Genomic DNA, 56,390 nt, shown 5'->3' with positions numbered 1-56,390 from the left:
ATCACCATCGGACTGAACTGCGCCCTGGGCGCGGCCCTGATGCGGCCGTACGTGGCCGAGCTGGCCAAGATCTGCGACACCTTTGTGTGCGTGTACCCCAACGCCGGCCTGCCCAATCCGCTCAGCGACACCGGCTTTGACGAGACGCCGGAAGACACGTCACGCCTGCTCGAAGAATTCGCGCGGTCGGGCTTCGTCAACATGGTCGGCGGCTGCTGCGGCACGACGCCCGAACACATTGCGGCCATCGCCAACAAGGTCGGCAAGCTGCCTTTGCGTGCGGTGCCCGACGTACCGCGCAAGATGCGCCTGTCGGGCCTGGAAGCGCTCAACATCGACGAGACCAGTCTGTTCGTGAACGTGGGTGAACGCACCAACGTGACGGGCAGCAAGATGTTCGCGCGCCTGATCCGCGAAGAAAAGTTCGACGAGGCGCTGACGGTGGCGCGCCAGCAGGTTGAAAACGGCGCGCAGATCATCGACATCAACATGGACGAGGCCATGCTGGATTCGCAGGCCAGCATGGCGCGTTTCCTGAACCTGATCGCGTCCGAGCCGGATATCTCACGCGTGCCGGTCATGATCGACAGCAGCAAGTGGAGCGTGATCGAAGCCGGGCTCAAGTGCGTGCAGGGCAAGCCGGTCGTCAACTCCATTTCCATGAAGGAAGGCGAAGAGCCCTTCCTGCGCCAGGCGCGCCTGTGCCGCCGTTACGGCGCGGCCGTCGTCGTCATGGCATTTGACGAACAGGGCCAGGCCGACACGCTGGAACGCCGCAAGGTCATCTGCGAACGGGCCTACCGCCTGCTCGTTGATGAAGTCGGCTTTCCGCCCGAAGACATCATCTTCGACCCCAACGTGTTCGCCATCGCGACCGGGATCGATGAACACAATCACTACGCCGTCGACTTCATCGAAGGCACGAAGTGGATCCGCGAGAACCTGCCCTACGCCAAGATTTCGGGCGGCATTTCCAACGTCAGCTTCTCGTTCCGCGGCAACGAGCCGATGCGCGAAGCCATCCACACCGTGTTCCTGTACTACGCGATCCGCGAAGGCCTGACGATGGGTATCGTCAACGCCGGCCAGCTGGGCGTGTATGCCAACCTGGATCCGGTGCTGCGTGACCTGGTCGAAGACGTGGTGCTGGATCGCCCGGAACCGGTCGGCCGCAAAGACCCCGCCGACGACCGTACGCCCACCGAACGGCTCGTGCAGTTTGCCGACCAGGTCAAGAGTTCGGGCGTCAAGCGCGAAGAAGACCTGGCCTGGCGTGACGCGCCGTTTGGCGATCGCCTGTCGCATGCGCTGGTGCACGGCATCAACACCTACATCACGCAAGACACCGAAGACGCGCGGCAAGCCATCGAAGCCCGGGGCGGACGGCCGATCGAAGTGATCGAAGGACCGTTGATGGACGGCATGAACGTGGTCGGCGACCTGTTCGGCTCGGGCAAGATGTTCCTCCCGCAGGTGGTGAAATCGGCGCGGGTGATGAAGCAGGCCGTGGCCCACCTGATCCCGTACATCGAAGAAGAAAAACGCCAGATCGAAGCGGCTGGCGGCGACGTGCGCGCCAAGGGCAAGATCGTGATCGCGACCGTGAAGGGCGACGTGCACGACATCGGCAAGAACATTGTCAGCGTCGTGCTCCAGTGCAACAACTTTGAAGTCGTGAACATGGGCGTGATGGTGCCCGCCGCCGAGATCCTGGCGCGTGCCAAGGCCGAAAATGCCGACATCGTCGGACTGTCCGGCCTGATCACGCCCAGCCTGGAAGAGATGGCCTATGTGGCGGCCGAAATGCAGCGCGATGACTACTTCCGCAGCCGCAACACGCCGCTATTGATCGGCGGCGCCACCACCAGCCGTGTGCACACGGCGGTCAAGATCGCGCCGCATTACGAAGGCCCGGTCATCTACGTGACCGACGCATCGCGCTCGGTCGGGGTCGCGCAGAACCTGGTGTCCGAAACGGCCAACGCCTTCCTGGACGACCTCAAGGTGGAATACGCGCGGGTGCGCGAGCAGTACGCCAACCGCAAGGCCACGCCGCTGATCACGCTGGAACAGGCGCGCGCCAACAAGCCGCCGATCGACTGGAACGGCTATGTGCCGCGCCAGCCCAAGTTCATTGGCCGCCGGTTGTTCAAGAATTTCGACCTGGCGGAGATCGCGCAGTACATCGACTGGCAGCCCTTCTTCCAGACGTGGGACCTGCACGGCCCGTTCCCCGCGATCCTGACCGACCCTGTCGTGGGCGACTCGGCCACCAAGGTGTTTGCCGACGGCCAGGCGCTGCTCAAGCGCGTGATCGACGGCCGCTGGTTGACGGCCAATGCGATCGTGTCCTTCTATCCGGCCAACACGGTCAACGATGACGATATCGAGGTCTACACCGACGAATCGCGCACCGAGACCCTGTTCACCTGGAACAACCTGCGTCAGCAGACCGTCAAGCGCGAAGGGGTCGACAACAAGTGCCTGGCCGACTTCATCGCGCCCAAATCCACCGGCATCAAGGACTACATCGGCATGTTCGCCGTGACCGCCGGCCTGGGCATCGAAAAGTGGGAAGCGCAGTTCGAGAAAGACAACGACGACTACACGAGCATCATGCTCAAGGCGATTGCAGACCGTCTGGCCGAAGCCTTTGCCGAATGCATGCACGTGCGCGTGCGCCAGGACCTGTGGGGCTACGTGCCCGACGAGGCCCTGAACAACGAGGCGCTGATCCGCGAAGAATACGTCGGCATCCGGCCCGCGCCGGGCTACCCGGCCTGCCCGGAACACACCGTCAAGCGCGCCATGTTCGACGTGCTGGACGCCAACGACATCGGCATGGTGCTGACCGACAGCTACGCCATGCACCCGGCGTCGTCCGTCTCAGGCTTCTACTTCAGCCATCCGCAGTCGCAATACTTTGCGGTCGGCAAGATCGGCGACGACCAGGTCGAGGACTACGCGCGGCGCAGCGGCCGGTCGGAAGACGACCTGCGCCGGGCCCTGATGCCCAACCTGCATTGAACGGGGGGGTATTGAAGCCGCGGCCTGAGTCCGCAGATTCGAATCCGAAAACCTGAAGCCGCAGGCCCGCACGCGCGGGCCTGACTCTGAAGGCTTAGCCCGGCAGACAAATCCCGCGAACGTGAACTCGCGCGCTCAGCTCGCGGTGTAGCCGAAGTCCTTCAGGCGCTTCACCGCGATCGCGCGTTCCTGGTCGCTGAACAGCGGCGCCCACTGCGCTTCCAGGATCAGCACCTCCATCGACAGGTCCAGCCGCTTGGCCAGACTCAGGTGCGTCAGATCTTCCGATAGCGTCTTCGACGCCAGCATCTGCTTGGCCGCGGCCTTGCCGCCCAGCCGTCCCACCAACTGGTGAAAGCGGTTGGCCGAATAGCTGGCCTCTTTTTTCGCGCGCTCGAAAATGCCGAGCATCGCGTCGTGAAATTCCTGTTCCAGTGCTGCGTTCATACGTGGACTTGCTTGGTGGCCGGGGCTGGGATTCTACGCCATCACGACATCTGCATCGCATCCTTCAGTTGATCGAGCGCCGTCGTGTCCTCGATCGTCGTCAGATCCCCCGGATCGCGGCCTTCGGCCACGGCCTGGATCGCGCGGCGCAGCAGCTTGCCTGATCGGGTTTTGGGCAGCACCGGCACGAAGATGACGCGGCTGGGCCGGGCGAGGGCGCCCAGCTGGTGTTCCACCGTGCGCATCAATTCGCCTTCCAATGCAAAGCGTGCATCGGTCGTGGCGATCACGTCGGCATTGCGGACGATGGCAAAGGCCAGGGCCACCTGGCCCTTCAGGGTATCGGCCACGCCGACCACGGCCACTTCGGCAATGGAAGCGTGGCTGGACAGGCTTTCTTCGATCTCCCGCGTGCCCAGGCGGTGGCCGGCCACGTTGATCACGTCGTCGGTGCGGCCCAGGATGAAGACATAGCCGTCTTCGTCCTGCACGCCCCAGTCGAAACTGGAATACAGCATCTTGCCTTCGAAGCCCGACCAGTAGGTCGACACATAGCGCGCGTCGTCGTGCCAGATGCTGATCATGCAGCCCGGCGGCAGGGGGGCGGCCACGGCCACGACGCCTTTGACGCCGGGCGGGCAGGTCTCGCCGGTCGTTTCGTCCACCACGCGCAGGTCGTAGCCCACCACGGGCAGGCCGGGGGATCCAAACTTGATCGGCAGGTCTTCAATGCCGCGGGCAATGGCGAGCATGGGCCAGCCGCTTTCGGTCTGCCAGTAGTTATCGACCACGGGCTTGCCGATGGCGTCGGCGATCCAGGTGGCGGTGGGCTCGTCCAGCGGTTCGCCGGCCAGGAACAGCGTGCGCAGGCTGGACAGGTCGTGCCGCTTCAGCGTTTCGGGGTCCTGTTTTTTCAGTACACGGATGGCTGTGGGCGCGGTAAAGAGCTGCGTCACGCCATACTGCTCGACCAGCCGCCACCAGATCGCGCCGTCGGGCCGGATCGGCGTGCCTTCGTACATCAGCGTGGTCACGCCCTGGATCAGCGGGCCGTACACAATGAAGCTGTGGCCGACCACCCAGCCGATGTCGGACGCAGTGAACATGACATCGCCCGGCCGGCCCTGAAAGATCAGGTCCATGGCCGTGGCCAGCGCCACCGCATAGCCACCCACGTCGCGCACGATGCCTTTGGGTTTGCCGGTCGTGCCCGACGTGTACAGGATGTAGGACGGAAAGTTGGAGTCGAGCCAGACGCAGGGCACCTGCGCGTCCATGTATTGCGTGCGCAGCGGTGCGTAGTCCACGTCGCGGCCGGGCGTGCGCGCCATGTCGGCCAGGCCGCGGTCCACCAGCAGGACGTGTTTGGGCGGCTGGCGGCAGAGCGCGATCGCCTCGTCCAGCAGCGGCTTGTACGGCAGGATCTTGCCCGCGCGCGACCCGGCGTCGGCAGAGATGATCAGCGTTGGCGTTGCGTCATCGATCCGCGATGCCAGCGCCACCGATGCAAAGCCGCCGAACACCACCGAATGGATCGCGCCGATCCGCGCGCAGGCCAGCATGGCGAACGCCGCTTCGGGGATCATGGGCAGGTAGATCAGCACCCGATGCCGCTGCGTGACGCCCAGCGACTGCATGATCGCGGCAAAGCGGTTCACTTCGGCATGCAGTTCGGCAAAGGTGTAGCGGGTTTCGATGCCCGTTTCGGTCGACACATAGATCAGCGCCGTGTCGTTCGCCCGCTCGGGCAGGTGGCGGTCGATCGCGTTATGGCAGAGATTGGTGCGGCCGCCCACGAACCACTGTGTGAACGGCAGCCGGTCGGCATCCAGAATGCGGCCGGGCGGCACGTGCCAGTCGATGCGGGTGGCCCGGTCGCCCCAGAAGCCTTCCGGATCGTTGATGGATTGCTGATGAAGCGCAACATAACCCGCCACGGTGGTCTCCCCGCACGATGCTCAGCCTGCTAGTTTCTGCCGGCCGCGCGTTTGCGGGAATACCGGTTTACCCGTTGACGCCTGGCGGTCCATTCCGTACTTGCCATCGTGCTTGCTATTCAGGAACGATCGATCCAGAATGCAGGCATGAACACCCTGGCTTCCCCGCTGCCAAAAGGCCGCCCCCGCGAATTCGATCCCGAGCAGGTCGTGCAGGGCGCCATGGACATTTTCTGGTCCAACGGCTACCAGGGCACGTCGCTGCCCGATCTGTTGCAGGCAACCGGCCTGTCGCGCAGCAGCCTGTATGCCGCGTTTGGCGACAAGCACGGGCTGTTTCTGCTCGCGCTGGATCGCTACATCGCCAACGCGTTGGCGCGTATCGATCAGGAAATGGATGGGCAGCGCGATCCGTGGGACGGGCTGCGGCTGTTCCTGTCCGGCTACGTGCAGCGGAACAGTGGGGCCAAGGGACGCAAGGGCTGCCTGGTGGTTGCGACCGCGATGGAGCTGGCGGGCAAGGACGCCGACGTGGAAAAGCGCATTCGCGGGTTCTTCCAGGCGGTGGAAGGGCGGCTGGCCGATACATTTGAACGGGCGCGCGGGCAGGGCACTTTGGCCGATGGCTTGGCGCCGCGCGATGCCGCGCGCATGTTGCTGGCGATGGTCGAAGGGCTGCGGGTGATTGCCAAGACAGGTGTGGATGGCAAGGTCTGGCAGGCGAGTGTGGACGCGTTGCTGGGGCGGTTGATCAGGTAAGTGCGTCAGTCAGGGCGGGCGTCGTGCGACGCGCTGTGTAACGTGCTCTGCGACTTGTGGTGCGACCTGTGGTGCGACCTGTCCCGAGGCCTGCCGTGTGCACCACGGTGCGCGGCCTGAACGGTGTCGCGTTCCTTGCGCTCAACTCGCCTATTTTTGGACCATTCAGTCTTGAATGAGGATGTTCATGTCACCCTTGCAGATTCTTTGCGCCATCCTGGTTCCCTTGCTGTGGGGCTGCCAGTTCGTCGTCATTAAGATCGCAGTCGCGGATTTCCCGCCGCTATTCCTGCTGGCCCTGCGGTTCACGGCGATCGCGGCGGTGCTGCTGCCCTTTGCCGGCCTGCCGCGCAGACAAGAACGGAAGCCGGTCCTGTGGATTTCACTGTTCATGGGCGGCCTGAACTTTTCGTTTGCGTTCATCGGCCTGGCGCATGGCGCGGCCAGCGTGGCAGGCGTCGCCATGCAGCTGACGACACCATTTGCCGTGCTGCTGGCCTGGCCCATGCTGGGCGAAAAGCTGTCCTGGCGGGTGATCACCGGGATCGCCATCGCCTTCGTGGGCGTGGTGTTGACCGCGGCAGGTCCGGGGCCGGTCGCGATTCTGCCCGTGCTGCTGATCACCGGATCGGCGCTGTCCCTGGCGATCGGCAGCATTCTGGTGAAGCGGTCAGGCCCGTTCGAACCCATGAAGCTGTTGGCCTGGATGTCGGTGCTGACCGTGCCGCAAGTGCTGCTGATGTCCCTGCTGTTCGAATGCGGGCAGCTCGCATCCCTGCACACCGCGACCGCGCCGGGCTGGATGGCCTTGCTCTACACGATCGCGCTGGGCGGCATTGCCGGCTTCGGCATCTGGTTCTGGCTGATCGCCCGGTGTTCGATTGCACGGGTCGCACCGTATGCCTTGCTGCAGACCGTGTTCGCGGTCGCGTCAGGGGTGCTGTTCCTGCATGAGCCGCTGACCGCGACGCTGGTCATCGGCATGCTGGCGTGCATCGTGGGCGTGGCCATGACGCAGCGGCCGGCGCGGGCGAGTCGGCCAGCGGCGGAAAAATGAACCGTGGCGTCGAGCGATGCGCCTTATGTCTTTTCGACTTCCGCCTTCGCCGCCAACGCAAACCAGTGCCGCGGCGACAGTCCCTGATCCGGCCCCAGCGACGAAAACCCGCCATCCACCGGAACATCCACGCCCGTCATGAAGCGTGCGCCGTCACTGCACAGAAACGCGACCACTTGCCCCACATCGTCCCCGCGCCCCGCGCGGCCCACCGGATGGAACGGCGCAGCCACCGCATCAGCATGTTCCATCGTGCCGGCCAACGACGCCAGCGTGGGCGACCACGTCCAGCCCGGCGATACCGACAGCACCCGGATGCCCTGCGGCGCCAGGGTCACGGCTTCATTGCGCGTCAATTGCAGAATGCCGGCCTTGCTGGCGGGGTACAGCGCGCGTTGCGCCGCGCCAAACTTGCCGCCGGTGCTGCCCAGGTTGATGATGACGCCACCCGGCTGTGTCATGAAGGGCACCGCCTTCTGCACGAACATCGCGCCGCTGACCAGGTTCACATTGAGCGTGCTCAACCATTCTTCGCGAGTCGACGCGATACCCTTGTCGGCATAGATGCAGGCGTTGTTCACCAGGATGTCCAGGCGGCCATAAGCCGACATCGCCGCGGCCACACAGGCGTCGATGTCGGCATCCACCGTAACGTCAGTGTGCTGATAGATGGCCCCGTCATCGAACGTCGCGGCCATGGTATGACCGGCTTCGTCATCGATCCCGGCGAGAACCACCCGGCAGCCGGCCTCGCGCAGCGCGCGGGCAATGTCCGCACCAATGCCACTGGTGGAGCCGGTCACGATCGCGACCTTGTCGTGCAGGGATTCAATGGCGGGCACGGGCGGACTCCTCGGCAAGCACGGCCACGGCGTCGGCCGTGGTCATGATGGTGGCGATCAAGGACATGCTGGCCAGCGATGCCTCATGCGTCGCGCGGGTGGCGGAACAGCACGCGTCTTCGGCCACGATCACGTCAAAGCCGATATCGGCGGCATGGCGCGCGGCGTGTTCCACCGCGGAATGCGTGGAGATTCCCGCGATGATCAGGCGCGTCGCGCCCAGCAGCCGCAGCACTTCTTCCAGCGGCGATCCATAGAACGCATTGACGCGCGTGTGCTTGACGACGAACTCGCCATCGACCGGCCCCAATCCGTCATGAAAGGCGCAGCCCCACGTGCCATCACGCAGCACGCCGCTGCTCACCACGTTGCGGAAGATGGCGCAGTTCTGGATCACGTCCGCCCCGTCTTCACGGTAGGCCGCGCGCGCCGACACCACGGCCATGCCGCGAGCGCGGGCGCCGTCCAGCAGGGCACTGGCCCGCTCGACCACGCGGGCGCGTTCGTCATCCATGTCCGCGCTCAAGCCCACGCGCACCTTGCCGTCACGATGCAGCACGTCGTTCTGATAGTGCACCGCCAGCACGACGGTGCGGGAAGCGGGGGACGGCATCGGCACCGCGGTCATCGGCGCTGTCATCAGCGCTGTCATCAGATGAACACCTGCAGCAGGTCGTGCACTGCCTCGCTGTTGATCAGGTCGACACGCTTCAGGCGAATGCGGTAGCTTGCGCCGTCCTGGATCAGATGATGACGGCACGACCCCGCCAGGGAACGATGTTCACCGCCCTTGCGCCACTCGGCAAAGTGGAAACGCGAACTCACCACCAGGTCGCCGGTGTCCGGATCCCGCCCATCCACCATCACGTTGCCCACGACCCGCGCGCACCGCGAGCGCGGTTGCTGCGACCAGTTGCGCGGGTTGGTGATGCGCTTGACGCGCACTTCGCGCAGCAAGGCGTTTTCCCAGAACAAGGAGACATGGCCCAACGGGTCGGCCTGGCCCGCGGCCAGCGGCGCCCAGTACATGCCGTCGTCCGAAAACAGCGCCAGCCAGTCGTCCCACCGGTCTTCGTCCAGCAGGCGGGCCTCGCGATACAGGTATTGCTCGATCGCCGTCACGTCATCACGGGGCAGGTCGGCGGCCGTTAGCGCATCAAAGGAAGCAAGGGGAAATTTCATGCGGCGTCTCCGGCAAGCATGTAGCGCCGCCATGCGGCGAACTGGTTGCGCATCGGCAATTCACTGGTGCCATTGATCGACACCGATCCATCGTCCAGCTTGCGATCCGTACCGTGGTAGCGGTGCATGCTGACCCACTCGCCGCCCACCTTGTTCTGGTTCCCCAGCTGCACGCGGTTGTAGACCTCGATGTCGTCGGGCATCACGTTGGACGACGGCGAATTGATCACGTTGGCGTACAGCAGCGCCCGTTCGAACACGGCAGGTGGCGCGCCCTTCAGGCGGAATGTGTAGATCTCTATCAAGGTGCGGTCGACGGCCACCGGGCGGATCACACGGAACTGCTGGAACACGGTGTGGGGCGATCCGCTGCCGTAGATCACCGTGTTGTGGCGGTTCATGCCCAGGATCTCGGCCGTGCGCGCTTCACCATAGGCGGCATGCATCGCCGCCTTGTATTCCTGCATGACCGGGTCGTTCCCCGCGTTGGGGTTGAAGATGGCTTCCATGTAGCCGTGGCCGTTGTCAAAGCCGCGCAGCTCCAGGCTTTCCCAGAAGGGATACGGCTCGCCATTGCCGTCCATGACCAGCAATTCCAGCGGCATGGGCGACCCTTCGGGCAAGGCGCGGTACTGCTGGCGCGCCGCCACCACCGACGATTCGTGCGTCACCATCGGGTGCATGGTGTCGTGCAGGTTCTCGTAGAACACCTTCCAGTTCGACTGCTGCATCACGCGGAACACGCCGCCGGCCACTTCCACTTCACCCACCGGTGACCGGTCGCACAGGTTGTCGATCGACGTGATCGCGCCGCCCAGGAATTCCTTCAGCGTCGGGCCTTCGGCGGCCATGCTTGCAAATACGAAGCCGCGGTAGCGTTCGACACGCGCCAGCTTGGTCATGTGGAACTCGGGATTGGCCGGATCAAAGCACGTGCCTTCATACCCGTTCTTGAGCGGCGCCGTCATCATCGTGCCGTCCAGGTGGAAGGTCCACCCGTGATAGGGGCAACGGAACAGCTTGCGGGTATTGCCCGTGCCTTCCGGCACCAGCATCGCGCCCTTGTGCGGGCAACGGTTGTAGACCACGTTCACGCTGTCATCGGCGCCGCGCACCATCACCACCTGGTGCCCGGCGATCTGGCTCGCCACATAGTCGCCGGTGTAGGGCACCTGGCTGTCATGGCCGATGTAGATCCAGATATGGCCGTAGATGCGTTCCATCTCCAGCGCAAAGATGTCGGGGTCGACATATACCTTGCGGTGCACCTTGTCGGGCCGTACCAGCGCGTCCAGGTCGGCGTCCTGCAGCGGCGAAGTCGCTTGTGTCATGCCTGTCCCTCCCGCTTGCCCCATGCCGTCATCAGTGTGTTGGACGGTTGGGTTTCGTCCAGCAGCTTGCGCGCCGTTTCCGCGCCTGCCACGGGCAGCCCGGCCGGATCGATCAGGCCGACCTGCGCCAGCACCGACGCCTGATCCCAGTAGATGTGCTCGTGATACAGCTTGTCGCCGCGAAACTTGACGATCGCAACCAACGGGATTTCAACCGTCTTGCCCGTGGGCGGAACACCTGGCAGCATCCAGTCCACTTCCGTGTCGTGCGTGAAGCAGAACACCATCTCGTCCACGATCTGCGTCAGGCCAATGGTGCGCGAGATCGGGATCAGCCGTGTGTCCTTAGGCGTGCGCGGAATGAAGTGGTGCTGGTAGAAGTAATGCAGCTGCTCGTGGCCCACACCACCGGTCATCGTCGGGATGTGGTTCACATAGGGCTCGGCCACCATCGTCGCCATCGTCTTGTCGGCGTCGCGGATCGCAAATTCATACTCGGTATGTTTGTCCCACAAGGCAGACAGGTTGTAGCGCGGGCCGATCGCTTCCCGCAGCAGCTCGATCGACCGCTGGTGCGCCATCAGCGCCGACGCCTTGTCATAGTGGTCGCCGCCCGTGCGGGCAAAGGCATGGTCCACGTCGGCATAGTCATACACACGCACCCGTTCCGAATCGGCAAACGCCGCGCGAATGCGTTCCTGCGCATCAGGCGGACAGAAGGCATCCTTGCCGGCCACGTGCAGCACGGTCGGGCAGGCAATGGCGTTGGCTTCGCCCAGGTAGGCATCGATGCCCACGCCGTAGTACGAAATGGCCGCGTCCACGCCACATCGCGTCGCTGCCAGGTAAGACAGCGTGCCGCCCAGGCAAAAGCCCAGCGCGCCGACCTTGCCGGTGCACTCGGGCAGGTCGCGCAAGGCCGCCACGGTGGTGGCAATGTCCTTCATGCCCAGGTCCACCTCAAAGGCCTTGTACAGCTCGAACGCGCGCTGCCAGCTGGCCTCGTCGTAGCCCAGTTCGATACCCGGCTCGATCCGCCAGAACAGGTCGGGCGCCAGCACCACATAGCCTTCTTCTGCGTAGTAGTCGGCTACCTCGCGCATGCTCTCGTTGATCCCGAAAATCTCCTGGCACAGCACGACACCCGGCCCGCTGCCCGACGCCGGGACGGCAAGGTAGGCGCGGAAGGTCGCGCCCGAGGCATCCGATAGATCGATATAACGGCCCGTCATGGCAACTCCTGTGTAGCGGCGCGGGTGCAGCCCGCATGGGTACGACGCATAGGTACGGCGCATAGGTAAACGCTTAGGGTTGATTCTAGGTATCGCCCCACGCCCCGGCTCTCCGAGAATGGCAGCGCTTGTCCGCTAATGGCGGATATCGGCGCTCTGCAATGGCACGCAACGTGCTTGCTTCGCGGGGATATCCGCAACGCCTCCGCTTTTCCCAGGCATCACTGCCCACTCTTCCCAGGGAGCCCACCGTGGCCAGCTTCAATGCTCCGCACATGGATCTCGGAACGCTCAACCACAGTGCGGCGTTCCGCTCCAAAGACGCCCAGGAAATGCGCCGCTATGTGGCGGGCCAGCTCACGGATCACCGGCTGGACCTGTGCAGCGGCGGCTTCAGCGCCGTCATGCATCACGCATCGATCGGGTGCCTGGGCCTGCATCAATTGGAGTACGGCGCGTCGGTCACCATCGACCCGGGCAGTCTCGATGACTTCCTGCTGGTGCAAATGCCGCAGTCCGGTTTCGGCCGGGTCTTCCACTCGCAAGGCGAAACCATCGTCTCGCGCGATATTGCAGGTGTCATTGCCCCCACCGCGCCGTTCCGGATCCGGTGGGAACGCGACTGCCGCCAACTGCTGCTCAAGATCCCGCGCCGCAAGCTGGAACAGGCCTGTACCACCTATATGGGCGCCACCGTGCGTGACCCCATCGAATTCGAGTTCGACATGGACCTGCGCACGCCGGCCGGCCAGAACTGGCGGCATCTCATGGAGTACCTGCTGAATACGCTGGCGCTGGAAGACACGCAGCGGCTCAGCCCGCTGGCGCACGCGCACATGGAAGAAATGGTGGTGGCGCATCTGCTCACGCACCAGCCGCACAACTATTCGCATCACGCCGATCATGCGCTGGACGCACGCGGCGTGGCGCCACGTTGTGTGAAGCGCGCGGAAGACTATATGGCCGAACACGTGTCCGACCCGATCTCGCTCTCCGACATCGCCGAACATGCCGGCGTCAAAGTCCGCACCCTGTGCCAGAGCTTCCAGCGCTTTCGCCAGACCAGCCCCATGTCGGCGCTACGCGACCTGCGGCTTGAAGGCGCGCACAAAGACCTGGTGGCCGGGGCAGGCGAGTCGGTCACCGACATCGCCTACCACTGGGGCTTCAACCACCTTGGCCGGTTTTCATTGATGTACAAGGCCCGCTTTGGCGAGCGGCCGCACGAAACGCTGCGGCGCTAGCCCAGTTTGTGATCAGCTGGCCTTGAGCGGGCACTGGTCCGCGTACGAGTCCTGGTAGTTCTTCAGGATCGTGCTGACCAGCTTGTTCGTGACCTGGCCATTGGCGTCCGTATCCACGACGCGCAGGTAGAAGTTCTCGATCGGGAACTGGTTGTTCCCGTAAACGAACTTGCCCCGCACCGACTCGAAATCCGCCTTGCGCAGCGCCGCCAGCAAAGCTTCGCGATCATCCACCTTGCCGCCGATTTGTTTGACCGCGGCATTCATCGCCATGATCACATCGTAGGCCTGCGCCGCGTAGCCTGACGGGTAACGGCCATACTCCTTGCGGTAAGCCGCCACGAACGCCTTGTTCGCCGGCACGTCCAGGTCGTGCGCCCAGTGCGACGTGTTATAGATGCCCAGCATCGGCTTGCCCACCGCCTGGACGATATCCTCGTCCGCCGAAAAGCCGGTCGAAATGAGCGTGATCGATTTGTCGAGCCCCGCTGCAACGAACTGCTTGATGAAGCCGATGCCCATGGCGCCCGGCAGGAAGAAATACACCGCGTCCGGCTTGTCTGATCTCAGTTGCGCCAGTTCAGCCGCGTAATCGATCTGCCCCACCTTGGTATAGATCTCGCTGGTCGCGCCCTTCTCGTAAAAGTGCTTGAACCCGTTCACCGCATCCTTGCCGCCCGGATAGTTCGGCGCAATCAGCACGACCTTCTTGAACTCCTTCTGCGTCGCGAAGCGGCCCGCCGCCTCGTGGTACGCATCGTTCTGGTAGGCGGTGCCAAAGAAGTAGGCATTGCAGCCCTTGCCCGATAACGCGCTAGGCCCGGTGTTGTGAGACAGATAAGGCACCTTCTTGCCAAACAGCAGCGGCCCCACCGCCAGCGCCACGTTCGACGCCACCGGCCCCGTGAACAGATCGATATCGTCCCGCTGCAACATGCGCTCGACCTGCTGGCGCGCGTTGTCCGGATTGCCGGCCGTATCGGTCTGGATGTACTCCACCGGGAAGCCCCCCAGCTTGCCATCCAGTTGCTTCATGGCCAGCGCATACCCCGTGCGCGAGTCCGTGCCGTTCGCACTGAACGGACCGGAAATATCCATGGCCATGCCGACCTTGATGGTCTGGGCGACAGCAGCATGCAGGGGCGACAGGGCGAGACAGGCAAGAGCAAGACAGCGTGCAGCGGAACGCAGGCGCATGGAAATCTCCAGGGGGTCGACCAGTGGCTGCGCGTGCGCGCAGGAATGGATCGATTCTGGGGGAATGCGGGCGCGGGGCTATCCAGATCGAGCACGGAAGGGGAGGGCTTATCCGAATCGTGCAGGAATCGGCGGCCTGCTTCACCGCCCGAACAGATCCGGATACGACAGCCCCAACTCCCGCTCGATACGCGCGAGGTCATTGAGCGTGTCGGTGGCCAACAGCAAGCCGCCTTCGGCAAGGTGCTGCGCCTCGGCATGCGTTTCCATTTCACCGGGGTAGAACACCTGCGTGTGGCCCTTTGCCAGCGGCACCGCCTTGAGCGAATCGATGTACGTCTCCATCCGCTCGTTGAACTCCGACAGCGGCTGGAATGCCTCCACGTTCAAGGCCACCATGAGATGGCCCGCGCAGCTTCGGTTGACGGGGTCGTAGGGGCCGTGCACGCCTTCCAGGAAACCACTGCCCGACAGGACGCCCGACAGCACATCGACCATGACGCCCATCACATAGCCCTTGTGTCCGGCCATGGGCAGGATGAACCCTTCCAGCGCAGCTTTGGGATCGGTCGTCGGATTGCCTTCCGCATCGATCGCCCAGTGCGGCGGTATGGATTCGCGCCGGTTGTTGGCCAGATAGATCTTTCCGCGCGCCACGCCCGAATTGGCCATGTCCATCACCATGGGAGGATGGCGGCCTGCCGGTGCAGCGATCGACCAGGGATTCGTGCCGATCTTCTTTTTAAGGCCGCCCCAAGGGGCCATGTTGGGTCCCCCGTTGCTCATCAGGATCGTGATGCATCCTTGTTCGGCACCCATACGCGTGAAGTACATGCAGGTGCCGAAATGGTTCGAATTCCGAACCGATACGACACCGACGCCGTGGGCCTTGGCGCGGCGCACGGCTTCGTCGGCGGCACGTTTGGCGACAACGGGACCGAGGCCGTCCGCACCATCGAGCACGGCAATGGCGCCGCCGTCGACGATCAGTCTTGCATGCGTTTCCGCCTTCATGGCGCCCGATTGCAGCCGTGCCAGATACCAGCCCAGCCGCAACATGCCGTGGGATTGGTGCCCCCATAAATCGGCCTGGACCAGCGAGTCGGCGGCGAGCAACGCGTCGGCGTCAGGCACGCCCATGTGCCGATAGACATCGGCGGCAAACGCCACCAGACGCGCCGGTGCAATCCGCGCCGCATCGGTAGGGGTAGAGACGGTGTCGGTCATGGTGGGGATCTCAATTGTCGATTTGAATGCGTCGTTCCTGCACGAAAGTCTTCCAGCGCGCCAGGTCGGTTCGGAACAGTTTGTCGAAGTCGGCAGTGGACTTCGAGCCGGGCTCAAGGCCTTCTTCGGCAAACTTGGCGCGCACCGCGGGATCGGCCAAAGCCTGAGCAGTGGCGCGATGCAGCTTTTCGACGATCGGCGCGGGCGTACCGGCCGGGACAAAGGTGCCGAACCAGACCGTCATCTCAAAGCCGGGAAAGGTCTCGGCGACGGTGGGTACGTTGGGGAGCACCTTCAGCCGCTGCGGGCTGGCGACGGCAATGGCCTTCAGCTTGCCGGACTGGATGTGATTGATGAAGCCGGGAACCGTGCCGAACGACAGCATGATCGTGCCGCCAAGCAGGTCGCTCATCGAATTGGCGGTGCCCTTGTAGTGAATGACGAGCAGTTCCGCGCCGCTGGCCTGGCTGACCATCTCGGCCGCCAGATGCGACATCTGACCCGCGCCGGGGGTGCCCACCGACACTTCTTTCGGGTGTTTCTTTGCGTAGCTGACGAGTTCAGGAAGCGTGTTGAACGGTGCGGAGGGGGTCGCGCCCAGCAGCGTAGGCGAGCTTGCCAGTTCGCTGACCGGCACCAGATCCTTCTCGGTGTTGTAGGGCAGCTTTTTATAAAGCCATGGGTTGCTGGTCAGCGCGCTGTTCGTCATGAGGACCGTGTAGCCATCCGGCGGCGCCTTGGCGACCGCATCGGCGCCAATGATGCCCGATGCGCCAGGCCGATTCTCGACGACGACACTCTGGCCCAGCAGGGTGCCCAGCTTTTCTGCGACCACGCGTGCAACGACATCCGAGCCGCCACCCGGGGCGAACGGCGCGATCATGCGGATCGGGCGGCGCGGGTAGTCTTGTGCGCTGGCCGGCAGGGCGGCCACCAGGGTGAGCGCGGCAAGCACCCCGCATTGGATTGCGTTTTTCAACCTTGTCTCCAGTCTGGTTCTTATAAGTGCCTCACTATAGGCAGCGCCAATCGGGTTAAAAAGCCAGTAATCCAGTCGAAAACATTAGAAAAACTGAACTGACCGTGCAGAACCTCGACATCGAATTGCTCAGGACATTTGTTGCCGTGATCGAGCATGGCTCGTTCGCGGCGGGCGCTCAGGCGGTACTGCGAACGCAGTCGGCGGTCACGCAGCAGATACAGCGCCTCGAAGCGCAGATCGGCAAAACGCTGTTCAACCGGGTGGGCCGCGGCAAGCATCTGACCGAAGACGGCATCAAGGTGCTGGACTACGCGCGCCGCCTGCTGGCGCTCAACGACGAAGCCTGTATCGCCTTGTCCGGGGTTGCGCTAAGCGGCGAAGTCAGGCTCGGCGCGCCGCACGATGTTGCCGAGACCATCCTTCCGAATCTGCTGGCGCACTGCTCGGCCACCTTTCCCGACCTGAAGATTTCGATCCACATCGGCCGCAGTCCCCACCTGCTCAATGCATTGCGCCATGGCGAAATCGATCTGACGATCGCCGGAGGCGAAGCAGCGGAACTGCGCTTCCTGACCCTGCGCACGTCGCCCATCGTCTGGATGTGCGCACCGTCTTTCCACTACGACCCCACGCAGCCTCTGCCATTGATCGTTGCGGACGAGCTCAGCTACTTCCGGCGGATCGCCATTGATTCCCTTCAGCAAGCCGGGATCCGATGGCGCATCACCTACACGTCGCCCACCGTGGTCGGTGTGCGGGCTGCCGTGCGCGCCGGTCTGGGCGTTACCGCCAGGACCATCGAAATGCTCGGCAACGATCTGCGTGTGCTGAGCGACCCGGCAGCGTTGCCGCGGCTGCCCGAGGTCAGCTTTCGGCTCTACCTGAGTTCGAACAGCACCAATGCGTTGGCCCGGCGGCTGTTTGATTCGTTGGCGAACAAAAGTTTCTGAACGAAGCACCGCGCTGCCGGGCATGGCCAAAATGATCAGACGTCTGATCGTATTTCGGCTTTGCATCCTTGGGCGGGCCGATCGGAATAGGTGAGAAGATCACCTTTAGCGTTATCCCTATTGACGAAGCCTCACCCAACTCCTACATTCGCAAACAATCAGACGTCTGATCAAATTCGCGATCGGGGGAGCGGGCGATGGACGAGTCTTTCAGCGCAACGGGCGGCTTCAACGCAGGGGGTGTCAGCCGCGCGCGCCCGTTCGTCATCCGGCGCCTCGGCCACTTTGGCATCAACGTGCACGACCCGGAAGTCAGCCTTGGCTTCTACAGCGGCCTGCTGGGCCTGGCGATTTCAGACCCTTTGGACTTCGGCCCCCGCCTGACCGATGAACAGCGTCAGCGTGTCGGCCCGTCCCGCGGCTATTTTCTGCGGCACGGCACGGATCACCACTCCTTCGTCATCTTCCCGAAGCGGGTCACGGACACGCTCAGTCCGCACTACAAGACCTGTCCGCAAAACACCAGCAACCAGATCACCTGGCAGGTGGGCAGCCTGGACGAGGTCCGCAACGGCTTCGCCTGGTTCAAGGCGGAGGGCAAGCGCGTGCTGCGCGCGGGCCGCGACATTCCGGGGTCGAACTGGCACTTCTATCCGCCGGATCCGGATGGCCACATCAACGAACTGTTCTACGGCATCGAGCAGATCGGCTGGAGCGGTCTGTCCAAACCCAAGGCGGCGCACGCGTTGCGGTATGAGCAGCCGCCGGAGGGCCCCCATATTTCCGAGCGGCAGGAAGTCGACAACGCGCGTGCCGCAGGCGTGGACCTGGCAAGTGGGTGGCGGCACAGCGAGCCGACCGAAGAACGCTTCGATGTGGAAGGCGTGTTGCTGGCGCGGCCGCTCAAGATCGTGGGCGTGGGCCCGGTCCGGCTATTCGTTGACGATGTCAACGAAGCCAGAAAATTCTACGAAGGCGATCTGGGGCTGCGCTTCACGGAAGAGGTGACCTGGCGCGGCCACACCTGTGTATTCCTGCGCGCCAATACTGAACATCATTCGCTGGGTCTGTATCCGATCGCGCTGCGTGACGAACTGGGGCTGCGGCCGGATTCGACGCTGATGTCGTTCGGTTTCCGGCTGGCCAGCTACACGCAGCTCAGGCACGCCGTGGCCTTTCTTGAATCGCAGGGGGTGGCGGTCAAACGCCTGCCGCAGGAACTGACGCCCGGCATGGACTACAGCGCCTTTGCCATCGATCCCGACGGGCATGCCATCCAGCTCTATTTCGCCATTGAACAAATCGGCTGGGACGGGCGACCGCGCCCTGCCGCGCTGCGCCAGCCGGTGCCCGACGTCTGGCCCGACGTCATCACCGACGATCAGGCCTATCTTGGAGAGACCTATCTGGGCCCATTCAATTAGGTGGTGAACGGCGTCGTCGATCCGGCGGCGCCGACATGAGGAGACAACATGACAACGCACATTACGATGCGCGTCGGTCTGACCCTGGCGTTAGCGCTTTGCGGCGCGGCAGTCGGGGCAACCGATTTTCCCGTACGGCCGATCACGATCATCGTGCCGTATCCGCCGGGTGGCACGGCCGACATTCTGCCCCGCATGATTGCGGAGCGCTTGCCCGACGTGTTGAAGGTGCCGGTAATCGTCCAGAACAAACCCGGGGCTTCAGGCACGTTGGGGGCGGACCTGGTGTCGCGCGCCGCGCCCGATGGCTACACGCTGCTGGGCGTGCCGCCGCACTTCTTTGTGAGCGATCTGCTTTACAAGATTTCGTTCGATCCGAAAGCCTTCGAGCCGGTGGGCATCATTGCGTCGTATCCGAACGTATTGCTTGCGAATAGCAACCTTCCAGTTGCGAACGTCAAGGACCTGATCGCGCTGACTTCGTCCGGCAAGAAGACGCTGAACATGGCGTCGGCCGGTGCGGGCACCAGTCAGCATCTGAGCGCCGAGCTGCTCAGGATCAAGGCCAAGGTCGACTACACGCATGTGCCGTACAAGGGCACGGCGCCGGCGCTGTCCGACCTGATGGGCGGCCATGTCGACGCCATGTTCGACAACCTGATCACGGCCTTGCCCTATGTGCAGTCCGGCAAGGTCAAGCTGCTGGGCGTCGGATCGGCCAGACGCAACCCGGCGTTTCCCGATACGCCGGCCATCAGCGAAGTCGTGCCGGGGTATGAGTCGGTCACGTGGATGGGGTTGGTTGCGCCACCGGCAACGCCGGGTGCCGTGGTGGACCGGCTGAGTCAGGCGGTTGCCCAGGTGCTGAAGGATCCGAAGCTGCGCGCACAGATCGAGGCCATGCAGGCGGCGCCTGCTGACGGCACCCGAAGCGACATGCAAAAGCAGGTGAAGGAAGACACGGCGCGGTGGTCCGACGTGATCCGGACCGCCAGGATTGTTGCGGAGTAGGCGATGCGATGCCGCGCTTCAGGAGTCGGTGCCTTCGAGCGTCGTGCGTGCGCGGTCGTTGAAGGCGGCGTTGAACTTGTTGAGCAGGTAGATGAACGCTTCGCGCTCGCCGGGGCTGAAGGGCTCGGCCAAGGTGTGCTTCAGTTCCGTCAGCACGGTGTCGCACTGCGTCCAGAGCGTCTGGCCCGCAGGCGTCAAGGACAGCGCGTTCTTGCGTTTGTCTTCTTCGACCGAGGTCTTGTCGAGGATGCCGCGCTTGGCCAGCAGGCGCACCACCAGCATGGTGGTTGACCGGTCATGACCGAGCAGGCGGGCGACCGAAATCTGGTCGATGCCGGGGCAATGCTTGACGATGGTCATGATGCCGAACTGCGTCGGCGTGATGTCGAGTCCGGCGCACGACTCGGCAAACATCGACATGCAGATCTGGTGTGCGCGACGAACGATGAAGCCTGGACGATCGTACAGAAAATCCAGTGCGGCGTTCGCCGGAGACAGTGCAGGTTTGGTGTTGGCCATGACAACGGACGCGCCTTTCAAGAGCCGTGAATAGTAGCCCAGCATGAGGAGACAACATGTATCGCGCTAGAAGAAAGTTGCTGTTGACGGCACTGTGCGCGGCGCTGCCCGCCTTGGGGTTCTGTACCGCCGTCCACGCTGCGGCGCCGGACGCGGCATGGCCGGTCAAGCCGGTGCGCTTCATCGTCCCGTTCCCGCCGGGCGGGGGGGCGGACTCGCTGGGCCGCATCGTTGCCCAGCAACTGACCGAAAGCCTCGGGCAATCGGTCATCATCGAAAACCGCACGGGCGCGGGCGGCCTGATCGGCTGGCAAAGCGTGGCGCGGGCCGACCCGGATGGCTACACCTTCCTGATCGCGGGGATCAGTCTGGCCGTCACCATGCCCATCAGCCAGGGGCAGGAATACGACCCCAAAAAGGACCTGAAGCACGTGGCCTTGCTGGGTGGCCCGCCCACGGTATTGATTGTCAACGCCAACCATCCGGCCCGGACCGTGGCCGACCTGATCGATATCATCAAGAAGTCGCCAGACGGCTTGAGCTGGGGGTCGCCCGGGCCAGGCACGCATGGATCCCTGATCGGCGATGCCTTCGGCCGCGAGACGGGCACGCGCATGGTCCATATCGCCTATCGCGGCGGCGGCCCGGCCGTGGCCGATGTGGCCGCCAACCACATTCCGGCGGCGTTCATGACCCTGAGCGGCGCCACCGCGCAGATCCAGGCGGGCCGGGTACGCGCCCTGGCGGTGACGTCGTCGAAGCGCACCGTTGAATTTCCGGATGTGCCCACCTTTGAAGAGCTGGGCTACCCGAAGCTGACCGGCGCGCCGTGGTTCGCCTTGTCGGGACCGCCGGCGCTGCCCGCGCCGATCGCCAATCGTCTCAATACGGAAGTCAGGGCCATCCTCCAGACACCCGACGCGAAAGCCGAGCTGGCAAGGCAGACTATGGAGGTGTTCGACTGGGATGTTCCCACCTTCAATGCCTTCGTCCAGAAAGAGGCGGCGTATTGGAGTCCCTATACCAAAGCGATGCTCGAGAAGGCCAAGTAGATGCAGGTTTCAACGACCTCCAGTGTGACGATCCATCCAAGTGGCCGCCAGTTCAGCGCCGCGCCAGGCCAGACCCTGCTGCAGGCCGCGCTCGACGCAGGCGTCAACCTGCCCTTCAGCTGCCGCGCCGGCCATTGCGGCGTGTGCCGTGGCCGCGTGGTCGAAGGCGACATCCGGCTGGATGCGTTCACCCCGGGCCTGAGCGACGCGCAGCGTGCCGATGGCCACGTGTTGCTGTGCCGGACCCATGCGGCCGCGGACCACATCGTCATCGACGTTCGCGAAACCGAATCCGCGCTGACACCGCCCAAGACCATCCCCTGCCGGGTCAAGTCGGTCGAACAGCGGTCGGAGTCGGTTGCGATCGTCAAGCTTCGGCTGCCGATGAATGAAAACGTGTTCTTCCTGCCGGGGCAGTTCATCGACGTGCTGTTCGATGACGGACAGACGCGCAGCTATTCGATTGCCAACCCGCCCAGGCAACGCGGTGTGGTGGAGTTTGAACTGCACATGCGGCACCGCCCGGGCGGACGCATGACCGACCCCGTGTTCCGCGCGGAACTGACCGGCAAGATGCTGAAGATCCAGGCGCCGCTGGGCAGCTTCTTTCTGCGCGAAGAGTCCGACAAGCCGCTCGTGCTGCTGGCCACCGGCACCGGCTTTGCGCCGATCAAGGCCATCCTTCAATACATGCAGGAAACCGGCGTGAAGCGCCCGGCCACGCTGTATTGGGGAGGCCGCTCGCCCAACGATTTCTACATGCGCGATCTGGTGGAGCAGTGGGAGGCCGAACACGGCAACTTCCGGTTCGTGCCGGTCGTCTCTGCGCCGGTGTCCGGATCAGCCTCATCCACGCCCGGGCAGGAATGGGCCGGCCGCATCGGCCACGTGCACGACGTCGCGCGGCAGGACTTCCCGGACCTGTCGGGCCACCATGTCTACGCCTGCGGGTCCCCCGCCATGGTGTCCTCGGCGCGGCGCATCTTCATCGACGAGTGCGGCCTGGACGCGGCGGACTTCTTTTCGGACGCCTTCGTGCCGACAGGCTACGACGCGCTGACCCGCCCGCCCGCGCTCTCGTCCTTTCCCTGACTTCGTTGCTTTGACCTCGTTGCTTTGACCAGGAGCTCGCCCATGCGCATCACCAACGCCCTCATCGACTCGCGCCATCCGGGCTCGGTCGTCAAGCCCGAGTACCTGTCCCACGGCACATTGGAGTGCTACAGCGTCACCACGTCGCGCCGGTTCTATGAAGAATTCCTGGGCCTGGAATGCGTGCGGCACGGCAAGCGATCCATGGCCATCCGTTGCGGCATGGCCTTCCACATCGTGTGCCTGCACGTGGGCAATCGCCTGCGGCCCTGCAGCGTCGACAACCACTGGGGCATCGACGTTGCATCGGCTGAAGAAGTCGACCGCATCTGGAAAGCCGCCGGCGAGCTCAAGGACACCTACGGCATCCACACCATCACCCAGCCCGTCGACCAGCATGGCACGTACTCGTTCTACATCGAAGACCTGGACCACAACTGGTGGGAAATCCAGTTCTACGACGGCATCCAGCACGAAGACATGTTCGACTTTGGTGACCGGTTCACCGACGCCGACCTGCCCGATGCGTTCAAGTAATCGATACCCAGGGATCCCCCGATGACCTACAGCCTGCTGTCCTACCAAAGCGATCGCGGCCCACGCGCCGGCATGCGTGTCGGCGATCGCGTCTTTGATGTCGAACACGTTTCCGGTCGCGCCGAGTGGGCCACGGTGATGGGCATGCTCGATGATTGGCAAGAGGCCAGCGCACGATGCGACACGCTGGCGCGGCACCTGGCCAACGACAGCGGCGCGGGTGCGCTGGACTTGAGCGCCATGGCGCTGCTCGCGCCGCTGCTCTATCCCGGCACGCTGTATTGCGCCGGCGCCAACTACCGCGACCATGTCGAAGAAATGGCCAAGGCCCGCGGCATGCCCCCGCCGCCCACCATGAAAGACCTGGGCGAAGTCGCCGGCCACTTCATCAAGACCTCGCGCAGCGCGGTCGTTGGCCCGGGCGCCATCGTCCCGATCCCCAACGCCACCCAGCGCCTGGACTGGGAACTGGAGCTTGCCGCCGTCATCGGCAAACGCGCCACCAACGTCAAGGCCGCCGACGCCCTCGACTACGTCGCCGGCTACACCATCGCCAACGACCTGTCCGCCCGCGACCGCAGCCGCCGCGCCAAACTCGAGCCCGGCTCGCTCATGTACTACGACTGGATCGCGCACAAGTCCTTCGACGGCTCATGCCCGATGGGCCCATGGTTCGTGCCCTCGCAATTCATCGCGGATCCGAACGCGCTCGACATGAAGCTGTGGGTCAATGGCGAGCTGATGCAGGACTCGAATACGTCCAATCAGATCTTCGATATCGGCGAGCAGATCGAAGCCCTGTCGCATCGGGTGACGTTGCAGCCGGGTGACGTGGTGTTGACCGGCACGCCTGCGGGGGTGGGCAGCGGTCGGGGGCAGTTCCTGAAGGCGGGCGATGTGGTGAAGCTGTGGATCGCCGAGATCGGGGAGTTCGAACACGGGATCGGGTGAAGCCTTGTTCTCCGCGTTCAATCAGGCTGAATCCGAAAGTCCTCAACCAGCTTCTTGTATCGCTTCGCATCCGTCGCCAGGATCCGGGCGAACGTGGGCGCGTCGCCCTTGCCCGGGATCATCGCCATGTCCTTCATGCGGCTAGCCACATCGGGCATGGCCAGCACGGCGTTGACGTCCTGGTTGAGGGTGCGAACCAGATCATCGGGCATGCCTTTTGGCCCCAGGAAACCTTGCCAGGTGCTGATCTCGGCGTTCTTGAATCCTGCTTCGGCCAGCGTCGGCACAGCCGGTGCAAACGGCGACCGCGCGGTGTCGGCGACGGCCAAGGCCACCAGGTTGCCGCTGGGCAGGTACTGAGCGATCGACTGCATCGTGCCGAACAGCATGGGCACCTGACCTCCGAGCACATCGGCCAGTCCGGGCGCGGTGCCGCGATACGGGATTTGCGTCAGGGTGATGCTGGCCGAGCGGGACAACAGTTCGCCAAGGATATGCATGGGTGAGCCGTTGCCCGGACTGGCGTACGCCGACACCTTGCCTTCGTTGACTCTGGCAACGAGTTCCTGCATTGACCGGACCCCGGTCACTTTGTTGACCACCACAAACAGCGATTGATCACACAGGTGCGCGATCGGGGAAAAGTCGGTGATCGGATCGTATTTGGCGCCGCTACCCGGATGAAGCACAAGCGGTGCGGTGATGAACGTGTTGGGAGCGACCAGCAGGGTATGTCCATCCGGCGCGGATCGGGCGACGTACGCGCTGCCGATGGTGCCTGCCGCGCCATTGCGGTTTTCGACGACGACCGGCTGTTTCCACCGCGCCGACAGCTTCTCGGCAAGCAGGCGTGCCATGACGTCGACTTCACCACCGGCCGGATAGGCAACGACGAGGGTGACGGGTCTGGTGGGAAACGGCGCGGCCCAGGCGATGCTTGATAGCAGGGCCAGCGATGCGGCAAGGCAGGACTTCAGTGTCGTGCGGCGGGTGCGATGGATCATGCAAATTCCTTGGACGGGGTCGATCGATGGAAGAGTCGGCGCCAAACGTGTCGCCTGGAACAGCATCAGAACGCGTGGCGCAATCCGACCAGCACACCGGTCTGATCCTTGCCTGGCGCGGGAGCGAGGGGGGCAATGCTGCTGCTGGACACCGAGAACACCGACCCGCTTCCGCTGTTGTCCATTCTTGCAAGCATCACGTACGACGAGGTCCTGCGAGAGAAGTTGTAGCTGGCCCGGCCTACGGTCATGGTGCCCCGCGCCTGATACGCATCGGCGTCATACCGGAGTACCTGCGCATCGATCGCCCAGTTCGCAATCGGGTAGGACGCTCCAAGGTAGTACAGATTGGTGGAGACGTTGCGGGTGGTTCCACTGATGTTCCTGTGCAGCCATCCTCCGCCCACCTTGAGATTGGCAAAGCGTACGTATCCGTTCGCCATGTAGCGGCGATCCCGATCGTCAGGACTGGCTACCGCCGTGCCTGCCGTACCTGGCACCACGCTGACGGGCGTCGCCCCAGCTCCCCCTCGCTGCTCGTCGTAGACGGCGGCCACACCCCATGTTGCGGTGTCGTATTTCAAGAGGCCCGACCAGGCTTTGCATGCGCTCGACTGGCTGACATTCTCGCCAGCGCAGTTGCCGGCGGCGCTGGTGTCTCGGCCGAATGAGTATGTTCCGCCCACGGTCAGTCCGCCGAATTTGCCACGATAGGCGATCGTATTGTCCGTTCTGGCATTGGGCACATACGTATCGAAGCTGGCCATGCTGAAGGCGGACGGTCCGATCACATCGGCATCGAACAATGACCAGAACAGCATGGTCGGTTGTCGTCCAAGGGTCACACTGCCCCAGCGGTGCTCCAGGCCGACGTAGGCCGTGCGGCCGAACAGCCTGCCGGTCTGGCCGGCATTGCCGCTGTCGATGAAGAAGCCACTTTCCAGGTTGAAGATGGCTTTGAGTCCGCCATCGAGTGTCTCGCTTCCCCGAATGCCCCACCGGGATGGCACTTGGCCACCCGTCAGCGTCGCCATGCGCGTGGCGGAATCGCCATTCGGATTGGCATTCGTGAAGTGTTCGATCGCACTGTCGATCGCGCCGTACAGCGTCACGTTCGATGCACTTTGGGCAAAGCAGGGGGACGTCGACAGGGCGAGCGCAAACGCCCCTGAGAGCTTCAGCTTCATGGTCTTTCCGAGGTGGGGGTGGACGAACCGGCGCAGGCCGCCGGGTGCTACTGAACTCAGGCGGGCGCGGGCTGCGTAGCCAGGGCGGCGTGTTCGGATTCGACTTGCTCGCGCGCTGCGTTTTCCATGAGGCGTCTGACGCGAACCAGGCCCAGGTCATGCGAATACAGGTTCTCTTTGGCGCGCGCATTGGCGGCCAGGCTTTCAATGACCAGACGGTCCTGTTCCAACACGTCCCAATGAAGGCCTTCGAGGCGATTGCGGTACAGAAATTTCCAGACCGAAAGCGCGAAGCCGGACGCTTCGCGGATGCGCCAGAAATAGACCTGACAGTTCGCTTCATCGACCGGGGTCACGAAGCCGACGATGAAGAACTCGCCGCCGCCATATTTCTTCTGATAGGGCACGGAGAGTCGCATCCAGACCGCTGTCGTCTTCCCGAATTCGACCCAGTCGAAGTTGACCCCTCGCTGGCCGGCTTTCTCGAACAGCAATCCGGTGTCGGTCGGCCGCACTGCCATCTCCGCTTGCTTGTTGCCTTCTGCCATGGAGTGCGACTTGGAATGCAGGTAGCTTCCGTGCATCAGGTCCATGACGTTGTCGATGGCGTAGCGATAATTGCACTTCCAGTTCTGCATGCAGAGGAAGCCGGAGAAGGCCTCGTCGGTCATTTCCTTGGGCACCGACAGCGGTTCGGGTGCCCGCTCCGTACAGTCACTGAACCACAGGAAGATGGCGCCGCCCAGCTCGGTCACAGGGTAGGACTTGAGGCACTTTTTTCCCACCAGGGTGCTGCTCGCCAACGCCGGAACGTCGGCGACAACGCCTGATCCATCCACTTCCACGCCGTGGTACCAGCACGCCACTTTGTCACCCAGGTTCCAGCCCAGGGAAAGCCGAGCGCCACGGTGCGGGCAACGGTCTTCAACCGCGCGTACCTGACCGCTTGCGTCACGCCACAGAACGATGTCTTCCGACAGCCGCGTAATGCCGGTCGGGGTGTCGGTCACCATATAGCTGGGCAGGACCGGATGCCAGAGGTTCAGCAGCCCGCGCTGTACTCGCGAGGCCGCAGTCGTCGAATTCGTTTCTTGGTGCATGTGGGTTCCTGATGAACGGTGTGCCATGGCGTCTTGCTGTGAAGTCGCCGTCATTGCGCCAAGCGCGCCATTTCCTGTTCAAGGATCTCTGCTGTCCAGGCGCTTCCAGCGGGACTCAGGACGCGTGCGTCGTTCAGGGCAGCGGCGAATCCGGCAGGGGATACCGCACCTGCCAGGTAGGCAAGTTCAATGGCATCGGCCAATGCGTTCTCGTACGGCGTCGGGGCCGACCGACGCGTCTGCCATCGGAGGTTTAGGCCTTGGCCAGGCAGCTCGATCAGTCCTGTGCCAGCCTCTGTGCTGGGCGTTGCGGTGTCGAGGCGCACAAGGCGGTGATTGAAGATCTCGGGCATGACTTTCTCGAAGGGTTCTTGGACAAGGTTTTGCACACTGCCCTTATTCCTAATTGTGGGAATAAGGCCTGCGGGTTCGCTTGAACGGCGCTGCACCGCCTGAATCCGTTAATTCCTATTACTAGGAATTAGAGAGGTTATACAGGCGTCACAAAGGTGTCAAGAGGGTTTCGGAGCATCGGGAATTGAAGCGGCAGCGCCCCGCCGCGCCGGCTCAGGCGCTCTTGCTGATGCCTTTGAGGATCATGTTTGCCGCAAAATCAATGTAGCGCTCGGTCAGGTCCTGTGTGCCGTCCACGTCGTCGAACAGGACGCGCAGCATGGGTTGGGCGTCCATGAAAAAGGTGCAGAGCCCAAGAATGGCGACGTGCAGGAATCGGGGGTCGATGTCCTGGACCTTCGCGTCTGAGCCCATGCGCTGCTTCAGCAGCGACTCACTCAGTTCCATGCCTTTGAAGGCCACGTCGCGCAGTGTCGCGGCACTGTGCGTCTGCTTGTCCGCAGCGTAGATTTCATTCAGCACCAGCTGAAGGAAAGGCGGATTGTCTTTCAGCGCGTCGATCAGCATTCGAAGCCGCTTGCGCAGGCGCACTTCCAGGGTCCCTTCTTCGTCGAGCATGATGCGCGACCTGGACTGGATCTCTTCAAGCAGGTGCGTGGCCGTGGCCTGTATCAATCCCTGCTTGTTCCCGAAGTAGTACCTGATCAATGCAGGATCTACCCCAGCCGCCGTGGCAACTTCGAGCACGCTCATTTCCCGAGGTGTCTTCTGACGCATGATGGATATGGCAGCCTGAATGATGGCCGTCTTGCCAACCATGGTTTCTTCGGTGGGATGCCCCGCTTGCCGGCCGCGCTTGCGGGGCCGTTTGGGCGTTTGACCAGTCGCCTGCATTGATTGCTGTGTCCATTGGGATGTCGTGACCGGGGCAGCTTACCCCATATGCGAAGTTGCCCAAGCCGGATAACCCACCCTGCTCATCCATCCCGACACTTATGCCAACTCCTTCCCGGTACAGCAAACAAATCCTCATCAGGAACACCCCTTGCGTGAGACTCCCTGACAGATCAGTCATCCAACAAGGAGAATTCAATGTTCGCTCACAACAAGCGATTGCAATACACGGTGCGGGTCTCGGAAAGCAACCCGGCGTTGGCGAACCTGATGCTCGAACAGTTTGGCGGACCGCAAGGCGAACTGGCAGCGGCCTGTCGCTACTTTGGTCAGGCACTGGGTGAAGAGGATCCTGGCCGCCGCGACATGTTGATGGACATTGCCACTGAAGAGCTGAGCCACCTTGAAGTCATCGGCAATATCGTTGTCATGCTCAACAAAGGCAACAAGGGCCGGCTGTCGGAAGGCATTGAAGAAGAAGCCGAGATGTACCGCGCCATCAGTGGCGGTGGCAACAGCTCGCACGTGACGCAGGTGCTGTACGGCGGCGGACCGGCCTATACCAACTCTGGCGGCCAGCTCTGGTCCGCGGCCTACATCGACAACATCGGTGATCCATCGGCCGACCTGCGATCCAATATCGCGGCCGAAGCGCGCGCCAAGATCGTTTATGAGCGGCTGATCAATCTGACCGATGACCCGGGTGTGAAAGACGCATTGACGTTCCTGATGACGCGCGAGATTGCGCATCAACAGTCGTTCGAAAAGGCGCTGTACTCGATGACGCCTAACTTCCCGCCCGGCAAGCTGCCTGGTGATGCGCGGTTCACCAACGTCTACTTCAACATGTCGCAAGGCGAAGGCGACATGACAGGTCCGTGGAACAGCGAAGAGAATTTCACGGTGGTGTCCGACTTCGAAGCGCAGGGTGGCTTTGATGGCGATGGCTTCGCATCGACGCGGCTGAACGCGGCCGAGACGGAAGCGGTGCAGGCCATGGCCGCACGTACCGCATCGGACCCGGCCAGCAATCCCGTTACCGGCGCCGAACTGGGTTCGGGCAAGGTCGCTGTCGACTGACGCGGCACGACGGCCAGGCCCGGGCAGCGTGCTAGCCGGGCCGATAGGTAGCGACCTAAGATACGTAGCGACCTAGGATACGTAGCGACCTAAGTATTGGCGGCGAGTGGCCTGGTTGGCATTCGCCGCTTTTACGCGACCGCGTCAGGCGTGATGACGGGGCTGTTCCGGTCGGCGTTCACGGCCGCGACAATCGCCTGAACAATCTCGGCAGTGGTGCCTATACAGTCGATGGGGCCTTCAAACACCGCCGCGTTTTCGGGCATGCCTTTCTCGTGATCTTCACAGCGTTGCACCACCATCACATGCCCCCCCCGCGCGATTGATTGCCGCCAGGCCGCGCGAGCCGTCGTCCAGTTGTCCTGACAGGACGACTCCGATCATCCGGTTGCCGCCAAAGCGGGCCACGGAGTCGAACAACAGATCGACGGTGCGGTTGCGATGCCGCCGATGCGGATCGCCGACCAGAATGCCGAAACTGTGTTCGACCAACGTCAGATGCTGTTCGGGCAGGCCGATGTAGACGGTGCCGACGGCGAACTTCTGTCCGGGCTCGGCTTCGACGACGGGCATGGAGGAGGTCTCCGCCAGGATATGCCGCAGCCTGCTGACCATGTCCCAGGGCCGATGCAGCACCACCAGGACGATCACGGGCAGGGTGGGGGGAAGTCCGGTCAACACGGCGCGGATGTCGTTCAATCCGTCTTGTCCCGATGCGCCGATTGCCAGAAACCAGGGTGTGTCGGTGGGCATGGTGTCTTCCTTGATTCAAGGTAGCAACACGTGGTGGTCACTGCTGAGCAAATCTCGTACCGCGCTTCGGCGCCCTGAAAGCTTCCAAATGTTGCCTGTCGCGCCGGCGCGACCCGGCTTCGCCACAGCTGAGCTAAAGTCGCTGCCAGGGCTTTTTCTTAGACGGCTCAGGTTGCCTGCCTGATGCCGGTACGCAACCCAGGGGGACCGGGCGGATTCATGGCAAAGATAACCTATGACCACTGGCACGAACTGCTGGGTCAGGACCTGTACGTCACGATCGGATCGCGTTTGTTCATCGGCGAGTTTCTGGGCCTGAAACCGCTGTCGCAGAAACAGGCCAATGGCCGCCGCGTCGAGTATGCGTGGGCCATGTCAACGCTGGACGGGATCGTGTATTTCGATCCCGACAATGCCGCCGTCGTCGTGCACACCAGTGCGTATCGGGCCAGGAAGATCGCCGCGATTCCGCTGGTCGAGCAGGGCAGTGCCCACATGCAGCAATGGATCACGGAGGCTGAGCAGGTGATCCGCCGGGCCCAGGATGTATCCAGTGCGGCGTCGCAGTGGGTCGAACGAAGCGAAGTCCGGCAGACGGGTTCGGAGCGGTCCCCATTCCATCCTGGCCTGGAAGATTCTTGCAATGGATGAGCAGGCCGACTCACAATGCAGCGTCGTGCTGGGCCGCCAGCCGACGTTCATTGAAGGTAGCCTCGCATGTCGCTTGCTGATTTCATCGAGGCCAACCTCGACTCTCTCGTTGCCGACTGGGCAGAGTTTGCCAGCCAGATCGGCCTTGAAGGCACACCTCTGACCGACAGGGAATTGCAGGATTCCGCCCGGATGATGCTGACACGCATCGCCGCGGATATGCGGACGCCGCAAAGCGAAGCCGCGCGCAAGGCAAAGTCGCGGGGTGAAGATGCCGACCCCGACGGGGGTGTGACCGACGCCGCGCAGATCCACGCCGACGACCGGCTTGCCCAAGGCTTCAAGCTCAACGACCTGGTGGCCGAGTTTCGTGCGCTCCGCGCGACCGTTCTTCGTCGGTGGGGCGAGCAGTCCCCACCCAGTGCCGCGCTGTTCGACGACGTGATCCGCTTTAACGAATCCATCGACCAGACCCTGTCGGATTCGATCCGCCAGTATTCCATGCAGGTCGAGGCCATCCGGGACCGTTTCGCAGGCGTGCTTGCGCATGACCTGCGCTCGCCATTGGGCGCGATCGCCAATTCGGCCGAATTCCTGCTGCAAGGCGATGACGTTACCGCGTCGAGGATGAAGGCCGCCGCCAATGTGCAGCGAAGCTCGGCCAGGATGAAACGGATGATCGACGACCTGCTGGATTACACGCGAACCCGGCTGGGCGACGCCTTGCCGGTCACCCTTGTGTCGCAGGATATCGGCCGCTTGTGCCTGTACGCCGTGGATGAAGTCGGCGCCGGGTATCCGCAGGCGCAAATCGACGTGTCGCTCGAAGGCGACCTGGCCGGCGAGTGGGACGGCGACCGCATCAGTCAGTTGATGGGCAACCTGTTGGTGAATGCGATTCAGCATGGCAGCGGTGACATTGCCGTGTCTGTCAGTGGCCTTGACCAGGACGTGCATCTGTCCGTACGCAATGCCGGTGGTCCGATCCCGAAAGAAGCACTGCCCACGCTGTTCGACCCGCTGACGCGAACCTATTCGTCGCCCGACAAGCGCGGCACGGCAGCCGGGATAGGATTGGGCTTGTATATCTGCAAGCGCATCGCCCAGGCACATGGTGGACACATCGACGTGGCGTCGACGGCGGATGCGACGACGTTCAAGGTGACGTTGCCACGGTCGCCAAAAGCGGCGGCTGTGACGCCGTAGCCGCCGATACGCATGGGCCAGGGTTAGCCCCAGGCTTCGAATTTCCTGAAGACTCCTTAGCGAACTAACGATTCCGCGCGTTCCCCGCCGTGCCTAGCATGGGGCCACTTCCTTCTCTACAGGTGGTCCCTTGGCTCTCCCGCTTGACGGCATCACCGTCGTTTCCCTTGAACATGCCATTGCGGCGCCGTTCTGCACCCGCCAGCTGGCCGATCTGGGCGCGCGCGTCATCAAGGTCGAACGACCGGGCAGCGGCGACTTTGCCCGACTTTTTGACGCCTTACCTGAAGGCGGCGTTCGGGTGCGTGGGGTTGGTGTCGGTGAAGTTTCTGCCGTTACAGGCGACGGCCTACCTGGACAGAGAGCAGGTCATTAACCACCTGGACGCGCAGATTGCCGCAATTGCGCCAAGGCCAGATTGAGCCCATGTTTACCGAATCGGCAAGCCTTATTCCAAGTCGATTTCCACGGCGACCCGCACGCCGCAATCCATGACGACGCGCGCGCAGTCGTTGGCGTCGGGCAGGATGACGCCGAGGTCGGCATCTGTCCGGCATAGCGCGCGCGCAACCACCTGGGCGGTTCGTGCATCGTCATGGACGTGCTCACCCAGCAGGCCAACGCACGTCATGGCGACAAGGTCGCGGTTCATGGCACGCGCGTCGCGTTGCGCGATGGCAAGCTGCTCAACGACGTGCGCACCAAGTGCGTCGTCGTTCATTCCTGCACCACGCCGTTCGACGTCGGCAGGGTAAGCCATCGATGCGATCAGGCCTACCGATGTCACCTGCAGGCGTGGGGACGCAGCCGCTTCAGCGCTTCGCCGGCACATAGTCGTCGGGCGCGCCGGGTGGGACGGGAGGGAAGTCGCGCAGGCTTTCCTGGAACTGGTGGATCATCTTGCGTATCGGCCCGCGCACCCAGCCTTGCGTCGAATTGACGTCACTTTCTTCTTTCGGGTCCTGTACCAGGTTGAACAGATAGGGCGTCTCGAGATGATTGGCGCCGGCGTTGGGTTCGACTTCCCACACGAAGTGCATCTTCCAGTCGCGCCACTTCGCCGCGCGCATCTCGGTCTTGATGTAATAGACGAAGCCTTCGCGGCTTGACGTGTCTTGCTGGCCCACCAGGAAGTCGAACTGGTCCACGCCGTCGATGATGCGGTCGTCGGGCAGCGCTGCACCCGCAATGCGGGACAAAGTGGGGAACAGGTCGACCACATGCAGAATGTCGTTGCTGACAGCGCCGGCCTGGACCTTGCCGGGCCAGCGTACGATCAGGGGTACCCGCAGCGCGCCCTCCATGGCCGTGTGATACGTGCCCGTCCACATGCCGGCGCTGCCGCGCCAGGGGCGACGGTATTCCGGACCGTTGTCGCTCGCAAAGATGAAGACGGTGTTGTCGCGCAGACCGTGTGCGTCGACAGCGTCGATGATCTCGCCAACACGGGCATCCATCTCGACCAACGAGTCCGCAAAGTCACCTTTCTTGGTCCTGCCTTCGAAGTCGCGATGCGGGATGGTCGGGAAGTGCATTTGCGTGAGGGGAACATATAGGAAGAAGGGCTCGGCATCCGAGTGACGCGCAATGAAGTCGCAGCTGCGCCGCGCGAGTTCGCCGTCGATGCGTCGGCGCATTTCGAGGTCGTACAGTTCGCGTTTTTCGGCGGGTTGGCCTTTGATGCCTTCCATGACATACGGCGGCTCGACCACGGACGGATCGAAGCCGACGGCTTCCATGAACATGCTTTCATTGGTGGTGCGCGGGATGCCGTACCACTCGTCAAAGCCCCGGTCCTTGGGATACCGCCCTTCCTTGTCGCCCAGGTGCCATTTGCCAAACATCGCGGTGGCGTAGCCCGCATCGGACAACTGCTGTGCCAATGTGCGTTCCCAGGGAACGATGCCCTGCGGCAAGCCTGCCGGGACCGACTGCAATGCGCCGGTGCGCACCGGATGACGACCGGTCATCAATGCCGACCGCGTCGGCACGCAATCGCTTTCCACATTGAAGTTGGTGTAGCGGGCGCCTTCCGCGGCCAGGGCGTCGATGCGCGGCGTGGGCGCGCCGCGCAGGGCGCCGCCGCCGTAGCAGCCGAGTTCCCCCCAGCCCAGGTTGTCGGCAAGGATCAGGACGATGTTTGGGCGAGCCTGTCGTGGCGCGGGCATGGCGTGTCTCCGTTTTGAATGGGTAGGGCAATGAGGCAGCTGGCGCAACGCCAGCAGGGTTACTCGAGCTTCAGATCCAGCGTTTTGATCAGGTCTTTCCAGGTGCTGACGGTCTTGCCCAGGAACACGTCGAAAGGCGCCGCCGCCATGTACTGCGGGTCCAGTCCGGCTTCGGTCAACTTCCGCTGGATGTCCGGCAGCGCGACCACCTGGCGGATCTCGTTGGATAGCCGCTCGGCGATCGGTGCAGGCAGGCCGCGCGGTGCAACGAAGCCGACCCATTGCGTCAGGGCAATGTCCTTGTAGCCAAGCTCGGTCAGAGTGGGCACGTTCGGCAAGGTGGTCGATCGTCGAGGCGAGGTCACGGCCACGATCTTGATGGTGCCCGCCCGGTCCTGGCCGACCAGCGGCGCCGAGCCCAGCACCGCGGCGGGCACTTGTCCGCCTGCCAGGTCAGAGATGGCTTGCCCGCCGCCTTTATACGGAACGTGGATCATGCGGACATCGGCGAGCCGCGCAAACCACTCGCCAACAATGTGCTGGGATGTGCCCAGTCCGGATGTGCCGTAGCCGAGGGTTCCAGGCGCCTTCTTGGCCGCCGCGATCAGGTCGGGCAATGACCGGTATGGCGACTTCATCGACACCGCGATGCCAATCGGCTGGTCACCAATCATGGCGACGCCCATCAAATCGCGGTGAAAGTCCCAGCCGAGATTGGGGCGGACGGCGTTCAGGATCGTGGACGAATCCGACGCGATCGCCAGCGTGTAACCGTCAGGTTTGGCTTGCGCGGCGGCTTGCGTACCGATGGCGCCGGATGCGCCCGGCCGATTGTCGACCACCACGCTCTGGCCCAAACGTTTGGCGAGCTCCGAACTGATCATGCGCGCGACCGTGTCATTGGTCCCGCCAGCGGCTTGCGGCACGATCACGCGAATGGGTTGATCGTCGGGCCATGCCGCTAGCGCGGGCAGGGTAGTGGTAGCAGCGATCGCAACGAGTCCGACCGAAAAGCTCTGGGATAGCGTCATCATCCTGCGTCCTTGCAAAGGGGTTATTGCGATGCACAACCCAGTCTATCGATCGGGAATCCCAAGCGATATTCGCTTTTTCAGAGTCTTTGATAAGCTGCGGTTATCAACGTCATTGACGACTTCAACCGAATCCGAAACCGCACGATTAGGGTCCGACTCCCATGACCTCCCTTTCCGCCATGTCTTTGTCGCACCTCAAATTCCGGCACCTGATGCTGATCGTGTTGCTGGTGGACCAGGGAACGCTGCACAAGGCAGCGCAAGTCTTGAACGTCAGTCAACCCGCCGTGACCGGCATGCTCAACGACCTTGAACGGCTGCTTGGACTGGTGTTGTTCGAACGCGGACGGCAGGGGGTGGCGCCCACCGCAGCCACAAGGGCGATCGTCGATCGGTGCCGTCTCATGCTGCATGAGTTCGACCACCTTGTTGGAACCATCAACCGCGCATCGTCGGGCGAGCCCACTCTGCTGCGCGTCGGCATCGTGCCGCAGGCATTTGTTGCGTTCTTTCCGCAGACCGTCGAGCGATTTCGCGCCAGGGGAGGCTGCGCCTTGCAGGCGCGCGAGGGGACGGGCCGCCAATTGCTCGACGCGCTGTTGCGGGGAGAACTGGATTGCGTGGTGGGGCGCCTGCCCGGCGGCGGGTCAAGCGAAGATCCGGGCATCGCGCCACTTCGGTTCGTCAAACTCTACGAAGAGGACATCTGTGTGGTGGCGGGTACCGGTCACCCCCTGGCCCACAACAAGTCCCCGACATTCGAGGCGCTTGCTGCGTGCGATTGGGTGCTGCAACGGCCGGATTCAAGCGTGCGCGCCGCGCTGGCCGAGGCCTTTCTTCGCCAGGGTCACCGCCTGCCGGCGCCCGTTGTCGAGTCGGCCACCTATATCCAGAGCCTGTCGCTGGTGGCCAATTCGCAGTTGCTGACCGTCACCCCACGACGCGCCGCCGAACGCCAGGCCGCGCTGGGGCTGGTGCGCATCGTGGATATCCGGTTGAACGTGTCGCCGATGCAGGTGGGGCTGATCACTCGGCAGTCGGCCACGCAGTTGCCGGCGGTGGCCTTGTTCCAGACCTGTTTTGTCGAGAGTGTGGGGGCTGTGGACGCGGTGGACGGCGGGCTGCGGTAGGGCGCTGTTCGTCATCTTGCAGAATGATCCAGCCAGGCAGCCATGGCGGTGACATCGTTCACTTCCGAAAAATCACTCAGCATCGACATCAACCCATCCAGCTTGGCCCCGGAATACCGCCTTCCCAATTCCGCCCGCGCCCGCGCTTCATGATCCGCCATCGAAAACGGCCGTGACGCGCTGCCCTTGGGGGCGAGCACAAAGGTCGACAACTCGTTGCCATCGTCAAGCATCACCGTCACCCGTGCACTGACCGATTCACTGGTGCTGGTGCGCTCCACCTCCGGGTCGACCACGCAGTTGACCCGGGCCGTCAACGCCATCACCGCCTGGTTCGCCAGGCCCGCTTCGAAGTCATCCACATTCAGCGCGGCAGCCGGACCCGCTTGCTGATGCAGGGCGAGTGCGACGCTGAACGGCGCGCTCATCTGCGCGGCTTGCAGGTCGCCCGGCCGGTTGGACGTCAGCCTGCCCTGGATCACTGTCGGAATGCCAAGCCGGACCCGGCGGATGCGGTCCGGCGCGATGCCGTGGTCACGGCACACCATGCTTGCCGCTTCGATGGCGGACTGCACCCGCGCGCTGCACGCATGCGGTTTGATGGCGACTTCGAGCAGACGAAAGTCGCGGCCAAGACCGTCGCTGAGGCGGTCGAAGTCGACGGCATCCGCATAGGCGCGAGCAAACCCGTCCTTGCCTTCAAGGATGTCGATGGGGCCAGAAAAGCCGCTATTCACCAGCATGGCGGCACGCACGCCAGAGCTTGCGGCCTGCGCGGCATGAATGCGCTTGACGGTGGAACCCGAGTGGTAGAACTGGGTGAGCCCGCCGCAAAAAGATGCGCCAAGGCCGATCGATTCGCCGATGCGGGTGGCCCGATCCGCACCGTTCGACAGCAGGGCAGATGCAGCGACTGCCGCGCCAAAGACGCCGCAGGTGGATGTGCTCTGGAAGCCGCGTTTGAAGTGACTGGGCTGGATGGCCAAGGCGATGCGGATCATGGCCTCGTAGCCCGCCGCCACGGCGGCCAGCACCCTGTGCCCTGGCAGGCGCTGCGCCTGACCGATCGCCAGCGCCGCGGAAAATACGATGCAGCCCGGATGCAGCATGGCGCCGACGTGCACATCGTCCGCATCCAGGCTGCCGGCATACACCGTGTTCATGAAGGCGGCGCTGACCGGATCGACGGGGGCCGACGCAAAGAGGACCGGTGCGTTGCCGGGGGCGGCCGTTTGCTGCGCGTAGATGCGCGCCCAGTCGCTCCATTCCATCCGTTCGCCCACGGATGCAACGCGCAGGTAGTCGAGCAGGAAGCCCTGCAGTGCAGTCTGGACGGTGGCAGGCAGCTGCAAGTAGTCCAGGTCCGCGGCGAATTCGGCAATGCGCCGTGTCGGGCCCGGGGTGGCCGAAGGCGTGATCGTCATGCAGGACTCCAGGTCAATGTCGCAGGGTGAACAGGGCGGAAACGTCTGGCAGGTGTTCGATGCGGCGGGCATGCGCCAGCCAATCGCGGCATGCCGAGTCGCCAAGCAGCGGGCCGGCAATCGTCAGGAAGCGGGCGCCGACCTCGTCAGCAGTCATCGGATTCTGCGGGCAACCCTTGGGATGTTCGATGAAGGCTTCTTGCCGGCTGCCATCTTTCAACATACAGACGACGCGCGCGGGCACGGCCTCGGCCGTTGTCAGGCGTTCCACCTCGGCATCGACGACGCAGTGCGTGCGGCTCGCCAGGTCCTTGATGCGCACATCGTTCATGCTGGCTTCGAAGTCATCGATGGACAACGCGAGGGGGCCGCTGCGCGACGGAGTCAGGGCCATCGCCATCGCAACAGCGAACGGGGTGCTCAGTTGCGCCTGCTGGTTGTCGACCGGCTGGTTGGCCGTCAATTTGCCGACCATGGCGCCATGAACGCCGATCTCGATCGTGGCGATCTGGTCGAAGGTGACGCCCTGGCGCGCCAGGACGGCAGCGGCTTCGATTGCCGATTGCATCCGGACGCTGCCGGCATGCGGCTTCAAGGAAATCCATTCGGTGGGGTAGTGCTGTCCCAAGCCGTCGAGCGTCGTGGCCGGGTCGTAGCGATCGGAAAATGCCCGCGAGAATCCCTGTTTGCCTTCGATGGCATCGTGCGGTCCACTCAGGCCGCCATGAGCCAGCAGCGCGGCTTCGACGCCGTTTGCCGCAGCCTTGCCGGCATGCAACCGCTTGATGTCCGATCCCGACACAAAAAACTGCGAGATGCCGCATGCAAAGGTGGCGGCGATGCCCAGGGCGTTGCGGCACCCTTCGGCCGACAGTCCCAACAGGCGCGCACAGGCGGCGGCCGCGCCGAACGCACCGCAGGTGGGGGTGCCCTGAAAGCCGCGCAAGGAATGTTCGGGCTGTATGGCCATGCCGATGCGGATGGCCGTTTCGTATCCCGCCAGCACCGCGGTCAACAGGTCACGGCCACTGGCGCCAGTGGCTTGCGCCATGGCCAGCGCGGCTGGCCAGATGACAACACCTGGATGGATAATGGCGGCGACGTGCGAGTCATCCCAGTCCAGGCTGCCGCAGGCCACGCCATTGACGAAGGCGGCCCGGGAGACGTCCACCTGCGTGTCGGAAAAGAAGAGTTGGGCTTGCCGGCCCGATGCGTGATCGCCATACAGGGTGGTGGCGGCACGGGTCCACGGGCGGTCCTTGCCAGCGGCTGCCGCGCGGAACATGTCGATCAACAGGACCGGCATGAGCTCGCGGATGTGACGGGGCACATCGTGCCATGCCAGCGTGGCGACGAAGCGGCCCAGTGCATCGGTCACGGGGGGCACCGCCGAGACCGAGGCGCCAGAAGCACTCGTTTCAAAATTGAGCGTGCTCATCATTCAGCCTTGATGTTGCCGTCGCGGATCACCTTGCCCCACTTGTCGTAGTCCGCGCGCAGGTAGGCGGTCAGGTCCGCGGGGCTGCCACCGCCCAGCACGATGGCCTCTTCGCCGAAACGCGCCCGGTTTTCAGGGGATGCAAGGATCTTGTTCATCTCGGCATTCAGGCGTGCCGTGATGTCGGCAGGCATGCCCTGCGGACCATACAAGCCCCACCATTGATTCGACTCGAAACCTGGCAAGCCCGATCCCGCTAGGGTGGGCAGGTCAGGCGCGAGATCGATGGGGTTGGTGCTGGTCACGCCCAGGGCCCGCAGCCTGCCCGACTTCATCATGCTGTTGACGCTGGCATACGCCGCAAACAGGGCGGTGACTTGCCCGCCGGCCGTGTCGGCGACAGCGGGCGCCGCGCCTTTGTAGGGAACGTGCAGCAGATTGATGCCCGCGGATTGCTTGAACAGTTCGCCCGTCAGGTGACTGAGCGTGCCGATGCCGTTCGACCCGAAGTTGTACTTTCCAGGAGATGACTTGGCGGCCGCGATCAGGTCGGACACCGACTTGATTGGCGCGGATGCCGTGACGACCAGCACATTGGGCGAATAGCCGATAAAGACGACAGGCGTGAAATCGGTGAACGGGTCGTAGGGTGACTTGGGACCAAGGTGCGGATTGATCGACATGGTGCTGCTCGACGTCAGCAGCAAGGTGTAGCCGTCGGGCGCGGCGCGGGCCACGTATTCGGTCCCGATCGCGCCGCCTGCACCCGCCTTGTTGTCGACCACGAAGGGGGTCTTGAAGGCCTCGGTCAGTCGCTGCGTGACCAGGCGCAGCACCACATCTGCAGCACCGCCGGGCGGGAAGGGCGTCACCACATGCACCGGCTTGTTGGGGTAGCCCTGCGCGGTTGCGGCAGCGCTGAATGCCAGCGCGAACGCGCACCCTGCTGCCTTCAAGATCGAACGTTGAATCGCCATCGTCGTCTCCTCCAAGCGGGTGTCTCCCGCAATGGGGGGCAATTCCGCCCCGGTTTTGCGCAAATATATATACGCGTCGACATTTGCATACAACGGCGTTACGCATCGATGCATTTGATGGTGATGCTGCTGGCAGCATTTCATAGACGACCGGTCTAATCTGGCGTACAGTCCACCCCATGACGACCGCAGCCGCTCCCCTTGATACCCGCGAACACATCCTTGCCAATGGCCAGCGCATCATGGCCGGCAAGGGCTTTTCGGCCGTCGGGATCAACGAAATATTGACTGCGGCCGGCGTTCCGAAGGGGTCGTTCTATCACTACTTCGGATCGAAAGACGCGTTTGGCGAAGCGCTGCTCGACACCTATTTCGACGACTATCTGGCCGAGCTGGACGCGACGCTGCAGGACGGAACGCACACCGCGTCGCAGCGCCTGATGACCTACTTTGCCCATTGGCAGGACACCCAGTCCTTCTTCGATTGCCAGGGCAAATGCCTGGCGGTAAAGCTGGGTGCCGAGGTGGCGGATCTGTCGGAAGCCATGCGGCTGTCGCTCAAGCGCGGCACCGCGGGCATCGTGGACCGGCTGACGCAGGCGATCGATGCGGGGGTGGCCGACAAGTCATTGAAGATAGCGGGCGCTTCGAAAGATATGGCGCAGAGCCTGTATCAGCTGTGGCTGGGCGCAAGCCTGATGGTCAAGATTTCACGCACGACCCAACCGTTCGAGACGGCGATGGCGACGACACGCCAGATGCTGCATCTACCCCGCTGAACCGACCGGCGCGGGGGCAATCCAGGCACTTCGATACGAGTGCTTTTTTTGCGGACAGACTGTAGACGACCGGTCTATTCATCGTTACTCGATATTGGATACCGCAATGAAAATCCTGATGGTTCTTACCTCGCACGACGAACTGGGCAACACGGGCCGCAAGACCGGCTTCTGGCTGGAAGAGCTGGCCGCGCCGTACTACGCGTTCAAGGACGCGGGCGCCGAGATCGTGCTGGCCTCGCCCAAGGGCGGTCAGCCGCCACTGGATCCCAAGAGCAATGAGCCGTCGTTCCAGACGGAAGCCACGCATCGTTTCGAAGCCGACAAGGAAGCAACCGCACAGCTGGCCGCCACCGTGCGTCTGGACAGCGTGTCGCAGGCGGACTTCGACACCGTCTTCTATCCCGGCGGCCATGGCCCGCTGTGGGACCTGGCCGAAGATGCGCATTCGATCGCGCTGATCGAATCGTTCCTTGCCGCGAACAAGCCGGTGGCGCTGGTCTGCCACGCACCGGGCGTGCTGCGCCATGTGAAGACGCCGGCGGGCCGTCCTTGGGTGGAAGGCAAGAAGGTCACGGGCTTTACCAATTCGGAAGAGGCCGGTGTGGAGCTGACGGACATCGTGCCCTTCCTGGTCGAAGACGAATTGAAGGCCAAGGGCGGCGTGTATTCCAAGGGTCCTGACTGGGGATCGTATGTCGTCAGCGACGGGCTGTTGATCACGGGCCAGAACCCGGCGTCGTCTGCTGCCGCAGCCGCCGTGTTGCTGGAACATATGTCGCGTATATAATGCATATACGTTTCATATAAAGGTAGGCCATGGGTATCGTCAAGATTTCAGACCTGATGCACGAGAACCTGCGGTTGGCGGGCAATGCCCTCAGCAGGTCCATCAACGCGCAGGCAGAACACTGGATGCGGGTCGGTATGTTGACCGAGATGCATCCGGACCTGGACTACCGCGACATCTGCCAGATGTTGATCCGCGCGGAATTGGCAGGCGGGCTGGACATCGCCGCGGCGGTGGCCGACCAGGCTGCCAAGCCCCGCACGATGTCGAAAGCGGCGTCGGCGGCGACCATAAAGACGGCGGGGCATTAAGGTGGGCCCGACCCCTATCCGTACGGCCGAAGAACTCGCCTTGTCACGCCGCGCGGCGCAGTTGGCCGCCGACGTGCTGGCCATGATCGAGCCGTTCGTGGTGCCCGGTGTCAGCACCGACCACCTCGACACGCTTTGCCACGACTACATCCTGGACGTGCAGGGCGCGATCCCGGCAAACGTGGGCTACCAGGGCTATCCCAAGACGATCCTGACATCCGTCAACCAGGTCGTGTGTCATGGCATCCCGTCGCCCGACAAGATCCTGAAGGACGGCGACATCGTCAACATCGACGTCGCGGTAAAGAAAGACGGCTGGTTCGGCGACACCAGCCGCATGTACTTCGCCGGCACGCCCAGCATCCTGGCGCGCCGCCTGGTCGAAACAACCTACGAAGCATTGGTTGCGGCTATCCACCAAGTCAGGCCAGGCGCCACCTTGGGCGATGTGGGTCACGCGATCCAGTCCGTCGCGCAGCGGGAACATTTCAGCGTGGTGCGCGAGTACTGCGGCCACGGCATTGGCGACATCTATCACGACGAACCGCAGGTGCTGCATTTCGGCCAGCGCGGCCAGGGCCTGAAGCTCAAACCCGGCATGGTGTTCACGATCGAACCGATGTTGAACGCCGGCAAGCGCGATACCAGGACCTTGTCGGACGGGTGGACCGTGGTCACGAAAGACCGATCCCTGTCGGCGCAATGGGAGCACATGGTGGCCGTGACCGAAGACGGGTACGAGGTGTTGACGGCGTGGCCAGGCGGGACGGGGAGTTATCCGGCGGTGTGACGGGCTCGGGTTGACCCTGACCGGTATCAGGCGGCATGTACGTATTTACCGATGGGCCCTGCGGTATCATCCATGGCACCGTGCATCCCTGCCCAATACTGGTTGTCCTGGCTTCCAGTCCATCGCGATCCGCTGTCCGTCGCGTATTTGAAGTCGCTGGTCCATGCCGTGATCCTTACCCTGCTCAACTTGCTTCGCATCTCCTGCCGGCCCCGCTGTGGCCGGCGCATTGCAGTGTCGCTTCAGTTCGTCGTTGCGTCATTGCTGCTGGTGACGAGTGCTCAAGCGGACGCCGTGCTTGTCGTGCGTTTTTCGCACGTGGTCAGCGAGGACACTCCCAAGGGGATGGCCGCCAACCGCTTCAAGGAACTGGTTGAAAAACGGTCCGACAATCGCATCCGGGTCGATGTGTATCCTCGGTCCACGCTGTATGACGACAAGGACGAAATGTTGGCCCTCCAGCTTGGAGCGGTCGAGATCATTGCTCCGTCGTTGTCGAAATTCGGACGGTTCGGGTTCCCGAATTTCGAACTCTTTGACCTGCCCTTTCTGTTCCGCACTATCGAGGATGTCCATCGCATCACCGAAGGTCCGGTCGGCAAGGGCCTGTTGAAAGAACTGAGCCGGCAGCAGTTTCTCGGGCTGGGTTTCCTCGATAACGGTTTCAAGCACATGAGTGCGAACCGGCCGTTGCTCCACCCCAAGGACTACAAAGGGTTGCGCATGCGCATCCAGCCGTCGCGATTGATCGCTGCGCAGATGCAGGCCCTTGGCGCGCGACCGATCCCGTTGGCCTTGAGCGAGACACGGACTGCGCTGGCGCGCAATGTGGTCGACGGCACGGAGAATCCCTTGTCCAACTTCGTCACGCAGCAGATCAATGAAGTCCAGAGCGATCTCACGCTGACCAACCACGGCTACCTGGGCTATGCCGTCGTGACGAACCAGCGGTTCTGGCACTCGCTGACCGAACAGGATCGGTCCGTTCTGGCCGGCGCCATGGCCGATGCCCTGGTGTACGGGAACCAGCTCACCGCATCGCACGATGACAAGGCGCTTGCCGTACTACATGAAACCGATCAGACCCGGATTCATGTTCTGAGCGACGCGGAACGCGCAGGGCTCAAGGCCGCGATGAAACCGGTGTATGAAAGTGCGAAAACGAGGATCAGCGCAAAGGTGCTGGATCAAGTATTCCAGGACCTGTCCGAGCAGCGGCAATAAGCGGCATGCCCGACAAACGCGATGCACAGACGCCCGACCTTTCGCTGCTTCGCAGTGCGGCCAGCTATCAGGGGAAGCGGCATCAGCGTGCGTTGATTCTCATGGCTGGTCTGCTGCTGCTGTTCATTGCGTCGGCGGTGGTACTGGTCGTCTACCTTCAGAGCTTCGAAACCGACGAAGAAATTCGCACGCAATCCGCGGACGCGCTGTGGGTGGAAGAGAACGTGCGCTTCCATCTGCGCAGGTTGGAAAACGACTTGTATTGGCTGGCGCAGCAGGCACTTGAAGAGCCCGATCTTTCCGGCGACGCGGCCCTGCAGGCGCCAGGCGGATCGCTGCGATCGCACGAAGGCGGGTTGGTGGCTTACGCCTGGCAGCCTGCTGGCACGCCTGCGCCGCCTGCACTCGCAGCACTATGGCAACGCGCCAGGACGAATCCGCTCGACCAGCAGGCGCTCGACAGCATGCATGACGTTGCGCAAGGACTTCGGCGGCCGTCTTATGCGGGGCCGTTGACGGAAGGGTCCTTTCCCGCCGACGAGGTCTGGCTATGCGTGCCTTTTTTCGAGCGCGGCGAATTCGTCGGGAGCTACGTTGCGGTCTTTTCATTGCGCAAGGCGCTGGAACTGATCATCCCCGCATGGTTTCGCAGCAGCCACCATGTCGAGGTGCTGGACGCCGGCGCGGAGCTGCAATTGGACCGGGTCGGATTCCAGCGAGGAAAAAAAGAACAGCGGTTCCTGGCAAGTCTTGATATGCCTGGGAGCGATACCTACCTGCGGATCTACGCGGTCGATGCGCCCTATGCCACCGTGCCGCGAGCCCTGCTGGGAACCGCCCTTCTGTTCCTGATAGGCATGATTGCAAGTCTTGCGTTTCTGCGGCGGGACATGGACAAACGGCAAGCCGTCGAAGATTCCCTTGCCGCCCAGATTGCGCTGCGCCGAGCCATGGAAGATTCCATCGGTGTGGGCTTGTTCGCGCGCGATTCAATGGGCACGATCCTTTACGCCAACCGCGCATTCTGCGACATGGTGGGCTACCGGGACGACACGTTGTTCGACACCATCAAGCCGCTGCGCGACTGGCCCGAGCCCGACGCCGGGCAGGAAGAAGTCGAGCTGGACTTTCATCGTCAGGACGGTACGACGGTGACGCTGCTCGTGCACCGGGTTCCGCTGCGCTATTCGAATGATCGTCAGATCGGCTGGATGAGTTCCGTGCTCGACGTGACCGACCGCCGCAAGGCCGAGAAGGCAGCGCACGTGCAGCAGCAACGGCTGGAATCGGCTGGCCGGCTGGTGGCGATCGGAGAAGTCGCCTCGACGCTGGCGCACGAACTGAACCAACCGCTGGGCGCCTTGAGCAGCTTCGCAAGCGGGCTGCTGAACCGCCTGAGACTCGCCAACATCGATTCCCGGCAGATCGAAACCGTCGTTGAACGGATCAGCACGCTGGCCGAAAAAACCGGTCAGATCATTCAGCGCGTCAATGCTTTTGCGCGGCGGCGTGAAATGCACAAGGTCGATGTGGATCTGGCTGACTTCCTGCGGGGCCGATATCCCACGACGCTGATTGCCGACAAGGTCCGTCTCGAATTGCTGCTGCCTTCGACGCCCGTGGTCGTCAAGGCAGACATCGTGCTGTTCGAACAGGTCGTGCGCAACGTCGTGCAGAATGCCGCCGAGGCCGCCCAGTCAGCCGCAGGCGAGGCGCCGCGTGTGCAAGTGACCCTGAGCCTGTCGGCCGACGGTGCCCAGGCCATCATCTCGGTATCGGACAACGGCGCAGGCATCGACGCCGATTCGCGCGCCCGAATTTTCGATGCCTTCTACAGCTCGAAGCAGGACGGAATGGGCATGGGGCTGGCAATCTGCCGATCGATTCTTGAAGCGCATCACGGGGGGATCGAGTTGCTGGAACCGTCGACCGCGTCGGGCACGTGCTTCCGCTTCTGGGTGCCCGCAAATGAATGATCCTGTCTCGACGATCCACATCATCGATGATGATGTCGACACGCGCGATGCCCTGGCCTGGCTGTTCGATTCCCGGGGTCACTCGACGACGACATGGGCCGACGGGGAATCCTTCCTGGAGTATGCGAAGTCCCTGCAGGCGTGGCCTCTTGCCGTGGCCGTGATGGACATCCGCATGGAGCCCTTGTCCGGCCTGGCAACCTTCGACAAGCTGAAAGAGCTTTCGTGTCCGTGGCCTATCCTGTTCCTGACTGGCCACGCAGATGTGAGCCTGGCGGTCACCGCGGTCAAAGCGGGTGCCTGGGACTTTCTGGAAAAACCTTTTCAGAACAATAACCTTGTGGACCGCGTCGAAGCGGCCATGACGCAAGGGGCGCTTGCAGCCGACCGGGATTCTGAAGCGATACGGTTCAATCGCGCCTTCCTGCAACTCAGTCAGCGCGAGCGGGAAGTCATGGAGGAACTGCTGCTTGGCCACTACAACAAGGTCATTGCCGACCATCTTGGCATCACCACCCGAACCGTCGAATTCCACCGCGCAAACATTTTCCTGAAAATGGGCGTGTCGTCCGCCGTTGAACTGGCGCACAAACGCGGCCTGTATCCCGCTCCGCGATAAGAAGAAAACGCCGCCGCTTCAAGGCCGCAGGTAAACCCTACTGTTGATCGCAACAGTTGTTCAGCCTGCGGCCTGCTCCTACAGTCCATCCCCTGGGGAAAGACATTGCGAGGAGCGCAGGCGCATGACGAAGTTCGTATCACTGACAGCGGTGCTGCTGCTGGCCGGCCTGGTCACGTGGACCTTGGGCTTCTGGTCGGACCATGCCGATGCGGCGCTGGCTGACGGCGCGCTGGACACGCAAACCCCCGTTTCCTCCTTTTCCACCGCCGCATCGCCAGGCGCTACCCGCTATCCGGACGCGCCTGCCGCGCCATCGTCGCAAGCACGCACGCCAGACGCGCCCCTGCGCCCGACCGGGAGTACCCGGGCCGCCAGAGAAGTCTTTGCCGAAGATGTGATCGCGCGGCGAGCCACTTCCGGAAAGACCGCGCGGGCCCCGCTTGCGAGCGAGGACTATGCCAACTAACGATCGTTCAAGGGGCCGGGTCGGCGGTATCTCTTGCGTCTCGAACGCTTGACCGACAGCAGTCCATACCAAAACAGAGGGAGACTAAGCATGAACAAAACCTTGTCCGCGATGCTGCTGGCTTGCGCAGGATTGACCGCTTGTGGGGGCAGTGACGGCGGCTCAGACAACGCTGCGGGAACACCGTCCGATGGCGCGGCGAAGAGCCCGCTGAGCTACATCGACGAGACCCTGATGGTGTCGTCGGCCGAAGCCAAGGATTGGCTGGTCACCAAAGACAACTATGGTCCGGCCTATGCGGGTTCGGCCAAGTACGACGCCTACATCGCCTTCCTTGAAACGAAGATGCGGGGACTGGGGCTGGTGGACTTCACCCGCTACACCTTCCCGTACGCATTCTGGGAAACCACCGAATGGCCAGACAAGTCTGGCTGGGGACTGACGTCGAACGGCACGAAAGTCGATGTGGCGTCGTACGCGACCAACTCGGGCAATACGGGCGCTGCCGGCGTGACCGGCGAGATGATCATCTATGATCCGACGCTGCCCGCCGCCCAGCGCCCAACCCCTGCGCAGATGAAGGGCAAGATCGTTGTGATCAAGCACCCGGCGTACGCCACGCAGACCGTGGCAAGCTCTGCCAACGCCCTTTCCGACTACGAATACCGGAGCAATCCGGAGACCTTCGCGGCAGTCAATCAGATCATGCCGCTGACCAACGATGCCGACTTCCGTAACCGTACCCAGTTGAGCACGGCAACGACCTACGGCATCAATGTCTGCCAGGCGGCGGGAGGCCTTGCCGCCATCTGGGTACTCGACATGTCGCCGCTGGCTGCACAAGGCGCCCGCCAGCACGGCACGCCGCGCCACTACAACTGCCCCGGCGTCCTGCTGGATCGCAACGCGGGGCAGAAGGTCCTGGCGGACGCCGCCGCCGGCAAGACTGCAACCGTGACGCTCAATTCGACGATCAAGGACACCCGACCAGCGCAGATCGTTGCGTACCTGCCCGGCAAGAACTACGGCAAGCCCCAAGACCAGAAGCTGTTGATGGTCACGCATACCGAAGGCCAGAGCAACGTTGAAGACAACGGTTCGCTTGGCATCCTGGGCGTCCTGCATTACTACGCGAAGATTCCGCAGGCGCAGCGCCCCCGTACCATCATGGTCTATCTGGACAACCGTCACTTCGTGGCAGGTGCCGAAGCGGCGTATCCGTTCGACTACATGGAAGACTTTCCGGAAGCCAAGAACGGCCTCGTGGGCGGCCTTGCCATGGAGCACTTCGGCGGCGTGCAATTCCATGAAATTGGCGACGACTACAAGGGAACGGGCTGGCCTGCCCACACCAGCGTCTATACCTTCCCCAACCCACTGGCGACCGAAACCGCGATCAACATCGTGAAAGAGGTCAAGCAACAGCGCGCCAACGTTGCGGCACCGCCTGCCATCGGTCTGAACAACGTCTACAACAAACCCGGTGTGAACGGTCAAAGCCAGGGCTTCTGGTACGGTCCGAACTTCATGTCCGCGTTCGTTGAGCATGGCCGCGTGCCTGCGTTCCATGTGACGGGCGACTGGCCCAGCGCCGGCTACCAGGCCTACTTTCCATCAGTGGGTGTGCGCGTCGACCCCGAGTACTTCCGGACCAACGTGCGCACTTCGCTGCGCCTGTTGCAGACCCTGTCGACCGAAGACTTGACCAAGTACGCGCCGGACTGGGGCATCGTACGTGCCAATATTGCAGCGCTGACCGCGGCGAACTTCCAGACTGGGGTGGCCGCCGACGGTGCACGCACCGAGATGCTGGCCCAGTTCGACACGATCTTCGCGCTGGTCCGCAAAGGCGATTACGCCAATGCCTCGCTGCAACTGCCAACGCTGCGCACGAAGCTGCAGACCCAGGTGGTCGCCGCGGATGCCGTCAATCCGCTTGCGAACATCGACCGGGTGATCGCGCTGTCCAAGGCGGGAGCCAACCTGCCTCCTGTGTAAGCGCCTTGCTTGCCTGACCCGCGGGCCGCCCCTGAACCGGGGCGGTCCGCTATTCGGAGACCACAATGACCCTATCATTCAACCGCTTGCGCCCCGGACGTTTCACGCTTGGCCTGGCTGGATGTTTTCTTTTGCTACCCGCGCTTTGCTGGGCCGACACCGCAGGCAAGGTCGACATCACGAATGCCTGGCTGCGCTCGCCGCCGCATGGTCATTCGACCACCCTGGGGTTCATGACCGTGCAAGCCGATCAGGATATGAAACTGATCGGCATCAGGACGGCCCAGGCCAAGAGCGTGTCGATGCTGCTCATGACCCGCAACGACAGTGTCGTGCGCATGGATCCTGTCGATGCCGTTGCCCTGCCTGCGGGGTCACCGGTCACGTTCAAGATGGGGCCCGGATCGCATTTCATGCAGTTGAAGCAGATAGGCGGGCACCTGCACGGCGGCGATACCGTACCCATGATCGCCATCGTCGAGAATGCCCGAACCGGCGCCAAGCAATCCGTGCGGTTCACTGCCAACGTGGTCGAAAAGCAGGGTCATCATTCTTCGACCGAGGAACACGGCGAGCATTGAACTCTGGCAGTTTCCCCCGGCCCCATTCCTGCTGCCTTATCCCCGCGCGAGCAATTGCGGCAATGCCGACGCCAGCAATGCCACGCCCGACGCGGTCAGCAAACCCAGCACCACCCGCTTGAACGCGACGTCGCTGATGCCGATGTACAGCCGCGACCCGAGCAATGATGGAATCAGCATGGCCGGCGCGACGATTGCGAACATGGGCCACATGTCGCGCGTGACGATGCCGCTGGCCAGATAGGTGGCCATCGTCACCGCCAGCATCGACAGGTTGAAGTTCTGGATGATGCTGCGCTGCGTGTCGCGGTCGTAGCCGCGCAAGGTGCACCACAGCGTCGGGATCACGCCCGTGAAGCCGCCGATGCCACCCATGATGCCGCCCAGCGCGCCCGACACGCCGTCGGCGATGCGGCCGCCGCGGCGGATGTGGGGGATCTGGCCGATCAGCAGCATGACGGGGCACCAGGTGACCAGGAACGCGCCCAGGAAGACCTTGAAGATGACGGGGTCCAGCATGGGCAATAAGGTGACGCCGATAGGAATGCCGACCAGGCCGCCGATGATGAAGGGCAGCAGGCGCTTCATGTCGAAGCCGCGCCGCACGGTCGCGGCGGCAATCACCTGGCCGGTCAGCGCGCCAAACACCGAGAGCACCGCCGCCAGTTGCGGGTCGAGCACCCAGGCCCAGATGGCCATGGCGGTCATGCCGAAGCCGAAGCCCGACAGTCCCTGCACGAAGCCCGCCACGATGGCGCCTCCTATGATGACTGCGAGCGGCATGTCCATGCGGTCTATTTCTCGGGGGAGTCGAGTTCGTCGTCGCCGCAGGCGTGGCGCAGCTTCTGCAGCGTCCGGTACAGCACCTTGCGTTCGTTGTTCGTCAGTACACGGATCATGTCGGCCTGCGCCTTCTGCGCGATGGGCATCGACTTGCGGTACAGGTCGGCGCCGGCTTCGGTCATGCGGCATTCCAGGCCTTGCCGGTAGGATCCGTTGACGGCTTCGAGCGCGACGAGGTTGCGCGTTTCCAACAGGCGCAGGGTGCGGCTGACCAGCGATTTGTCGGTGGCCGACAGACGCACCATTTCGGAGAATGGCAGCGACCCGGCTTCGGCCAGGACCGAGAGCATCCGCCATTCGGCCATCGTCAGATCGAAGCTTTCGGCGTAGGGCAGGGTGACCGTGCGGCGCAGCGCGTTGGCGGTGCGGACGACCAGCGTGGTGATGAAGTTATCGACGGTCAGGCCGGCGCCGTCTTCGCCCAGATCGACCCAGGGATGGTCGGCGGCCGGGGCGGGTTCGGTGGGCGGTGCGGGGGGCGGCGACGGTTTTTTGGCAGGCATGAGGAGCAAGTGGGATGCCCCAGCGTGGGGCGTATCGGCAAGCGATTATTCCATAGGGCGGCGCATGCCGCGCGCCGTGACGGTGCATCGCCCGCGGCGAACGCCCCGGCACGTCAGCCAAGGGAAATTTCCTGTTGATGCATCAACAATAAAAGCGCATGATCTCGGCGTTCCACCCACCCTGATTCGTGAACCCCATGGGCTTGCCGTTGCAACGCAGCGTCGAAGCAAGCCCCGCCGCCGCCCCTCGGAGCACCGTGATGAATATGAATCGCCGCCACATCCTTGCCGCCGCCATGGCGCTGTCGTGTTCGCTGGGCCTGGGCACTGCCCATGCCGCCGCCGCGAACTATCCCGTCAAGCCGATCACCGTGATCGTGTCGTATCCCCCGGGCGGCGACACCGACGCCATCGCGCGCCTGTTCGCCGAAAAGCTGAGCGAGCGCATGAAACAGACGGTCGTCGTCGAGAACAAGGGCGGCGCCGGTGGCGTGCTGGGCAACTCGTTCGTCAGCCGCGCGCCGGCCGATGGCTACACCTTGTTGTTCACGCCAAACCCTTTCACCACCGCGCCGATGGTGCTGCGCCTGGCGCCCAGTGCAAGCTATGACGTGCTGAACGGGTTCGAGCCGATCATCCAGACCGCCACGCAGCCGCTGATCCTGGTGGCCAACCCGAACGCCGGCTTCAAGACCATCGCGGAAATGATTGCCGCGGCCAAGGGCGGCAAGCCGGTAACGTACGCCAGCCCGGGGGCCGGTTCGCCCATGCATGTGATTGCCGAATGGCTGAATCGCAGCGCCGGCGTCAAGATTCAGCACGTGCCGTATCGCGGCGTGGGTCCGTCGGTGACCGATGTGGTCGCAGGCCATGTGAACACCGCCTGGGTCACGATCGGCGCCGTGTCGCAGTACCTGGCCAACGGCCGCCTGGTGCCGCTGGCCATTGGCGATGCCAAGCGCACGCCGCTGGCGCCCAACGTGCCGACGCTGGTCGAGCTTGGCTACAAGGACGTGATCGTTGGTTCGTGGAACGGTTTCTTTGCGCCCAAGGGCACACCGGTTGACGTTGTCAACGTTCTGAACGCGCACCTGAACGAAATCGTGAAGCAGCCGGAAGTCGTGACGAAGCTGGCCGTGTTCGGCGCACTGCCGGCTGGCGGCGCGCCGTCGGTATTGGGCAAGACCAATGCGTCCGACTATGAAGTGATGGGCAAGATCATCAAGGACCTCGGCATCACCGCCGAGTAAGCGCACTGCCTGACAAGAAGAAGGAGACCAGGATGAAGGTATCCACGATCGGTACCGCCGTCCCGCAAGTGACGGCGCGATCGAAAGTACTGGGTCGCGCGGTCTATGCGGGCGACATGAAAATTGCCGGCATGCTGCACGGCAAAGTCCTGCGCAGTCCGTACCCGCACGCGCGTATCGTCAGCATCGACGTCTCGGCTGCCCTGGCGCTGCCGGGCGTCAAGGCGGTGCTGACGGGCGCCGATGCGCCCCGCGCCAAGTGGGGCGTACATCACAAGGAACGCCGCATCCTGGCCGAAGGCAAGGTGCGCTTCGCGGGCGAAGAGGTGGCCGCGGTGGCCGCGATCACGGAAGAGATCGCGCGCGACGCGCTTGATCTGATCCAGGTCGAGTACGAAGAATTGCCCGCCGTTCTGACGCCCGAAGAAGGCCTGGATGAGGATGCGCCCGGCGTGCATGACGGGCGCAACAATGTGTCGCACGAGATCAAGGTCGAGCACGGCGATGTCGATGCAGCCTTTGCCTCGGCGGACCTGGTGCACGAGGCGACCTATCGTTGCCACGCGCAGTATCCGGGGTATCTGGAGCCGATGGCGACGGTGGCCACCATCGATCCCGATGGCCGCCTGCAGGTCTGGACGTCCACGCAGTCGGCCTTTCTGGCGCGCGCGCGGCTGTCGATGGCGCTGGAGATCCCGGTGTCGCAGATCCGCGTGATCCAGGCGACGACGGGTGGCGGCTTTGGCGGCAAGATGGTTGAAGATGCCAACAATCTGATCGCCGGCCTGTTGGCGCTGCGCACCGGCAAGCCCGTGCGTGTCGTGAACAACCGTCTGGAAGATTTTCTGGCGTGCTGCTCGAGCGTGCCCGAACAGGTCACCCTGAAATTGGGCATGCGCCGCGACGGGACGATCGTCGGCAAGGAAGTGCGGATCATTGCCGAGTGCGGCGCGTACAGCGGCCTGTCGGCCGAGGTCATGCACGTGTCGGCCATGCGCAGCGACAACATGCACAGGTTGCAGAACCTGCGGTCCCATTCGACGCTGGTCTACACGAACAATCCGCCGCATGGCGCGTTTCGCGGCTTTGGCGGCGCGCAGATGCAATTTGCATTGAACAGCCACATCGACACGATGGCACGCAAGCTGGGCCTGGACCCGGTCGATGTGCACAAGACCAACGCGATCCGCGCGGGCGAAGTGTCGATCCACGGCTGGAAAATCGGCAGTTCAGGGCTGAAGGAATGCCTGGACCAGTGCATGGACGCGATCCAGTGGCAGGCCAAACGGTCGGCGCCGCGCGCGGCAGGCACGGTGCGCCGTGGTGTCGGCATCGCGGCGGCCATGCACGTGAGTGGCAACCGCACGATCGGCAATTGGGACGGGTCCACCGTCATGCTCAAGGTCAATGAAGACGGCCGCGTCATGATCCATAGCGCCGAAGCCGAGATCGGCCAGGGCTCGAACACCATGCTGAGCCAGATCGTTGCGCATGAATTGAACATCCCGATTTCGCACACGCATGTGGTTGCGCCTGACACCGATCTGTCGCCGTATGCGATCGGTTCATTGGCATCGCGCGTCACCATCGCGGCAGGCAATGCCGCGATCCTGGCGGCCCGCGCGGCGCGCGAAAAGCTGTTTGCCCTGGCTGCGACGACCTTGAAGACGACGCCCGATCAGCTTGAGATTGCCGAGGGCGCCATCCGCATTCGCGAGCAGCCCGAAAAGAAGGCGACGCTGGCGCAGATCGCGGCGTTGCATATCTGGCGCCACGATGGTGAAGGCCTGCAGGTCAGCGCGACGTGGGATGCCAAGACGGAAATGCATGCCGACGTGCACGGCAACGTGGCGCCCGCGCATTCCTTCGCGGCGCAGGCGGTCGAGGTGGAAGTCGACACCGAGACGGGCCGCGTCACCGTGGTCGACAGCTTCGTGTCCGACGACTGCGGCAAGGCGCTGAACCCGCTTGCGATTCACGGCCAGACCAACGGCGCATCGGTGCAGGCCATGGGCTGGGCGCTGTACGAAGAAATGCAGCTGGAAAATGGCCGGCTGATGAACGGCAACTTTGCCGACTACACCATGCCGACGGCCGATGCCGTGCCCATGTTGCGTTCCGGCATCGTCGAGTCCATCGACCCGAACGGGCCGTACGGCGCAAAGGGCGCCAGCGAAACGGCGATCCTGCCGGGCGCGCCCGCGATCGCCAATGCCGTGTTCGATGCGATTGGCGTGCGGATCACCGACCTGCCGATCACACCCGAAAAAGTGCTGGCCGGCCTGCGCGCCAAGCGGGCCGCAGAAGGAGACGCCGTCCATGCGTGATTTCGAATTCCTGGAACCCACGACGGTGGAAGAGGCGAGCCGTCTGCTGGCCGACCTGGGCGAAGACTGCCGCGTGATGGCGGGCGGGTCGGCACTGATGCTGGCGATGCGCCAGCGCATGCTGATGCCGACGCATGTCATTTCGGTGGCCAAGGTGGACGCCTTGCGTGGCATCCACTTCGATCCGCAACACGGCCTGCGCATTGGCGCGCTGTCGCGTCATATCGACGTGGCGGACTCGCCGTTGGTTCGCGAACACTTTCCGATGCTGGCGTCGATGGCGGCGCGCGTGGCCAACCCGCAGGTGCGCCACCAGGGCACCCTGGGCGGCAACCTGTGCTACGCGGATCCGGCGACGGATCCCCCAACGTGCCTGATGGCATTGGATGCGCAGGTCGTGCTGGGCAGCGTGCGCGGTGAACGCGTGCTGTCGATGGAAGCATTTCTGGTCGACTACTACGTGACCGCCATCGAGCCCGACGAGATCGTGGTCGAGATCCGCGTGCCCGTGTTGCGGACCGGTTTTGCCGGCCGCTACACGCGCTTCTTGCGCACGGCGGCGGAACACCGGCCGCTGGTCAATGTGGCCGTGGCCAGCCGTCGTGATGGCGCGGGCTACGCCGACCTGCGTGTGGTGGTGGGCGCGTCCACGCCCGTGCCGTGCCGGGTACCACGTGCCGAAGCCTTCCTGACGGGCAAGGCCATCACGGCCGATGTGGTGCGCGAAGCCGCCGATATCGTTGCGACTGACATCGATCCGATTTCGGACCAGCGCGGTGCGGCGGACTTCCGCCGCGACATGGTGCGGGTGGTCATGCGGCGCACGCTGGCCGGTGCGTTCGGTGTGGTCCTGCATGACGAGGAGACAGTATGAGCAAACACCTGATCGAGGTCACCGTGAACGGTGACACCCAGCAGGTCGACGTACCCGCGCGCCGGATGTTGTCGGACCTGCTGCGCGATGACCTGAACCTGACCGGCACCAAGCGCGGCTGCGAAACTGGCACCTGCGGCGCATGTTCCGTCCTGGTCGATGGCGAGGTGGTGAAGTCCTGCCTGTCGTTGGCGGTGCAGGCCAACGGCCGCAGCATCACCACGATCGAAGGCCTGGCCAGGGGCGATGTGCTGCACCCGCTGCAGGAAAGCTTCGTGCAATGCGGCGGCCTGCAATGCGGCTACTGCACGCCGGGCATGATCATGACGGCTTGCCACCTGCTGGCCAAAAACCCGGACCCGACCGAGCACGAGGTGCGCGAAGGGCTGAGCGGCAATCTGTGCCGCTGCACCGGGTACACCCAGATCGTCGAGTCCATCCTTAACGCAGCGGAGAACATGCGTGGAAATTGAAAAAGTATTGGTGGTGGACGCGCCGGCAGACCGCGTCTGGAGCATGTTGCTCGACCCGAATGTGATGGGCGGTTGCGTGCCCGGCATGAAGTCGATCCAGGTGGTGAGCGATGTCGAGTACATCGCCGTGATCCACGTCAAGATCAGCTTCATCAGCGCCAAGTTCAAGCTCAACACCAAGAT

At 63.4% G+C, this 56,390-nt stretch carries 56 protein-coding genes and 1 pseudogene (2 of these 57 only partly in view); 31 read left to right on the top strand and 26 right to left on the bottom strand.

Translation table 11 applies throughout. The annotated features are described in order from the left end of the window. Positions 1-3,027: the 3' portion of a methionine synthase gene (metH, locus tag HD883_RS17910; RefSeq protein ID WP_179583047.1), read on the top strand. 747 nt of this gene lie to the left of the window's left edge; only the last 3,027 of its 3,774 coding nucleotides appear in the window; its start codon lies beyond the left edge, outside the window; it ends in the stop codon at positions 3,025-3,027. A 135-nt stretch (positions 3,028-3,162) separates the two neighbouring features. Here metH and HD883_RS17905 read toward each other — a convergent pair whose 3' ends face one another. Then, entirely contained in the window at positions 3,163-3,474 is a 312-nt protein-coding gene (locus tag HD883_RS17905; protein ID WP_179583049.1) for a hypothetical protein, read from the bottom strand. A 41-nt stretch (positions 3,475-3,515) separates the two neighbouring features. Next, positions 3,516-5,411 carry a propionate--CoA ligase gene (prpE, locus tag HD883_RS17900; protein ID WP_179583051.1) on the bottom strand — a complete coding sequence of 632 codons (1,896 nt, stop codon included), beginning with the start codon at positions 5,409-5,411 and terminating at the stop codon, positions 3,516-3,518. 147 nt (positions 5,412-5,558) lie between these two features. Between prpE and HD883_RS17895 the strand changes: the two genes are divergently transcribed. Then, entirely contained in the window at positions 5,559-6,170 is a 612-nt protein-coding gene (locus tag HD883_RS17895; protein WP_218863098.1) for a TetR/AcrR family transcriptional regulator, read from the top strand. A 187-nt stretch (positions 6,171-6,357) separates the two neighbouring features. After that, complete coding sequence (locus tag HD883_RS17890) at positions 6,358-7,227, top strand: DMT family transporter (protein ID WP_179583053.1); 870 nt, start codon at positions 6,358-6,360, stop codon at positions 7,225-7,227. 23 nt (positions 7,228-7,250) lie between these two features. Here the strand turns inward: HD883_RS17890 and HD883_RS17885 are convergent, their stop codons facing one another. The 5 genes from HD883_RS17885 to HD883_RS17865 are packed head-to-tail and all read right to left on the bottom strand — an operon-like array spanning position 7,251 to position 11,814. Beyond that, positions 7,251-8,060, bottom strand: a complete 810-nt coding sequence (locus tag HD883_RS17885) for an SDR family oxidoreductase (protein ID WP_179588480.1) — start codon at positions 8,058-8,060, stop codon at positions 7,251-7,253. Continuing rightward, complete coding sequence (locus tag HD883_RS17880; protein ID WP_257022281.1) at positions 8,056-8,709, bottom strand: cysteine hydrolase family protein; 654 nt, start codon at positions 8,707-8,709, stop codon at positions 8,056-8,058. Before HD883_RS17880 ends, HD883_RS17885 begins: the two co-directional genes overlap by 5 nt. Before the next feature lie 11 nt (positions 8,710-8,720). Next, complete coding sequence (locus HD883_RS17875) at positions 8,721-9,251, bottom strand: aromatic-ring-hydroxylating dioxygenase subunit beta (RefSeq protein ID WP_179583055.1); 531 nt, start codon at positions 9,249-9,251, stop codon at positions 8,721-8,723. Beyond that, positions 9,248-10,582 (bottom strand): aromatic ring-hydroxylating dioxygenase subunit alpha, encoded by a 1,335-nt coding sequence (locus HD883_RS17870; RefSeq protein WP_179583065.1) that lies wholly within the window; start codon positions 10,580-10,582, stop codon positions 9,248-9,250. The genes HD883_RS17875 and HD883_RS17870 overlap by 4 nt, the downstream gene beginning before the upstream one ends. Further along, complete coding sequence (locus tag HD883_RS17865; protein ID WP_179583067.1) at positions 10,579-11,814, bottom strand: dienelactone hydrolase family protein; 1,236 nt, start codon at positions 11,812-11,814, stop codon at positions 10,579-10,581. The genes HD883_RS17870 and HD883_RS17865 overlap by 4 nt, the downstream gene beginning before the upstream one ends. A 275-nt stretch (positions 11,815-12,089) precedes the next feature. On the opposite strand from HD883_RS17865, the gene HD883_RS17860 reads away from it, so the two are divergent. After that, positions 12,090-13,058, top strand: a complete 969-nt coding sequence (locus HD883_RS17860) for an AraC family transcriptional regulator (RefSeq protein WP_179583069.1) — start codon at positions 12,090-12,092, stop codon at positions 13,056-13,058. A 12-nt stretch (positions 13,059-13,070) separates the two neighbouring features. Here the strand turns inward: HD883_RS17860 and HD883_RS17855 are convergent, their stop codons facing one another. From HD883_RS17855 to HD883_RS17845, 3 genes are all read right to left on the bottom strand, one after another. After that, positions 13,071-14,255, bottom strand: a complete 1,185-nt coding sequence (locus HD883_RS17855; protein WP_179583071.1) for an ABC transporter substrate-binding protein — start codon at positions 14,253-14,255, stop codon at positions 13,071-13,073. Positions 14,256-14,396: 141 nt separating this feature from the next. Continuing rightward, positions 14,397-15,482, bottom strand: coding sequence for an Ldh family oxidoreductase (locus HD883_RS17850; RefSeq protein ID WP_179583073.1), 1,086 nt, complete (start codon positions 15,480-15,482; stop codon positions 14,397-14,399). Positions 15,483-15,492: 10 nt separating this feature from the next. Further along, the gene (locus tag HD883_RS17845; protein WP_179583075.1) at positions 15,493-16,461 is read right to left on the bottom strand and encodes a Bug family tripartite tricarboxylate transporter substrate binding protein; all 969 of its coding nucleotides are present in this window, start codon (positions 16,459-16,461) and stop codon (positions 15,493-15,495) included. 104 nt (positions 16,462-16,565) lie between these two features. Here HD883_RS17845 and HD883_RS17840 point away from each other — a divergent pair, with 104 nt between their 5' ends. From HD883_RS17840 to HD883_RS17830, 3 genes are all read left to right on the top strand, one after another. Continuing rightward, a complete protein-coding gene (locus HD883_RS17840) occupies positions 16,566-17,414 on the top strand; it encodes a LysR substrate-binding domain-containing protein (RefSeq protein WP_179583077.1) in 849 nt (282 codons plus the stop codon). A 197-nt stretch (positions 17,415-17,611) separates the two neighbouring features. Further along, complete coding sequence (locus HD883_RS17835) at positions 17,612-18,838, top strand: VOC family protein (protein ID WP_179583079.1); 1,227 nt, start codon at positions 17,612-17,614, stop codon at positions 18,836-18,838. 48 nt (positions 18,839-18,886) lie between these two features. Continuing rightward, on the top strand, positions 18,887-19,849 hold the full coding sequence (locus HD883_RS17830) for a Bug family tripartite tricarboxylate transporter substrate binding protein (RefSeq protein ID WP_179583081.1): 963 nt from the start codon (positions 18,887-18,889) through the stop codon (positions 19,847-19,849). An 18-nt stretch (positions 19,850-19,867) separates the two neighbouring features. On the opposite strand, the gene HD883_RS17825 is transcribed toward HD883_RS17830, so the two are convergent. After that, positions 19,868-20,368 (bottom strand): MarR family winged helix-turn-helix transcriptional regulator, encoded by a 501-nt coding sequence (locus HD883_RS17825; RefSeq protein WP_179583083.1) that lies wholly within the window; start codon positions 20,366-20,368, stop codon positions 19,868-19,870. 56 nt (positions 20,369-20,424) lie between these two features. Here HD883_RS17825 and HD883_RS17820 point away from each other — a divergent pair, with 56 nt between their 5' ends. Genes HD883_RS17820 through HD883_RS17805 form a run of 4 tightly spaced genes read left to right on the top strand, consistent with a single transcriptional unit; the run spans position 20,425 to position 24,000 of the window. Next, the gene (locus HD883_RS17820; RefSeq protein ID WP_179583085.1) at positions 20,425-21,420 is read left to right on the top strand and encodes a tripartite tricarboxylate transporter substrate binding protein; all 996 of its coding nucleotides are present in this window, start codon (positions 20,425-20,427) and stop codon (positions 21,418-21,420) included. 24 nt (positions 21,421-21,444) lie between these two features. Next, a complete protein-coding gene (locus HD883_RS17815; RefSeq protein WP_373563396.1) occupies positions 21,445-22,512 on the top strand; it encodes a CDP-6-deoxy-delta-3,4-glucoseen reductase in 1,068 nt (355 codons plus the stop codon). 42 nt (positions 22,513-22,554) lie between these two features. Beyond that, positions 22,555-23,049 (top strand): VOC family protein, encoded by a 495-nt coding sequence (locus tag HD883_RS17810; protein WP_179583089.1) that lies wholly within the window; start codon positions 22,555-22,557, stop codon positions 23,047-23,049. Between the two features lie 21 nt (positions 23,050-23,070). After that, a complete protein-coding gene (locus HD883_RS17805; RefSeq protein ID WP_179583091.1) occupies positions 23,071-24,000 on the top strand; it encodes a fumarylacetoacetate hydrolase family protein in 930 nt (309 codons plus the stop codon). A 17-nt stretch (positions 24,001-24,017) separates the two neighbouring features. Here HD883_RS17805 and HD883_RS17800 read toward each other — a convergent pair whose 3' ends face one another. The 5 genes from HD883_RS17800 to HD883_RS17780 all read right to left on the bottom strand — a co-directional run bounded on the left by HD883_RS17800 (position 24,018) and on the right by HD883_RS17780 (position 28,464). Next, on the bottom strand, positions 24,018-25,004 hold the full coding sequence (locus tag HD883_RS17800; protein ID WP_218863100.1) for a Bug family tripartite tricarboxylate transporter substrate binding protein: 987 nt from the start codon (positions 25,002-25,004) through the stop codon (positions 24,018-24,020). Between the two features lie 65 nt (positions 25,005-25,069). Continuing rightward, entirely contained in the window at positions 25,070-26,191 is a 1,122-nt protein-coding gene (locus HD883_RS17795) for a porin (RefSeq protein ID WP_179583093.1), read from the bottom strand. A gap of 56 nt (positions 26,192-26,247) precedes the next feature. Then, a complete protein-coding gene (locus HD883_RS17790) occupies positions 26,248-27,291 on the bottom strand; it encodes an aromatic ring-hydroxylating oxygenase subunit alpha (RefSeq protein WP_179588483.1) in 1,044 nt (347 codons plus the stop codon). Positions 27,292-27,341: 50 nt separating this feature from the next. Beyond that, a complete protein-coding gene (locus HD883_RS17785; RefSeq protein ID WP_179583095.1) occupies positions 27,342-27,644 on the bottom strand; it encodes a recombinase-like helix-turn-helix domain-containing protein in 303 nt (100 codons plus the stop codon). Positions 27,645-27,858: 214 nt separating this feature from the next. Then, the gene (locus HD883_RS17780) at positions 27,859-28,464 is read right to left on the bottom strand and encodes a TetR/AcrR family transcriptional regulator (protein WP_179583097.1); all 606 of its coding nucleotides are present in this window, start codon (positions 28,462-28,464) and stop codon (positions 27,859-27,861) included. Positions 28,465-28,737: 273 nt separating this feature from the next. Between HD883_RS17780 and HD883_RS17775 the strand changes: the two genes are divergently transcribed. Further along, positions 28,738-29,619: a manganese catalase family protein gene (locus tag HD883_RS17775; protein WP_179583099.1), complete on the top strand. Its 882-nt coding sequence runs from the start codon at positions 28,738-28,740 to the stop codon at positions 29,617-29,619. A gap of 131 nt (positions 29,620-29,750) precedes the next feature. On the opposite strand, the gene HD883_RS27745 is transcribed toward HD883_RS17775, so the two are convergent. Together HD883_RS27745 and HD883_RS17770 are read right to left on the bottom strand one after the other, a co-directional pair. Then, positions 29,751-29,885, bottom strand: a complete 135-nt coding sequence (locus tag HD883_RS27745; RefSeq protein WP_257022279.1) for a hypothetical protein — start codon at positions 29,883-29,885, stop codon at positions 29,751-29,753. Positions 29,886-29,901: 16 nt separating this feature from the next. Next, positions 29,902-30,372, bottom strand: a complete 471-nt coding sequence (locus tag HD883_RS17770) for a chemotaxis protein CheB (RefSeq protein WP_179583101.1) — start codon at positions 30,370-30,372, stop codon at positions 29,902-29,904. A 219-nt stretch (positions 30,373-30,591) separates the two neighbouring features. On the opposite strand from HD883_RS17770, the gene HD883_RS17765 reads away from it, so the two are divergent. The 3 genes and pseudogenes from HD883_RS17765 to HD883_RS17755 all read left to right on the top strand — a co-directional run. Then, the gene (locus tag HD883_RS17765; RefSeq protein ID WP_179583103.1) at positions 30,592-31,023 is read left to right on the top strand and encodes a hypothetical protein; all 432 of its coding nucleotides are present in this window, start codon (positions 30,592-30,594) and stop codon (positions 31,021-31,023) included. 66 nt (positions 31,024-31,089) lie between these two features. Next, positions 31,090-32,229 carry a sensor histidine kinase gene (locus tag HD883_RS17760; RefSeq protein WP_179583105.1) on the top strand — a complete coding sequence of 380 codons (1,140 nt, stop codon included), beginning with the start codon at positions 31,090-31,092 and terminating at the stop codon, positions 32,227-32,229. 130 nt (positions 32,230-32,359) lie between these two features. Continuing rightward, positions 32,360-32,539: pseudogene (locus HD883_RS17755) on the top strand (CoA transferase); the annotation flags it as partial. A gap of 138 nt (positions 32,540-32,677) precedes the next feature. Here the strand turns inward: HD883_RS17755 and HD883_RS17750 are convergent. From HD883_RS17750 to HD883_RS17740, 3 genes are read right to left on the bottom strand one after another with little or no spacing between them, the layout of a single operon-like run. Then, positions 32,678-32,989 carry a LamB/YcsF family protein gene (locus HD883_RS17750; RefSeq protein ID WP_373563395.1) on the bottom strand — a complete coding sequence of 104 codons (312 nt, stop codon included), beginning with the start codon at positions 32,987-32,989 and terminating at the stop codon, positions 32,678-32,680. Positions 32,990-33,041: 52 nt separating this feature from the next. After that, positions 33,042-34,397 carry an arylsulfatase gene (locus HD883_RS17745; RefSeq protein WP_179583108.1) on the bottom strand — a complete coding sequence of 452 codons (1,356 nt, stop codon included), beginning with the start codon at positions 34,395-34,397 and terminating at the stop codon, positions 33,042-33,044. Between the two features lie 59 nt (positions 34,398-34,456). Beyond that, positions 34,457-35,431 (bottom strand): Bug family tripartite tricarboxylate transporter substrate binding protein, encoded by a 975-nt coding sequence (locus tag HD883_RS17740; RefSeq protein WP_257022278.1) that lies wholly within the window; start codon positions 35,429-35,431, stop codon positions 34,457-34,459. A 161-nt stretch (positions 35,432-35,592) separates the two neighbouring features. Here HD883_RS17740 and HD883_RS17735 point away from each other — a divergent pair, with 161 nt between their 5' ends. After that, complete coding sequence (locus HD883_RS17735) at positions 35,593-36,561, top strand: LysR substrate-binding domain-containing protein (RefSeq protein WP_179583110.1); 969 nt, start codon at positions 35,593-35,595, stop codon at positions 36,559-36,561. 11 nt (positions 36,562-36,572) lie between these two features. Here HD883_RS17735 and HD883_RS17730 read toward each other — a convergent pair whose 3' ends face one another. Genes HD883_RS17730 through HD883_RS17720 form a run of 3 tightly spaced genes read right to left on the bottom strand, consistent with a single transcriptional unit; the run spans position 36,573 to position 40,400 of the window. Continuing rightward, a complete protein-coding gene (locus tag HD883_RS17730; RefSeq protein WP_179583112.1) occupies positions 36,573-37,985 on the bottom strand; it encodes an MmgE/PrpD family protein in 1,413 nt (470 codons plus the stop codon). A gap of 13 nt (positions 37,986-37,998) precedes the next feature. Continuing rightward, positions 37,999-39,423 carry an MmgE/PrpD family protein gene (locus HD883_RS17725; protein ID WP_179583114.1) on the bottom strand — a complete coding sequence of 475 codons (1,425 nt, stop codon included), beginning with the start codon at positions 39,421-39,423 and terminating at the stop codon, positions 37,999-38,001. Next, entirely contained in the window at positions 39,423-40,400 is a 978-nt protein-coding gene (locus tag HD883_RS17720) for a Bug family tripartite tricarboxylate transporter substrate binding protein (protein WP_179583116.1), read from the bottom strand. The genes HD883_RS17725 and HD883_RS17720 overlap by 1 nt, the downstream gene beginning before the upstream one ends. A 179-nt stretch (positions 40,401-40,579) precedes the next feature. Between HD883_RS17720 and HD883_RS17715 the strand changes: the two genes are divergently transcribed. From HD883_RS17715 to HD883_RS17670, 10 genes are all read left to right on the top strand, one after another. Beyond that, positions 40,580-41,179 (top strand): TetR/AcrR family transcriptional regulator, encoded by a 600-nt coding sequence (locus tag HD883_RS17715; RefSeq protein ID WP_179583118.1) that lies wholly within the window; start codon positions 40,580-40,582, stop codon positions 41,177-41,179. 106 nt (positions 41,180-41,285) lie between these two features. Continuing rightward, complete coding sequence (locus HD883_RS17710; protein ID WP_179583120.1) at positions 41,286-41,969, top strand: type 1 glutamine amidotransferase domain-containing protein; 684 nt, start codon at positions 41,286-41,288, stop codon at positions 41,967-41,969. 29 nt (positions 41,970-41,998) lie between these two features. Next, positions 41,999-42,280, top strand: a complete 282-nt coding sequence (locus HD883_RS17705) for a ParD-like family protein (protein ID WP_179583122.1) — start codon at positions 41,999-42,001, stop codon at positions 42,278-42,280. Between the two features lies 1 nt (position 42,281). Continuing rightward, positions 42,282-43,070 carry a type I methionyl aminopeptidase gene (map, locus tag HD883_RS17700; RefSeq protein WP_179583124.1) on the top strand — a complete coding sequence of 263 codons (789 nt, stop codon included), beginning with the start codon at positions 42,282-42,284 and terminating at the stop codon, positions 43,068-43,070. Between the two features lie 72 nt (positions 43,071-43,142). After that, the gene (locus HD883_RS17695; protein WP_179583126.1) at positions 43,143-44,294 is read left to right on the top strand and encodes a DctP family TRAP transporter solute-binding subunit; all 1,152 of its coding nucleotides are present in this window, start codon (positions 43,143-43,145) and stop codon (positions 44,292-44,294) included. A gap of 5 nt (positions 44,295-44,299) precedes the next feature. Next, entirely contained in the window at positions 44,300-46,270 is a 1,971-nt protein-coding gene (locus tag HD883_RS17690) for a sensor histidine kinase (protein WP_179583128.1), read from the top strand. Further along, positions 46,263-46,889 (top strand): response regulator transcription factor, encoded by a 627-nt coding sequence (locus HD883_RS17685; RefSeq protein ID WP_179583130.1) that lies wholly within the window; start codon positions 46,263-46,265, stop codon positions 46,887-46,889. The genes HD883_RS17690 and HD883_RS17685 overlap by 8 nt, the downstream gene beginning before the upstream one ends. 124 nt (positions 46,890-47,013) lie before the next feature. Further along, complete coding sequence (locus HD883_RS17680; protein WP_179583131.1) at positions 47,014-47,358, top strand: hypothetical protein; 345 nt, start codon at positions 47,014-47,016, stop codon at positions 47,356-47,358. A 90-nt stretch (positions 47,359-47,448) separates the two neighbouring features. Further along, on the top strand, positions 47,449-49,356 hold the full coding sequence (locus HD883_RS17675; protein WP_179583133.1) for a hypothetical protein: 1,908 nt from the start codon (positions 47,449-47,451) through the stop codon (positions 49,354-49,356). Positions 49,357-49,421: 65 nt separating this feature from the next. Beyond that, positions 49,422-49,937, top strand: a complete 516-nt coding sequence (locus HD883_RS17670) for a copper chaperone PCu(A)C (protein ID WP_179583135.1) — start codon at positions 49,422-49,424, stop codon at positions 49,935-49,937. Positions 49,938-49,973: 36 nt separating this feature from the next. Here HD883_RS17670 and HD883_RS17665 read toward each other — a convergent pair whose 3' ends face one another. Next, positions 49,974-50,726 (bottom strand): sulfite exporter TauE/SafE family protein, encoded by a 753-nt coding sequence (locus tag HD883_RS17665; RefSeq protein WP_179583137.1) that lies wholly within the window; start codon positions 50,724-50,726, stop codon positions 49,974-49,976. 5 nt (positions 50,727-50,731) lie between these two features. Beyond that, entirely contained in the window at positions 50,732-51,283 is a 552-nt protein-coding gene (locus HD883_RS17660) for a MarR family winged helix-turn-helix transcriptional regulator (protein WP_179583139.1), read from the bottom strand. Between the two features lie 260 nt (positions 51,284-51,543). On the opposite strand from HD883_RS17660, the gene HD883_RS17655 reads away from it, so the two are divergent. The 5 genes in view from HD883_RS17655 to HD883_RS17635 are tightly spaced (at most 32 nt apart) and all read left to right on the top strand, a layout consistent with a single transcriptional unit that may run on beyond the window. Next, complete coding sequence (locus HD883_RS17655) at positions 51,544-52,533, top strand: Bug family tripartite tricarboxylate transporter substrate binding protein (RefSeq protein ID WP_179583141.1); 990 nt, start codon at positions 51,544-51,546, stop codon at positions 52,531-52,533. 32 nt (positions 52,534-52,565) lie between these two features. After that, positions 52,566-54,860: a xanthine dehydrogenase family protein molybdopterin-binding subunit gene (locus HD883_RS17650; RefSeq protein WP_179583143.1), complete on the top strand. Its 2,295-nt coding sequence runs from the start codon at positions 52,566-52,568 to the stop codon at positions 54,858-54,860. Beyond that, a complete protein-coding gene (locus HD883_RS17645; protein WP_179583145.1) occupies positions 54,853-55,734 on the top strand; it encodes an FAD binding domain-containing protein in 882 nt (293 codons plus the stop codon). Before HD883_RS17650 ends, HD883_RS17645 begins: the two co-directional genes overlap by 8 nt. Next, complete coding sequence (locus HD883_RS17640; RefSeq protein ID WP_179583147.1) at positions 55,731-56,207, top strand: (2Fe-2S)-binding protein; 477 nt, start codon at positions 55,731-55,733, stop codon at positions 56,205-56,207. Before HD883_RS17645 ends, HD883_RS17640 begins: the two co-directional genes overlap by 4 nt. Beyond that, positions 56,197-56,390, top strand: partial view of a CoxG family protein gene (locus HD883_RS17635; protein WP_179583149.1) — the beginning only. It continues 715 nt past the right edge of the window; 194 of the gene's 909 nt are visible here — the first part of the coding sequence; it begins with the start codon at positions 56,197-56,199; its stop codon lies off the right edge, out of view. Before HD883_RS17640 ends, HD883_RS17635 begins: the two co-directional genes overlap by 11 nt.

The sequence above is a fragment of the Pigmentiphaga litoralis genome (assembly GCF_013408655.1).
Taxonomy (GTDB): Bacteria; Pseudomonadota; Gammaproteobacteria; order Burkholderiales; family Burkholderiaceae_B; genus Pigmentiphaga; species Pigmentiphaga litoralis_A.
Note: the sequence above shows the minus strand (reverse complement) of the source record. Positions and strands in the feature narration are given on the sequence as shown.

Coding starts and splice junctions, on each gene's coding strand:
- HD883_RS17905 (WP_179583049.1), bottom strand. CDS start 3,474: ATGAACGCAGCACTGGAACAGGAATTTCACGACGCGATGCTCGGCATT.
- HD883_RS17895 (WP_218863098.1), top strand. CDS start 5,559: ATGAACACCCTGGCTTCCCCGCTGCCAAAAGGCCGCCCCCGCGAATTC.
- HD883_RS17890 (WP_179583053.1), top strand. CDS start 6,358: ATGTCACCCTTGCAGATTCTTTGCGCCATCCTGGTTCCCTTGCTGTGG.
- HD883_RS17880 (WP_257022281.1), bottom strand. CDS start 8,709: ATGACAGCGCCGATGACCGCGGTGCCGATGCCGTCCCCCGCTTCCCGC.
- HD883_RS17875 (WP_179583055.1), bottom strand. CDS start 9,251: ATGAAATTTCCCCTTGCTTCCTTTGATGCGCTAACGGCCGCCGACCTG.
- HD883_RS17870 (WP_179583065.1), bottom strand. CDS start 10,582: ATGACACAAGCGACTTCGCCGCTGCAGGACGCCGACCTGGACGCGCTG.
- HD883_RS17865 (WP_179583067.1), bottom strand. CDS start 11,814: ATGACGGGCCGTTATATCGATCTATCGGATGCCTCGGGCGCGACCTTC.
- HD883_RS17860 (WP_179583069.1), top strand. CDS start 12,090: ATGGATCTCGGAACGCTCAACCACAGTGCGGCGTTCCGCTCCAAAGAC.
- HD883_RS17855 (WP_179583071.1), bottom strand. CDS start 14,255: ATGCGCCTGCGTTCCGCTGCACGCTGTCTTGCTCTTGCCTGTCTCGCC.
- HD883_RS17850 (WP_179583073.1), bottom strand. CDS start 15,482: ATGACCGACACCGTCTCTACCCCTACCGATGCGGCGCGGATTGCACCG.
- HD883_RS17835 (WP_179583079.1), top strand. CDS start 17,612: ATGGACGAGTCTTTCAGCGCAACGGGCGGCTTCAACGCAGGGGGTGTC.
- HD883_RS17830 (WP_179583081.1), top strand. CDS start 18,887: ATGACAACGCACATTACGATGCGCGTCGGTCTGACCCTGGCGTTAGCG.
- HD883_RS17825 (WP_179583083.1), bottom strand. CDS start 20,368: ATGGCCAACACCAAACCTGCACTGTCTCCGGCGAACGCCGCACTGGAT.
- HD883_RS17820 (WP_179583085.1), top strand. CDS start 20,425: ATGTATCGCGCTAGAAGAAAGTTGCTGTTGACGGCACTGTGCGCGGCG.
- HD883_RS17810 (WP_179583089.1), top strand. CDS start 22,555: ATGCGCATCACCAACGCCCTCATCGACTCGCGCCATCCGGGCTCGGTC.
- HD883_RS17805 (WP_179583091.1), top strand. CDS start 23,071: ATGACCTACAGCCTGCTGTCCTACCAAAGCGATCGCGGCCCACGCGCC.
- HD883_RS17800 (WP_218863100.1), bottom strand. CDS start 25,004: ATGATCCATCGCACCCGCCGCACGACACTGAAGTCCTGCCTTGCCGCA.
- HD883_RS17795 (WP_179583093.1), bottom strand. CDS start 26,191: ATGAAGCTGAAGCTCTCAGGGGCGTTTGCGCTCGCCCTGTCGACGTCC.
- HD883_RS17790 (WP_179588483.1), bottom strand. CDS start 27,291: ATGCACCAAGAAACGAATTCGACGACTGCGGCCTCGCGAGTACAGCGC.
- HD883_RS17785 (WP_179583095.1), bottom strand. CDS start 27,644: ATGCCCGAGATCTTCAATCACCGCCTTGTGCGCCTCGACACCGCAACG.
- HD883_RS17780 (WP_179583097.1), bottom strand. CDS start 28,464: ATGGTTGGCAAGACGGCCATCATTCAGGCTGCCATATCCATCATGCGT.
- HD883_RS17775 (WP_179583099.1), top strand. CDS start 28,738: ATGTTCGCTCACAACAAGCGATTGCAATACACGGTGCGGGTCTCGGAA.
- HD883_RS27745 (WP_257022279.1), bottom strand. CDS start 29,885: ATGCCCGAAAACGCGGCGGTGTTTGAAGGCCCCATCGACTGTATAGGC.
- HD883_RS17770 (WP_179583101.1), bottom strand. CDS start 30,372: ATGCCCACCGACACACCCTGGTTTCTGGCAATCGGCGCATCGGGACAA.
- HD883_RS17765 (WP_179583103.1), top strand. CDS start 30,592: ATGGCAAAGATAACCTATGACCACTGGCACGAACTGCTGGGTCAGGAC.
- HD883_RS17760 (WP_179583105.1), top strand. CDS start 31,090: ATGTCGCTTGCTGATTTCATCGAGGCCAACCTCGACTCTCTCGTTGCC.
- HD883_RS17750 (WP_373563395.1), bottom strand. CDS start 32,989: ATGGCTTACCCTGCCGACGTCGAACGGCGTGGTGCAGGAATGAACGAC.
- HD883_RS17745 (WP_179583108.1), bottom strand. CDS start 34,397: ATGCCCGCGCCACGACAGGCTCGCCCAAACATCGTCCTGATCCTTGCC.
- HD883_RS17740 (WP_257022278.1), bottom strand. CDS start 35,431: ATGATGACGCTATCCCAGAGCTTTTCGGTCGGACTCGTTGCGATCGCT.
- HD883_RS17735 (WP_179583110.1), top strand. CDS start 35,593: ATGACCTCCCTTTCCGCCATGTCTTTGTCGCACCTCAAATTCCGGCAC.
- HD883_RS17730 (WP_179583112.1), bottom strand. CDS start 37,985: ATGACGATCACGCCTTCGGCCACCCCGGGCCCGACACGGCGCATTGCC.
- HD883_RS17725 (WP_179583114.1), bottom strand. CDS start 39,423: ATGAGCACGCTCAATTTTGAAACGAGTGCTTCTGGCGCCTCGGTCTCG.
- HD883_RS17720 (WP_179583116.1), bottom strand. CDS start 40,400: ATGGCGATTCAACGTTCGATCTTGAAGGCAGCAGGGTGCGCGTTCGCG.
- HD883_RS17715 (WP_179583118.1), top strand. CDS start 40,580: ATGACGACCGCAGCCGCTCCCCTTGATACCCGCGAACACATCCTTGCC.
- HD883_RS17710 (WP_179583120.1), top strand. CDS start 41,286: ATGAAAATCCTGATGGTTCTTACCTCGCACGACGAACTGGGCAACACG.
- HD883_RS17705 (WP_179583122.1), top strand. CDS start 41,999: ATGGGTATCGTCAAGATTTCAGACCTGATGCACGAGAACCTGCGGTTG.
- HD883_RS17695 (WP_179583126.1), top strand. CDS start 43,143: ATGGCACCGTGCATCCCTGCCCAATACTGGTTGTCCTGGCTTCCAGTC.
- HD883_RS17690 (WP_179583128.1), top strand. CDS start 44,300: ATGCCCGACAAACGCGATGCACAGACGCCCGACCTTTCGCTGCTTCGC.
- HD883_RS17685 (WP_179583130.1), top strand. CDS start 46,263: ATGAATGATCCTGTCTCGACGATCCACATCATCGATGATGATGTCGAC.
- HD883_RS17680 (WP_179583131.1), top strand. CDS start 47,014: ATGACGAAGTTCGTATCACTGACAGCGGTGCTGCTGCTGGCCGGCCTG.
- HD883_RS17675 (WP_179583133.1), top strand. CDS start 47,449: ATGAACAAAACCTTGTCCGCGATGCTGCTGGCTTGCGCAGGATTGACC.
- HD883_RS17670 (WP_179583135.1), top strand. CDS start 49,422: ATGACCCTATCATTCAACCGCTTGCGCCCCGGACGTTTCACGCTTGGC.
- HD883_RS17665 (WP_179583137.1), bottom strand. CDS start 50,726: ATGGACATGCCGCTCGCAGTCATCATAGGAGGCGCCATCGTGGCGGGC.
- HD883_RS17660 (WP_179583139.1), bottom strand. CDS start 51,283: ATGCCTGCCAAAAAACCGTCGCCGCCCCCCGCACCGCCCACCGAACCC.
- HD883_RS17655 (WP_179583141.1), top strand. CDS start 51,544: ATGAATATGAATCGCCGCCACATCCTTGCCGCCGCCATGGCGCTGTCG.
- HD883_RS17650 (WP_179583143.1), top strand. CDS start 52,566: ATGAAGGTATCCACGATCGGTACCGCCGTCCCGCAAGTGACGGCGCGA.
- HD883_RS17645 (WP_179583145.1), top strand. CDS start 54,853: ATGCGTGATTTCGAATTCCTGGAACCCACGACGGTGGAAGAGGCGAGC.
- HD883_RS17640 (WP_179583147.1), top strand. CDS start 55,731: ATGAGCAAACACCTGATCGAGGTCACCGTGAACGGTGACACCCAGCAG.